Origin of the sequence: Paenibacillus oceani (assembly GCF_014705615.1) — a bacterium.
GTDB classification, from domain to species: Bacteria; Bacillota; Bacilli; order Paenibacillales; family NBRC-103111; genus Paenibacillus_AB; species Paenibacillus_AB oceani.
Genome location: NZ_JACXJA010000015.1, coordinates 57,672 through 115,342, shown reverse-complemented (window position 1 = coordinate 115,342; position 57,671 = coordinate 57,672). Strand labels below are relative to the sequence as shown.

36 protein-coding genes and 1 pseudogene (1 of these 37 only partly in view) are annotated in these 57,671 nt (G+C 52.2%); 29 read left to right on the top strand and 8 right to left on the bottom strand.

Annotation, left to right across the window (positions count from 1 at the left end):
* Positions 1-2,051, bottom strand: the 5' portion of a protein-coding gene (locus tag IDH45_RS12920) for an AraC family transcriptional regulator (protein WP_190928182.1). Its footprint begins 259 nt before the window's first position; only the first 2,051 of its 2,310 coding nucleotides appear in the window; the start codon lies at positions 2,049-2,051; its stop codon lies off the left edge, out of view.
* A 343-nt stretch (positions 2,052-2,394) separates the two neighbouring features.
* Here IDH45_RS12920 and IDH45_RS12915 point away from each other — a divergent pair, with 343 nt between their 5' ends.
* The 5 genes from IDH45_RS12915 (at position 2,395) to IDH45_RS12895 (ending at position 8,641) form a co-directional block, all read left to right on the top strand.
* Positions 2,395-3,366: an ABC transporter permease gene (locus tag IDH45_RS12915; protein ID WP_397327053.1), complete on the top strand. Its 972-nt coding sequence runs from the start codon at positions 2,395-2,397 to the stop codon at positions 3,364-3,366.
* A gap of 27 nt (positions 3,367-3,393) precedes the next feature.
* Entirely contained in the window at positions 3,394-4,266 is an 873-nt protein-coding gene (locus IDH45_RS12910) for a carbohydrate ABC transporter permease (protein WP_190928181.1), read from the top strand.
* 49 nt (positions 4,267-4,315) lie between these two features.
* A complete protein-coding gene (locus tag IDH45_RS12905) occupies positions 4,316-5,869 on the top strand; it encodes an extracellular solute-binding protein (protein WP_190928180.1) in 1,554 nt (517 codons plus the stop codon).
* A 260-nt stretch (positions 5,870-6,129) separates the two neighbouring features.
* Positions 6,130-7,257 carry a M14 family metallopeptidase gene (locus tag IDH45_RS12900; RefSeq protein ID WP_190928178.1) on the top strand — a complete coding sequence of 376 codons (1,128 nt, stop codon included), beginning with the start codon at positions 6,130-6,132 and terminating at the stop codon, positions 7,255-7,257.
* 592 nt (positions 7,258-7,849) lie between these two features.
* Positions 7,850-8,641 carry a helix-turn-helix domain-containing protein gene (locus tag IDH45_RS12895; RefSeq protein WP_190928176.1) on the top strand — a complete coding sequence of 264 codons (792 nt, stop codon included), beginning with the start codon at positions 7,850-7,852 and terminating at the stop codon, positions 8,639-8,641.
* 113 nt (positions 8,642-8,754) lie between these two features.
* Here the strand turns inward: IDH45_RS12895 and IDH45_RS12890 are convergent, their stop codons facing one another.
* The gene (locus IDH45_RS12890) at positions 8,755-9,696 is read right to left on the bottom strand and encodes an AraC family transcriptional regulator (protein ID WP_190928174.1); all 942 of its coding nucleotides are present in this window, start codon (positions 9,694-9,696) and stop codon (positions 8,755-8,757) included.
* A gap of 1,012 nt (positions 9,697-10,708) precedes the next feature.
* Here IDH45_RS12890 and IDH45_RS12885 point away from each other — a divergent pair.
* From IDH45_RS12885 to IDH45_RS12870, 4 genes are all read left to right on the top strand, one after another.
* Positions 10,709-12,073 (top strand): ABC transporter substrate-binding protein, encoded by a 1,365-nt coding sequence (locus IDH45_RS12885; RefSeq protein ID WP_190928172.1) that lies wholly within the window; start codon positions 10,709-10,711, stop codon positions 12,071-12,073.
* 26 nt (positions 12,074-12,099) lie between these two features.
* On the top strand, positions 12,100-13,473 hold the full coding sequence (locus tag IDH45_RS12880) for a hypothetical protein (RefSeq protein WP_190928171.1): 1,374 nt from the start codon (positions 12,100-12,102) through the stop codon (positions 13,471-13,473).
* Positions 13,474-13,567: 94 nt separating this feature from the next.
* The gene (locus IDH45_RS12875; protein ID WP_190928169.1) at positions 13,568-14,911 is read left to right on the top strand and encodes a glycoside hydrolase family protein; all 1,344 of its coding nucleotides are present in this window, start codon (positions 13,568-13,570) and stop codon (positions 14,909-14,911) included.
* 178 nt (positions 14,912-15,089) lie between these two features.
* Positions 15,090-17,174 (top strand): hypothetical protein, encoded by a 2,085-nt coding sequence (locus IDH45_RS12870; protein ID WP_190928351.1) that lies wholly within the window; start codon positions 15,090-15,092, stop codon positions 17,172-17,174.
* Between the two features lie 462 nt (positions 17,175-17,636).
* On the opposite strand, the gene IDH45_RS12865 is transcribed toward IDH45_RS12870, so the two are convergent.
* Positions 17,637-18,539, bottom strand: a complete 903-nt coding sequence (locus IDH45_RS12865) for an AraC family transcriptional regulator (RefSeq protein ID WP_190928167.1) — start codon at positions 18,537-18,539, stop codon at positions 17,637-17,639.
* A 116-nt stretch (positions 18,540-18,655) separates the two neighbouring features.
* On the opposite strand from IDH45_RS12865, the gene IDH45_RS12860 reads away from it, so the two are divergent.
* From IDH45_RS12860 to IDH45_RS12830, 7 genes are all read left to right on the top strand, one after another.
* Positions 18,656-18,880, top strand: coding sequence for a hypothetical protein (locus IDH45_RS12860; RefSeq protein ID WP_190928165.1), 225 nt, complete (start codon positions 18,656-18,658; stop codon positions 18,878-18,880).
* Positions 18,881-19,198: 318 nt separating this feature from the next.
* Positions 19,199-20,506 carry an extracellular solute-binding protein gene (locus IDH45_RS12855; RefSeq protein ID WP_190928163.1) on the top strand — a complete coding sequence of 436 codons (1,308 nt, stop codon included), beginning with the start codon at positions 19,199-19,201 and terminating at the stop codon, positions 20,504-20,506.
* A gap of 69 nt (positions 20,507-20,575) precedes the next feature.
* Positions 20,576-23,254, top strand: a complete 2,679-nt coding sequence (locus IDH45_RS12850; RefSeq protein ID WP_190928161.1) for a hypothetical protein — start codon at positions 20,576-20,578, stop codon at positions 23,252-23,254.
* A 1,143-nt stretch (positions 23,255-24,397) separates the two neighbouring features.
* Positions 24,398-25,165, top strand: a complete 768-nt coding sequence (locus tag IDH45_RS12845) for an alpha/beta hydrolase family protein (protein ID WP_190928159.1) — start codon at positions 24,398-24,400, stop codon at positions 25,163-25,165.
* 144 nt (positions 25,166-25,309) lie between these two features.
* Positions 25,310-26,527 carry a mandelate racemase/muconate lactonizing enzyme family protein gene (locus tag IDH45_RS12840; RefSeq protein ID WP_190928153.1) on the top strand — a complete coding sequence of 406 codons (1,218 nt, stop codon included), beginning with the start codon at positions 25,310-25,312 and terminating at the stop codon, positions 26,525-26,527.
* A gap of 149 nt (positions 26,528-26,676) precedes the next feature.
* On the top strand, positions 26,677-27,564 hold the full coding sequence (locus IDH45_RS12835; protein ID WP_190928152.1) for a TIGR01777 family oxidoreductase: 888 nt from the start codon (positions 26,677-26,679) through the stop codon (positions 27,562-27,564).
* A gap of 366 nt (positions 27,565-27,930) precedes the next feature.
* Positions 27,931-31,509, top strand: coding sequence for a DNA polymerase III subunit alpha (locus IDH45_RS12830; RefSeq protein ID WP_190928150.1), 3,579 nt, complete (start codon positions 27,931-27,933; stop codon positions 31,507-31,509).
* 316 nt (positions 31,510-31,825) lie between these two features.
* On the opposite strand, the gene IDH45_RS12825 is transcribed toward IDH45_RS12830, so the two are convergent.
* Positions 31,826-34,735: a helix-turn-helix domain-containing protein gene (locus IDH45_RS12825; RefSeq protein ID WP_190928148.1), complete on the bottom strand. Its 2,910-nt coding sequence runs from the start codon at positions 34,733-34,735 to the stop codon at positions 31,826-31,828.
* 204 nt (positions 34,736-34,939) lie between these two features.
* Here IDH45_RS12825 and IDH45_RS12820 point away from each other — a divergent pair, with 204 nt between their 5' ends.
* From IDH45_RS12820 to IDH45_RS12790, 7 genes are all read left to right on the top strand, one after another.
* The gene (locus tag IDH45_RS12820; RefSeq protein ID WP_190928146.1) at positions 34,940-35,584 is read left to right on the top strand and encodes an SGNH/GDSL hydrolase family protein; all 645 of its coding nucleotides are present in this window, start codon (positions 34,940-34,942) and stop codon (positions 35,582-35,584) included.
* 264 nt (positions 35,585-35,848) lie between these two features.
* A complete protein-coding gene (locus tag IDH45_RS12815) occupies positions 35,849-37,138 on the top strand; it encodes an exo-alpha-sialidase (RefSeq protein WP_190928144.1) in 1,290 nt (429 codons plus the stop codon).
* A 19-nt stretch (positions 37,139-37,157) separates the two neighbouring features.
* On the top strand, positions 37,158-38,480 hold the full coding sequence (locus tag IDH45_RS12810) for an ABC transporter substrate-binding protein (RefSeq protein ID WP_190928142.1): 1,323 nt from the start codon (positions 37,158-37,160) through the stop codon (positions 38,478-38,480).
* A gap of 53 nt (positions 38,481-38,533) precedes the next feature.
* Complete coding sequence (locus tag IDH45_RS12805; protein ID WP_190928141.1) at positions 38,534-40,540, top strand: hypothetical protein; 2,007 nt, start codon at positions 38,534-38,536, stop codon at positions 40,538-40,540.
* A 41-nt stretch (positions 40,541-40,581) separates the two neighbouring features.
* Complete coding sequence (locus IDH45_RS12800; RefSeq protein ID WP_190928139.1) at positions 40,582-41,877, top strand: ABC transporter substrate-binding protein; 1,296 nt, start codon at positions 40,582-40,584, stop codon at positions 41,875-41,877.
* 24 nt (positions 41,878-41,901) lie between these two features.
* The gene (locus tag IDH45_RS12795; protein WP_190928137.1) at positions 41,902-43,905 is read left to right on the top strand and encodes a right-handed parallel beta-helix repeat-containing protein; all 2,004 of its coding nucleotides are present in this window, start codon (positions 41,902-41,904) and stop codon (positions 43,903-43,905) included.
* Positions 43,906-44,033: 128 nt separating this feature from the next.
* Positions 44,034-44,930, top strand: a complete 897-nt coding sequence (locus IDH45_RS12790) for a phytanoyl-CoA dioxygenase family protein (RefSeq protein ID WP_190928136.1) — start codon at positions 44,034-44,036, stop codon at positions 44,928-44,930.
* 777 nt (positions 44,931-45,707) lie between these two features.
* Here the strand turns inward: IDH45_RS12790 and IDH45_RS12785 are convergent.
* Positions 45,708-46,607, bottom strand: a complete 900-nt coding sequence (locus IDH45_RS12785) for a helix-turn-helix domain-containing protein (protein ID WP_190928134.1) — start codon at positions 46,605-46,607, stop codon at positions 45,708-45,710.
* A 321-nt stretch (positions 46,608-46,928) separates the two neighbouring features.
* On the opposite strand from IDH45_RS12785, the gene IDH45_RS12780 reads away from it, so the two are divergent.
* The 3 genes from IDH45_RS12780 to IDH45_RS12770 all read left to right on the top strand — a co-directional run bounded on the left by IDH45_RS12780 (position 46,929) and on the right by IDH45_RS12770 (position 52,315).
* Positions 46,929-48,857: a glycosyl hydrolase family 28-related protein gene (locus IDH45_RS12780; RefSeq protein ID WP_190928132.1), complete on the top strand. Its 1,929-nt coding sequence runs from the start codon at positions 46,929-46,931 to the stop codon at positions 48,855-48,857.
* Between the two features lie 454 nt (positions 48,858-49,311).
* The gene (locus IDH45_RS12775; RefSeq protein ID WP_190928130.1) at positions 49,312-50,640 is read left to right on the top strand and encodes an ABC transporter substrate-binding protein; all 1,329 of its coding nucleotides are present in this window, start codon (positions 49,312-49,314) and stop codon (positions 50,638-50,640) included.
* Between the two features lie 64 nt (positions 50,641-50,704).
* Complete coding sequence (locus IDH45_RS12770) at positions 50,705-52,315, top strand: glycosyl hydrolase family 28-related protein (protein ID WP_317891200.1); 1,611 nt, start codon at positions 50,705-50,707, stop codon at positions 52,313-52,315.
* On the opposite strand, the pseudogene IDH45_RS12765 reads toward IDH45_RS12770, so the two are convergent.
* Positions 52,243-52,626 (bottom strand): annotated as a pseudogene (locus tag IDH45_RS12765) (AAA family ATPase); the annotation flags it as partial. The gene IDH45_RS12770 and the pseudogene IDH45_RS12765 sit on opposite strands and share 73 nt — an antisense overlap.
* Before the next feature lie 128 nt (positions 52,627-52,754).
* Here IDH45_RS12765 and IDH45_RS12760 point away from each other — a divergent pair.
* The 3 genes from IDH45_RS12760 (at position 52,755) to IDH45_RS12750 (ending at position 55,343) form a co-directional block, all read left to right on the top strand.
* Entirely contained in the window at positions 52,755-52,919 is a 165-nt protein-coding gene (locus IDH45_RS12760; protein ID WP_190928124.1) for a hypothetical protein, read from the top strand.
* A 204-nt stretch (positions 52,920-53,123) separates the two neighbouring features.
* On the top strand, positions 53,124-53,711 hold the full coding sequence (locus tag IDH45_RS12755) for an LOG family protein (RefSeq protein ID WP_190928333.1): 588 nt from the start codon (positions 53,124-53,126) through the stop codon (positions 53,709-53,711).
* A gap of 465 nt (positions 53,712-54,176) precedes the next feature.
* The gene (locus IDH45_RS12750; protein WP_190928122.1) at positions 54,177-55,343 is read left to right on the top strand and encodes a Gfo/Idh/MocA family protein; all 1,167 of its coding nucleotides are present in this window, start codon (positions 54,177-54,179) and stop codon (positions 55,341-55,343) included.
* A 177-nt stretch (positions 55,344-55,520) separates the two neighbouring features.
* On the opposite strand, the gene IDH45_RS12745 is transcribed toward IDH45_RS12750, so the two are convergent.
* Both IDH45_RS12745 and IDH45_RS12740 read right to left on the bottom strand, forming a co-directional pair.
* On the bottom strand, positions 55,521-56,648 hold the full coding sequence (locus IDH45_RS12745; RefSeq protein ID WP_190928120.1) for an aminotransferase class V-fold PLP-dependent enzyme: 1,128 nt from the start codon (positions 56,646-56,648) through the stop codon (positions 55,521-55,523).
* A 299-nt stretch (positions 56,649-56,947) separates the two neighbouring features.
* A complete protein-coding gene (locus IDH45_RS12740; RefSeq protein ID WP_190928118.1) occupies positions 56,948-57,601 on the bottom strand; it encodes a DUF4367 domain-containing protein in 654 nt (217 codons plus the stop codon).
* Positions 57,602-57,671 lie beyond the last annotated feature (70 nt).

Sequence of the window (57,671 nt, the reverse complement as noted above, 5' to 3'; positions counted from 1 at the left end):
AGATCAAGCGAGACGTCGGTCAGCAAGTCACGGTGCAGCTCCTCCACGACCCGATCGACGATCGATCTCGTCTCGGAATCGAAGGAAGAGGTTGCCGAACGAACGAACGGTTCGATGACCGAAACGGAAAACCAGCGGATCATCTCGTCCGGGTTGCGGAGTCTCATCAAATCCTCGTACAGATGGGCGCCGCCATACACGCTGTCGGGATTCATCCCGGCGCGGAATACGGCGTCATACACGCTTCCGAGCAGCTTAAGCATCGCCTGCTGGACGTGCATCTGTGTGCCGGCCTTGCTGCGGATCGCTTCGACGAACCTCTGAACGCCGTCAGCCGCTTCCTCGCTAAGCCCCATGCGCATCGATTGAATGATGTCTTTCTCCAGTTCGAGCGGAAAGTCGATAGGGCCCATATCGGGCAGCATATCCTCCACGTCCAATAGGTCGATCGGCTCGTTCGGATCGCGTCTGCGCAGCGTTTTGGACGTCTCATCCAGCAGTCCGGGCAAGGCGAGCGCCGAATCCGTCAGCTTGCCGACGGCGATCGCTACGTTCACCTTCAACAATCCGCTCAAGGCGGAGGCGATATCGGCCGCTAACGCAAGCAGCGTTTCTTTGGCCTTCGGCGCCGGTACCGAATTGTCGATCGCGAGCAGGACGCCGACGGTCGAATTCTGGAAGTTGATCGCATGCGCATGAACGGCCGCGGTCCGGCACAGCTCCTGCATGATGTTGGCGGCCGCATAATCGATCAACTGCTCGTCCCGGTCGGAAAACTTAGCAGCCGGCGTTCCTTTCCCGTACAAACCCGCTACCAGAAACGCAAACCGGGTTCCTTCCACGTTCCACTCGTACTGCCGCAGCTTCTCGATCACTTCTTGATCGGAAAACGGCATGATTCTCCCTTGCAAAAACTGCAGCAAATACCCTTCCCTGAGCGACGGCAGCGATTGCTGCAACTGTCCTTGCAGAAGCTCGCTCTCGTCCAATTGCAGCTTCCATTGGCGTTCGATATATGCTATCTCGTTCATCCGGTCGCTGCCGGTTTCTTTGGCCGAATGAAACAAACCGACCAGCCGCTGGATCGGGTTATAGATCCGTTTGGACGCAAACCACGACAACAGCAGCGCCAGTGCAAGGCCGAACGCGCTGACCGCAACGATCATGCGGGACATGTCGTTCACCGGGGCGGTGATCCGGTCGAGAGGGGTGGCCGAGACATAGATCCAGTCTTTGCCGAGCCTGGAGAGATGACCGTACGAGACGGAATAGCTCGTATCCTTCCATTTATACACAAAAGTATCCTGGGACGCTTCCATAGCAAGAATCCGCTTGGTCAGCGTCTCCCGCAGTCCGATATCGCCGTGGTCATGAGCCGACAGAATCGAGCCGTCCGGATTCATCAAGAATGCGTTTCCATCTGCGGCAGCAAGCGGGCTGACCAATTGATCCAGCGCCCCCTGATTCAAATAAATCAGGAACGCTCCGAAAGGCTGATCGCTGAACGTCGGGTACAGCTTGGTTACTACGCCTTTGTAAGACGAATGGTTCGGGTCGAGCTTGGCCAGGCTGTCCGTCCAATAGATTTTGCGGTCCGTATCGAGCAGCGCTTGAAAAGCGCGGACGCTGTCTTCGCTCTGCAGCGTACGTACGCCCCAATGGTCGCTGATTACCTTGCCGGAGTCTTTCAAATAAAACGCAACGTCGAAAATTAACGGATTGCTGTCTTTCATCAGAGCGAGAGAGAGGTATAAATCCTTCGTTTTCTGAAACTGCTCTGCGAAGTTCAACGAAGCGAGCGATTCGTCAAATTCGGGATTAAACGCAAGCTGGGCGGAGAACAGCTCCAGACGGGACAAATATTCGTCGGTTTGCCGGATGGATTGATTCAACTGCTCCTGGTGCGCTTGATTCAGCTCGCGTACGATAGGTTCGGCACCAAAATTATAGATGCCGATTCCGATGAGCAAGGCCGGAAGACAAGTGATGGCGAGGACAAGCACAAGACTTTTCCAATAAAACGAACCTTTGCGATGTTCCGTTTTTTTCATGATGCCGGTCCCTTTCCGCCGAAAATGGTTGCCGCGTTCTTCCGTGCGAAGAACGACGATGCCTTTCCTATTTTACCTAATCGGATAGCCGAGTTCAACGCTTTGCAAAACAATACTATCGCCGGAAATCCGCATAGGATCAACGCTTTTCGCTTACAAGATGTTATTATTGCCGGAAATGGTCTGCAGGTTATAGGATGGAGCCATGGAAGAGACGGAGGAGAGCTGCTCCGGTTAAGGCCGTCCGTCCAAGGCGGTTTCGTGCGGAATAAAGAACACCGTCCGGCCCATCCGAAGCGGCAATAACCATTCTAACACAAGAAAGAAACGGGGGATACTTGCATTGAAAGCCAACACGAGCGCTCCACCAACCACCACTCCGGCCATACCGTCCGACAAAACATCGAAGCTGCGCCGCCTGGCTTCCGATTTGTCCAGAGACAAATATTTGTATCTGCTGGCGCTGCCCGGACTGCTGTATTTCATTATTTTCAAATACGTGCCGATCGGCGGGCTGATCATCGCGTTCCAAGACTACTCGCCTTACTTCGGTATTTTGAAGAGCGAGTGGGTGGGACTGGAGCATTTCGAACGTTTTTTCTCCAATGACGATTTCGGGATGCTGCTGCGCAATACGATGATGATCAGCTTGATGAACATTGTGTTTTTCTTCCCGCTGCCGATCCTGCTGTCTCTGATGCTGAACGAGCTGCGAAGCATGGCGTATAAGCGGATCGTCCAGACCGTCGTCTACATTCCGCATTTTTTGTCCTGGGTGCTTATATCCGGGCTGACGTACTTAATGCTGTCGCAATCCGAAGGGCTGATCAACAAAGTTATCCACGAATTCGGAGGAGAACGAATCGGCTTTTTGACCGATCCCGACATGTTCTGGGGACTGCTGACCGTACAGGTGATGTGGAAAGAAGCGGGCTGGGGGACGATCATTTTCCTCGCGGCGATCGCAGGCGTCGATCCGCAGCTGTACGAGGCGGCCGTCGTCGACGGAGCCGGGCGGTTCCGCAAAATGTGGCATATTACACTGCCGGCCATTCGCAACGTAATCGTCATCTTGTTTATTTTGAGACTCGGCTCCGTTATGGATGTCGGCTTTGAGCAAGTGTACCTGATGATGAACGGAGCTGTATCCAATGTGGCGGACGTATTCGATACGTATGTGTATCGCAACGGCGTGCAGCAAGGTCAATTCAGCTACAGCACGGCCATCGGTCTGTTCAAATCGATCGTAGGCATCGTTCTCGTCGTCGCCGCCAACAAGCTGGCCAAACGATTCGGCGAAGAGGGCGTTTATTAAACCGTATCCGCAGGAGGGAGAAATCATATGCGCAGAAGCTGGGGAGACCGGTTATTCGAAACAGGCAACGCTGCGGTACTTGCGATTGTCAGCCTGGCCTCGATCTTTCCGATTTATTATACATTCGTCTTATCTTTCACCGATCCGGCGGAATATTATCAGAAACCGCTCATTTTATTTCCGGAAAACTGGACGCTCGACGCATACCGTTATTTAATGTCGACGGACACGTTTTTGAACGCAATCGGCAACAGCGCATTTCTGGCGACAGTTGGAACCGCATTCAGTCTGATCGTCACCTCGGGTCTCGCTTATGCGATATCGCGCAAAAGACTCCGGTTCCGCCGCGTCATCATGTTCGGCGTGCTGTTCACGATGCTGTTTCAGCCGGGACTGATCCCTTCGTATCTGATCGTCCGTCAGGTCGGGCTGATCGACAGCATCTGGTCACTGATTGTCCCGGCTTTGACCGGCGGGTGGTTCGTGCTGCTGATGAAAGGGTTTTTCGACAGCATCCCGGACAGCCTGGAGGAGGCGGCGCGCATCGACGGCGCTAATGAGATCGGGATCTGGTTCCGCATCATTTTACCGTTGTCGCTTCCCGCGATGGTCGCGTTCGGCCTGTTCTTTGCGGTCGGTTACTGGAACACGTTTTTCTCGGCGATTATGTTCATCAACGATCAACGCAAATGGCCGCTTCAAGTCATCCTGCAAAATATGCTCGTCGATCCGAGCACGTCCAATGCAAGCGTAGCCGATTTCCGGACGAGCCAGAAAATGCCGACGGAGACGCTGAAGATGGCCGCTGTCGTGATTGCTACCGTACCAATTATGCTGGTGTATCCGTTCTTGCAGAAGCACTTTGCCAAAGGAGCAATGGTGGGGTCTGTAAAAGAATGATCACATATCCGTTTTTGTTGTACACTATCATTAATAGGAGGTCACCGAGATGAACAAAAGAAACAGAGGCTGGCAAGCGGCAGGCGCCGTTTTGCTGGGCACATCACTCGTCGTATCGGCTTGCGGCGGCACCGGCTCGTCCGGAAGTACGGACGGCGGAGCCAAGGGAACGAGTCCGGAAGGCGGCAAAACGGAAATTACCGAAATTACAATGAACACGCTCAGCTATGGAACGGAGTTTCCGGACGACAATAACGCCATCGTCAAAGAGTTCGAGAAACGGACGAACACGAAGCTGAAAATCGACTGGGTGCCGGCGACGACGGCCGAGGACAAGTTCAACGTGCTGTATGCGTCGGGCAATTTACCGGACCTGACATTTGTTGAAGATCTGGATAACCAGCAGATCCGCAATATGATCAAGCAAGGCGTCTTCTGGGACCTGACCCCGTTTATTAAAGATTACAAAAACTTGTCCAATCCCGCGATCAAGGATATGTGGGAAATGTCCAAAATCGGCGGGAAAAACTACTCCGTTCCGCGGTTTTATCCGAAACACGGCGGCGGCGTCTTCCCGATGCTGCGCAAGGATTGGCTGGATAAGCTGAACCTGAAAGTGCCGGAAACGATGGATCAGCTGTTCGATACGCTCAAGGCGTTCAAGGACGGCGATCCGGACGGCAACGGCAAAGCGGACACGATCCCGTATTCGGCAAGCGCGGCATACATGGGATTTGTCTATAACGTCTATAACGACACCCAAGGGGCCTGGAAGCTGCGGGACGGCAAGCTGTACCCGATCATTACCGAGGACGCTTCGCGAGACGCTTTGCAGTGGCTGAAAAAAGCGTACGATGCCGGATTGTTCCCTCCTGATTTCGCCATTATGAAGTTCTCGCAAATTAACGATACGCTTCACGCCGGCAAGGCCGGGGGCGCCGGTTATGCGATGAATGCCGCGCTGTCCCGTACGGTGGAGATCAAGAAAGTGGTGCCGGAAGCGAACCTGATCCCGCTTGTATCGCTGGCAGGACCGTCCGGAAGCAAATTTACGCCGTCCGGAGCGCCGTTCTACGGACATTTCCTCATCCCGAAAAAAGTATCGGAAGCCAAGGTGAAAAAGATATTGTCGTTCCTCGACTACGGCTATAGCCCGGAAGGGAACGAACTGGCCAACTACGGAGTGAAGGACGTACACTTCAACGAAAAAGACGGGCTTAAAGTGCCGACCGATCAATTCAAAAAAGACAAGGTCGAAGAAGGGTTCCAATACATCTTCCTGAAGCTGAGCGACGAGCAGGTGCTGGGCGACCCTTCACTGACGACGAAAGAAATTTACGCGCGCAACCAAAGCATTTTGGACGAACGCAAAAAAATTATCGTCCCGAACCCGGCCTTCGGACTCGTCTCCGAATCGAACACGAAGCTGATGCCGGATCTGAAGAAAAAAGTCGATGATATGCGCATCAAAGTCATACTCGGTCAAGAGTCGATGCAGGCTTACGACGATTTCATCAAGAAATTGAAGGAAGACCCGAACCTGAAAAAGATCGAGAAAGAAATGAACGATGCGTACGCCGAAAAAGGTACCGCAGCGAAATAACGTTCGCAGAGCATCCCGTTATAGGATCTCAGCCGTCCGACACGTCCGGACGGTTTTTTCTATTTACTCTCAAGTGCGACTGGCAGTCATCCAGCAAGTGAAGTCCAAATAAATAGGGCATGTCGGGGTATCAAAATGTATCAGATCGGTCGATAAGAGAGGGGACAGCGGATTTAACGTTGACGATCCAGGGGATGCAGAGCTAGACTTTTCTTAAGTGTGGGCCGAACGTAAGATGTAATGAAAAGGGGGAGCCCTTAATGAATTCGCCATGGATACCGTCCATCCGGATCGATAACCGGCATGCAGGAGGAAATATTCAGGTTTTATCTGTTGAAGAAAAGCGCGTCGTACTGAAGCAGGAAATGAGAGACACGTCCGGCTGGTGGTTTTACTGGAATTTTGCCGCCGTGGCCGCAAGTCCGGAAACGGTAACGTTTACATTTGCGGACGGGGAAGTGGTTGGACCCTGGGGGCCTGCCGTCAGCGAGGACGGGGTTCATTGGCGATGGCTTGGAGCGGCTTCGCTTTTGTCCAGGAGCGAATTTAGTTACACGTTCTGGCATGCCGGCGAGAAGGTCTACTTCTGTTTCTGTATTCCTTACCAGTTGCACCATTTCGAACGATATTACGCGCGCATTGGCGGGCATCGGAACGTGAAACGCGCGTTGTTGACCGAATCCGAGCTTTTGAAGCCTGTTCCATTGCTAACTTTGGGCAATCGTATGGCGGATCGCCATATGTTCTTCACAGCCAGACATCATGCCTGCGAATCGACTCCGTTGTATGTGCTTGAAGGCTTGATCGAAGCTCTTCTAACAGCCGAATCGTCCCCCGTTCTGGAACGTTATCTGGTTCATTTTACTCCATTCATCGATATCGATGGGGTGGAGAATGGAGATCAAGGTAAGTCTCGCTTGCCGCACGATCATAACCGCGACTATACGGATACTCCGATTTACCGCTCGACTGCAGCGCTGATGAACTATGCCAAAGGAGTTCAGCCGGAGATCGCGATCGATTTCCACGGTCCGTTCAAATGGGGGGACCGGAATGACGTTCCTTTTTTCGTCAATCGCCATAGTCCGTTGAAAGAGGAGGTAAACAACCTGAGCGGGAAACTGGAGAAAATTAGCGGGGCCCGCAGCGAAGCGGATGCGATTCGACATAAATCCATCGATAATCTGAGTATGGGAGAAGACTGGAATCAGCCTAATCCTGCAACCTGTTCCAGCTTTTTCGAGAGATCCGGCGCCCAGCTTGCATGCAGCTTTGAATTCCCTTATTTCGGTAGCACCGATACGGCTCCAGTTACTGCGGATAACAGCAGACGGTTTGGTCACGATTTCGCCCGGGCTTTGGAACAGCATGTAGAGAACATCGATTAACGTACTACTGATTTTGCCCAAGGTGTTAAATAATCAGTCCGTACCCTCAAATAAATAGAAATGACGAAGAAGCCTCGAATCGACCCGATTCAGGCTTTTTCGCGTAAATTCGCCTTTGAACGAATAACGTTCCGAATAAAACCAAGTGTTCCTATCATATTCTCAAATAAAAATAACAAGGTGTGGTGCTGACTGAGAAAGGACAAAAAGAACGAAATCGTCGTGTACGTAATCAGAGGCTCTACACTGAAAAAATTCGTCATGTTGGATATACTCGTAGGCTCCGGGATATTTTATGTAGTTAAATTTATATTCGCAAGCGTCCTGGTCGCATCAGCAAGCAGTTTTCTCGGGACAGAAGGGATTAAACGGGTTCCGAAGTTTTTTAGGAGATTGTAATAGAAAGGACGGTTGGACCTGCAGCTCACCGTTTCAATCTGCTTGACGGTCGGCGAAGGCGGCGCGAACGGATGGGTAAGCTCGGGAAGCTTTGCGGATTCAGCGGCTGACGCGATTCTTTTAGAATTGAACTTTAGACGAACGGCCCGATATGCTACCATAAAGAGAAAAGAATCCGTTGGAGGGAAAAGCGTTGGCGGAACAGCTGCATATCCGAAGCTTTATCGGCACGCACGGGAAAGAGTGGGGCGATCCGGACTTTTTTCGGCATGCCAGTCTGGAGATTACGAACATCCTGGATGGCGACGGCACGTTTCAATACGGTAACGAGACGATACCGGTAAGCGCCGGGCAGACGGTGCTGATTCCGTCGAATGTGTCTCATTCGTTTCAAGCCGTCACACCGATCCGGTTCGGCGTGATCTTGGCCGACGGATTGCCGGAGGAGACGAGGCAGCTGTTCCGCCAGCTGATCCGGGGTGAAGCTCCGTCCGTCATTACATTCTCGCAGTTCAATCAGGAGCAGTACGAGATCTTGTTCAGACAATGGCTGCGTGTCATGGCATCGCCCCTGAAGGAGCCGGAGCGGAATCGGCTGGCCTGGCTGACCGTGCTGCTGCTGTTCATAACCGAGCATTCCCAGGCTGACCGGCAGGCCGTATCGATCGCACATATTGCGGACCATATCCGGGAGCATCTGCACAGCGGCTTGTCCATCGCAGACATGGCCGGGATGGCCGGACTTTCCGAGGAAGGATTCCGCAAGCGGTTCTACAAAGTGTACGGCATGTCGCCCAAGCAGTTCCAGCAGCAATGCCGACTGACGGAGGCCAAGTGGCAGCTCAGCTCGACGGAGAAAGATATGCAGGCGATCGCAGAGTCGATCGGCTTCACGCAACTGCATTCGTTCTCCGCCTGGTTCAAAAAGCTGGAAGGGCACTCGCCCTCGGATTGGCGCAGAAATCAACGGTTGTTCCATCAGTAGCTATCGATAACAAGGAGCCAAACCCTCGGAAGAAGGGGCTGGCTCCTTTGTCGTTGCGCCGGTAATCCGGCATCTCTCGAGATACTGGCGGCGAACCATCGTCCAAGGCAATATCAGTTGTTGAACGAAGCAGCAGCATGACCGCTTCGTTCCATGTAGCGGTATTCCGAGGGGGTCATACCGGTTTTTTGTTGAAACAGGTGGCAGAAATATTGAGTCGAGGAATAGCCGACATCTCCGGCGATCCGTTCGATCGACAGGCTGCTCGTTCGCAGCAAATCCTTGGCTACTTCCACCCGTGTATGCATCAGTTTATGTTTAAACGACGCATTGAAATGTTTTTTGAGCAGCCGGTGCGTCTGCTTCGTGCTCAAGTTCAGCGTATCGGCCAGCATCTCCAGCGTCAAATCTTTGTGACAATTGGAGAAAAACGAATCAATTAAATACGACCATTGATCGTACTTGTCTTTGCGCGGTATCGCATACGCCCGGTCCGCCGGGTGTTCCGTCTGAATGCCTCTTACCAGCTCGACGATCATCTGGGCGAACACGCTGAGCACTTTCGTGTAGGAGCCTACCGCGGGATTCTCCATTTCGGTCCGCGCCTCCGCCAATAGGCGAAACATGGTTCGATTCCGGATCGGATCGGTCAACTGACAGTGTGTGAGACGTGACAATGCGGCCTTGATCAGTTCGGCTTCCTCCTTCGGAAAGCCGGGGTCCGCGGACGGGACGTCCTGAAACGTAAAGCGAAACGTAGAACGCTCTCCGGGCAGCACCGGGTCCGGCTCGAACGAATGGAAGATATGTTGGCCGATGATATGGATGGAACCGGTTTCAAGTTGCTGCTCGCGGTCTTCCAAGACGAGTGTACCGATGCCGGAATCGATGAATTGCAGCTCGATCGCCGCATGATTGTGCTTTTTGTTGCGGACTATCGTCATCGGATAAATGTTGTTGTCGAGCAAAATATCGAACAGCAGCGGGCCGAAACGGACTTTAATGTTCAGCTGACCCCAGGCTACAGGAACGGAGCGATTTTGCAAATTCGTCAACAGGTTCCCTCCTTGTGCGATTCCGTATGCGGTACAAGTTAATCCACATTGTATCACGACAAGAGAGCAAGACGTCAACAGACTGTATACAGAATGGATAGGGTGCAAGGCAAGCATAAAACCTTGGGTATAATAGCCTGGTCACCTTGCCTGGTTTTTCAGGTCGCGGCTAATGCCGTGGCTTTATTATCGTAACAGCTACCTTATACGCTGGGGCATTCGTCGTGGAAAGGGCTTCGTTTAGAAGCTTTTTTAACAGAAGGGCTTCTGATCTGCCAGAAAGTTTAAGATCCTTACTGATCTTCACGGTGCTAAAGGGAATGGAGGAGTTTCCTTCCTTGGCGTTTGAGAACGTATAATCAGGTACAGCCTAACGAATCGTATGGTGCTTATCGCTGAAAAACGACGTTATTCCAGACGTAACGAATCCGGGGATCGTTATTAAACCCAAAGTGGATAAAAAACGATCCGATTTGCGGAAATAACGATACGAGAGTTCGTTACAAATTCAAACACTCGCATTCGACTCTGATAACGGTTGCTGGGTTCGTTAGCGATACCACACCGCAAAAAGACAACACGACCTGAGGGCGAGCGGCTGGAGCGAAGGAAGGGGGACCATTCCCTGTCACGCATTAGCGTATCGGTTTGTACGTGAAAGGACCGTCCGGACGCTTTTCCGGACGGTTTTTCTTAATTACGTAATCGGACATAAATCTGTGTTTTTTCTTCTTATGGTTACGTTTCTTTTCTATCCTTTTCTTTTTTTTACTCTTTACAACCTAAAAACAATAAGGATATAATATTTATAGTACACGTCGTAACACAATGTGACACATACGTGTATGTATAAAATATTATGGAGGATATAGTCAAGGGGGTGTGCAATAAACGTGCTTAAAAGGCATGAGTAGAAACAACGGCAATGTGACTGGAAGCGTTTTCAAAAAGTGCTTTATCGTCGACTCTCGTGTTACCTGATTGACTACACAACAGTAAAGGGATGGTTGAATTGAGTAAACTTAAAAAGCCTTTGAAGTACGGTGCGGCTATGCTTGCATTAATGGTTTTCGCAGCGGGCTGCGGAGGCAACGGATCGGCGGCGGATCCGGGGAACGGCAAAGACGAAGCCGGAAAAGCCCCCGAGGTCCAGAAGCCGGAACCGGCAGAACTCGTATTTTATTCCCAGAACGGTCAGTCGGAGGCCTTTTTTAACGAAATATACGGGGACAAAATCAGAAAAAAGTTTCCGCATTATACGATTAAGTACATTCAACGTACGGGTCCGGGAACGTTGCTCGCAGACATGGTCTCCAGTAAAACCCATTTCGATTTCTACTTCAATACCGTCTATGGATTTTTGAACGAAGTGCTGCCCGTCGAAATTCAGTACGATATGACCGAATTGGCCAAAAAGCACAAGGTCGATCTGAACAATATTGATCCGGCGGCGATTGAAGGGTTCCGAAACGATGTAGGCGGCAAGCTGTTTGCGCTGCCCACTCATCAGGACGTAATGGTCACCCTGTACCACAAAGATCTTTTCGATAAATTCGGCATCCCTCATTTGAAAGACGGAATGACGTGGGACGATTTGTATGCCGTATCGAAACGGATTACGAGAAGCGAGGGGGGAGTCAACTATATCGGGTACGCGCCGATGGTCGATTATTTGGTGCGGTTGAACCCCTACTCGATTCCGAACCTAGATAAAAACACGTTGAAGCCGACGATCAATACGGATGAACGATGGAAATCATTTTTCGAAAAACTGATCATAGCGCCGGGTGAGGCGGCCGGAGCGGCACGAGGAGAGATGCCGAAGGATGCCGTCAAAGTTCTCGAGAAGTTTATTGCCGGGGAACAAGCGATGGTCGTCTATATTCCGCAGGTCGTCAAAAGCTGGGCGGACCGATTTAAAACGGTCAACTTCGATTTCGTGTCAGCCCCAACGCTGCCGGACCAAAAAGGGGTAGGCTCGATGCCGTATCCGGTCTATCTCGGAATTACGCAGATGGCCAAAAATAAAGATGCGGCGATGGAAGTGCTGAAATTTTTAATCTCGGACGAAGCGCAAACCGATTTGGCGAAAAAAGGGCTTATGCCGGTCGTAAAAAGCGAGAGCGTCAGGAAAGCGTACGGTGCCGACACCGGGTTTAACAATCTCCATTGGGGCGCGGCATTTTATAATAAGGCAGCGCCGGTTCCGTACAAAGGCCCGATGGACGGAATGGTGGGAGACATCTACCGGAAGTACGCCTACGAGGTCATGTTCGGCACAACCGATATGAATACAGCGCTTCGCCAGGCAGAAGAAGAAACGATCAAGCAAGTGGAGGATTTCCGCGCCAAAGTCAATCCGAACGTATTCAAATAGAAATAGCAGGAAAGCGGTGAATTTGGATGAGAAGCAATAAAGCTGTCGCACAGATCGGCTCCAGAGTCGAGATGTTTATCGACAATTGGTTGATTGACGAGAAGCAGGGAATCGAACTGCGGATGACACCGCCCGAGAGGCGCGAGGTCGTGCTTAAGTTTGACAAGCCTTGGGAAGGAAAAGCCGCTTGTTACTTCACCGTCATCCAGGATGAGGGGAAAATCCGGCTTTACTATCGGGGAAACGCGCCCGCGGACGATCACGATGACCAGCAGGCGACATGTTACGCGGAAAGCGAGGACGGCATCCATTTCGAGAGACCGGTTCTCGGACTATATGAGTATGAAGGCTCGAGCAGCAACAACATCGTATGGCGCGGTCTTGAATCTCATAACTTTGCGCCGATGAAAGACGATTCGCCGTCAGCAGCCAAGGAATCCTTGTTTAAGGCACTAGGCGGCGTCGCACCAAGGGGAACGCCATGGGAGAAAGGAATGCTCCATGCCTTGCATTCGCCGGACGGCATCCACTGGTCGAAAATGGATGCTAACCCGGTCATCACCGACCAGCCGTTCGACTCTCACAATATCGTTTTATGGGACCCGAACCAAAGCGCTTACCGCTGTTACGCGCGTTATTGGGCGGATCGTAAAGTGAGAGCCGTTCATAGCTCGATCTCTCCGGATTTTCGGGAATGGCAGTCGTTTACGCCCCATACATACGACGCGGACGTTCCAATCGAACAGTTTTATACGAATGCAACCGTCGTATGTCCGGGAGCCGAGCATATGTACTTGTCGTTCCCGAAACGATTCATTGAGTCCCGGAAAAAAGTTCCCGAGCATCCGTTCTCAGGGCTTTCGGATACGATGTTCATGTCCAGCAGGGATGGGGTCCATTGGGACCGGTCGTTTCTGGAAGCCTGGCTGCGCCCGGGCCAAGACCGGAAAAATTGGACGGAACGAAGCAACATGATTGCGCACGGCATCGTGCAGATTGAACCCGAACTATTCTCGCTGTACGTCACGGAGCATTACCGCTGGGACGACATTCAATTGCGGCGGTTGACGGTGAGGAAGCACGGTTTCGCTTCCATACATGGAGGCTACCGGGGAGGCGAGGTAAAAACTTGTCCTCTAATCTTCTCCGGAAATCGGCTGCTGTTGAATTATGCGACGTCGGCCGCCGGCTCGATTCAAGTCGAATTGTTGGATGAAGCAGGGCAACCGCTGGAAGGTTACGAGGCTACGGATATGGAGCCGCTGTACGGAGACGAGCTGGAGGGCGTCGTACGCTGGCGAAACGGCGAAGACGTATCGGCATTAGCCGGAAAACCGGTCAGAGTCCGATTTTTATTGCAGGATGCCGACATTTATTCCATGCAATTTAAAACCTTGTGAAGGTTGCGAATACGCCTTTTAACCGGATAGAGTTATGAACGCGAGAAACGGCAAGCAGACGGGAAGCGGATGATTAGTGGAGGGAGGCTATACGGTGAAATCAGTAGTCGAAATTGGCACGAGAGTAGAAATGTTCGTGGACGAATGGCTGATTGAGGAGAAGCGGGGTCTATCCTTGAAGCTTCATCCGCCTCGCAGGGAAGAAATCGTGCTTTCATTCGATCAGCCCTGGGAAGGGAAGGGAAGCGGCTATGTAACCGTCATTCAAGATCAGGACAAAATACGCATGTATTATCGCGGGATTGGGTCAAGCTCTATGAATGATGATCGTAATCAAGTTACCTGTTACGCCGAGAGTACGGACGGCATTCATTTTGTGAAACCGCAGCTGGGACTATTCGAATATGAAGGCAGCACGGCCAACAATATCGTGTGGAGAGGGCGGTTATCTCATAACTTTTCCCCGTTCCTGGACCGTTCTCCCCATACTTCTCCTGAGTTGCGATACAAGGCAGTGGCCGGAATCGATGAATTGGTTGCGTTCGGCTCCGCTGACGGCATACATTGGCAGAAATTGCGAGAAGAACCGATTTTAACGGATGGAGACTTTGATTCGCTAAACGTAGTTTTCTGGGACACTAACGCTCAAGCCTACCGTTGTTTTTCCCGGATATACCAGGATAAGGCATACCGGACTATTCTGACGTCCACCTCTACCGATTTCTACAACTGGGGGAAGCAGCAGTTATTGCGATATAACGATTTGAAACCGATGCAGCAGTACTACACCAATTCGGCCATGCTTTGTCCGGGAGCGGAGCACATTTACATGGCGTTTCCCATGCGTTTTGTGCCGGAACGGAAAAAATTGACGGATCATCCCGAGCCGGGCGTCAGTGATACGGTCATGATGACAAGCCGGGACGGCTTGCACTGGGATCGAACGTTTATGGAAGCCTGGTGTCGCGCGGGACTGGATCCGCACAATTGGTCGGATCGGACCGGAATATTAAGCACCGGATGTGTGCTGCTGAATCCCGACGAGTTTTCCTTCTACATTCAGGAGCATTACCGGCTGGATGACAGCCGCTTACGGCGAGTAACCGTCCGCAAGCACGGCTTTGGCTCCATACATGCGGGATTTGAACATGGGGAATGGGTGTCAAGACCGTTCATTTTGGAAGGTAATGAACTGGTGGCCAATTATTCAACATCAGCGGTCGGTTATTTACGTTTCGAGCTGCAGGACGAGCACGGTCGCCCTCTTGACGGTTTCAGGTTGGAGGACATGGAACCGATGTATGGGGATGAGATCGATGGAGTGGTTACATGGGGGCCGGAAGCGGATTTTGAGTTATGGAAAGGACGCCCGGTCCGGATTCGTATGCAGATTAAGGATGCAGACTTATTCTCCTTGAAATGGAACGATAAGAAGTAATACTTCGGTTTAGGCCGGAGTTGAAAGATGGAATGACCCCTCATAGTAGACGGTGAAAAAAGTCCATATTAATAAGGTTGGGTTTTGACATTTGTCTACTGGAGGGGATTTTGGACGTCTTTCTTCCCACGGCATATACATCGTGGCTGCAGCTTTATCCTTTTGGATGATACAGGGTATGGAGATGGCGAACATCTTTACCGATGGTGGGAGGGAAATAGATTATCGCACGGGATGTAAGCGTTTACCAATCCAACTAAAAAGATGGGGAGAGTGTGAAATGAAAAATCGAATCCATTCCGAAGAAAATGCGTACATGGAAGGGCGGGAAGAATTGGACCATTCGGGAAGAACACCAGTAGAGCCGAAGGCGCTCAGCCGCCGCAAGCTGCTTGCCTCGTTGGGCATGGCCGGAGTAGCAATGGCCGTCACGGGCTCGCTGGGGGCGGCGAACGAGCGGGGACGGCCGACATGGCAGGGAAATCCGGGACTGCCGGGCGATGTTCAAGTGTTAAATGAATGGAACGAAACGGCAATCCGAAAAGTTAATTCGATATCTGAATTAATTCAGCAATCCGGCATGTTCGATGGGCAGATTTTTCAAGTGATTTCCTATCACGATGGAATGTACAAGGGTGGCGACCTCTTTATTTGGTCTACGGCTCTTGACAAAAGTTTACACGATGGTGGCTATTATATTGACCCGACAATTCCGATTCCATCTTTTGCAACGTTTCATACTTACTACACGGCTCAAAACACTGGAGCGGGCGTATTCGTTCGTTTGAATAACCAGCATGAAGTAAATGCCGATCAATATGGTCTGGTTAAAGCGACGGACGATGCAAGTTTTGTGTGGGCTTGCGCCGCCATACAGGCGGCAATTAATAAAGCGTCCGTAAGCTCTACAACAGATTATTACTGCAAAGAAGTCAAGATCAACAAAGGTAAATATTTTTCAACCAACCCTATCATTTTAAGCACAAATGGCAGCTTTTCAGCACGAATGCCAGCACTGATCGGCGGAGACGGCAACAATATTTACGATGTTGAAATATGCAAGACGACCACGAACACGGTCGGCGCGGGATATTTCGGCGGAGATGTGGATGCGGTGATCTTCGTATCGCCAACGACGGCCAGAGGCGATTATGTTTTTGGCGAGCATACGTCGGGCTTCACCTTGACGCGAACGATTGCAGATGTCGGCTACGGCTATTACGCCAAAAATTCGGCTATGGCGTATCGCGGGAATATTCAAGCAATCGGTCATGGTTACGGCATCTATACGGATGACTGCTGGATGTCCAAGCTCGGTTTTTTGCGGACCTATCAGGGCTTGAAGGGGATTGCCGTTCGCGGAGGAACATCGAACTACGGCGGTCAGCTTTACGTGGATGGAGCCAAAGAGCGCGGTTTTGACTTTTATAGCCTAACGTACTCCAATTTGTTCTGTGCGTGCGATGGGGTTGGCGGCAATCTTGCAGACGGCGGCGTTGCCTATGACTTTAGCTTTTCTAAATCCGTAGGCGGCGTTTTCTCAATGGAACGACACAAAGGTCAAGAGTTTTACTTTCATTACTCGGACGGCATCACGATTTCAGGAAGAAGTTACCATGCGACGCCTGTTTCGAACTCCTCTTACAAAGTATTTGCGAACGGCGGGTCAACCGTTACGTTTGAGAATTTCAACTGGAAAGAAACGTATGGAAACAGCACAATGACGGCAGCGGAGATCGCAAAATATACATTCACCAACAAAGCGAACTATGTCACGGTATTTGACTTTGACAACTGCATCATGAATGAGAATTTTGCCGCAAGCGGCTATGTGGCTCAGTTGGATATCAAATTTGCAGGAAATGTTCTCGATGCAGGGTACAGCAACCATTGCGGTTTAGTTACTCATATCCTTAGCTTGAATCATTCCACATTTAAACGGCTTTGCTATGTTGGGAAAACTGCATCTATTGAGTTGCTTTCGGCTAATAGTATGAGCGCAACGTATAATCGTTATTATGCAAATCCATTTGTCCTAACAGAAGGAACACCGAGTACGATTGCAAACCCAAGGCCGAACAGGGTACTGAAAAATTCCATATCAACCGATTCCAATTCTCCAACAAATCTATATACCCTGTATGACAACGATGTTGCTGCGTCTGCCTATTTGCAGGGATATGTAGATTCATCCGGATGGTTATGGGTCAAGCCGAGCACAACGGGCAACAACTTAGACTATAAATTTATCATTTCGACTTGAAGCAGCGCAGTACGTTTATGGTGATCGCATTGATGCTGCCCTCCTATTAGTATCCTTTGATTATTCTATACAACGGTATTGGGCAACGGCTGGCGGGTATCCTTCCATCCTAATATCAACTCGTCGATATGATATCAATATGACTAACTCAATTGCGGGACGGACTGACGCTTGATAAAAGAGTACATTTACATTTAAGGGTTAGACGTAATGCGAAAAAAATAGCGTCGTGCGGAAACTGAGACTCTATGAACATATGTATCGAATTTTTTTTCCGCCGCAAGCCGATTGGTATTCTCTTTCATATTCACATGTCCTCAAGTTCTTGTCATCTAATTAATTTAGATAAAAACTTGAGGACTTTTTCGATTTTACAGGAAATTTCCACTATCATTTCTGTTTATCGAGTCTTTAAGGTCGCACGGCAAACATTGCATACGGCAGGGGGCCCGGGAGACGCGCTCACTCATACTTCGGCCGGTACTGCATGGGCGATACGCCGGTCCATCGGCGGAACTGGCAGGAAAAGTGGCTGAGCGAATGAAAGCCGAGCTCCAGGGCAATGGCCTCGATCGGAAGGTTGGTCGTCACCAGCAGCCGTTTTGCCCGGTTCAGGACCAGCTCGCTGACGTAGCGGCGCGGCGAGACGCCGTATACTTTAGTGAACAGCTTCGAACATCGGCTGCGGCTTAAGTGCAAGTCTCGGGCGATCCGGGCGACGGATTCGTCGGAATCGGCCGTTACCATCCGCCGAAGACGTTCTTCGATGGCATGCGCCGTTTCGATTTCCATAAAAGAAGCGACGGAAGGCCGGGCTTTCCCGGCGGGCGCTTGTGGAGCGGCGCATTGCGCAGTTAACGAAGTGACTATCAATAAAATCGCGGCTTGCAGTTCAAGCTTGCGCAACGGATCGATATCCAGAGCCACGAGTTTGTCGGGCGGGGCGGACGAAGGGCTGTCCGCCAGGCTCAGCGTCATCAGTCGCTCAACGCGCGTAACGATTTCCGCCAGTCCGCTCGCAGCTGCATCGGCACCACTTAGCAGAAAGCAGTCGGCGGCGTTGAGCCGCCTGCGCAAGTCAGGATCGTCCACATCAAAGTGGATGTTCAAAAACGAATACGGCTCAGCGGCGAGGTTCTCCAGCCGATGGCGCACGCCGGCTTTCAGCAGCATCCAATCTCCTGCGCGCATCTTCCGTTCGCTTACTCCCACAAACTGCACGACTTCACCGCTGAAGCAGTATAATATTTCAAACAAATGATGATGATGCAGCGGATACGACCAGCCCGGCGGCTTGACGAAAAATCCGCAGCCCTTAATTTGCAGCGTGCTGGTCATATTCGGAAAGATCACCTCGATATCCATCCGCTTCCTCCGTTCGAGTCGACTGCAGACAGTCCCTTCAGTTGTGCAGCAGGCCCTGCATTTTTCCCTTTTTTCATTTTATCATATTTAGAACATCCTTAATGGTAATGGCACAAATGCTAAAAAAAACGAACGCTTTGCGCATGGTCCCGGGCGCAAATCCGGCTTATGATGAAGGCAACCGCCACCTGGAACAAGCTGTCTCCGTATCCGGAAAAGCAAGCCGGCAACGGGCGGGCGTTGGCGTGCCGGACAATTGCACGCTGCTCCGTCGGAGCAATCAAGGCCATCTGCGCCGGGAAGAATCACAGCGGAGCAGATGGGCTCTATCGATCGACTGACGTTTCGTACGCGCTTGCCCGATCGATGTTGTTCGCAGGACGGGCCATTAGATGGGGGGCCGCAAACATGATCTTCCAGCCATCGGCGGGAGGGGAGGTGACAGGGGAAACGAAGCCCGCCCTTCAGATTTGCTAGCAGAGGTAGGGATAGATGGTTGGCGGGCGCGTTAGGTTGACAGAGTAAAGGTTATCCAAGCGGGACTGTCTTAGGGTTGTAATCTTCTTTTGAAATCCAGTTCAATCTGAAATTAAAAGAAATGATGAGAACGCTTACATTTTGAAAGTGCTTTTAAACCAAATAACGAAAAGGGTGTCATTATGCTGAAACCATCGATATCGATCGGAGCGGCGGGATTGCTGCTCGTACTTGCAGCCTGCTCCGGAGCGGGCACGCCGGGTACCGGCAAAGGGACGGAGGAGGGGGCTCCTGCCCAGCCCGAGAAAAAAGAACCGATCACGCTTCACTTTTACAACGTCGGCGGCAATTTCGACGCCGAAGGCTACTTCGAAGAAAAGTTCGGCAAAGCGATCAAGGCGAAATTCCCACACGTTACTCCGGTGCTGATTCCTACCACCAGCGGCTCGCTCGACAAGATGATCGCGTCGAACCAGCCGATCGACGTCATTTTCGGCTCGGTCGGCCTCGTCTACAACAGCATCTTTTTGAACGAAATGCAATACGATATCGAACCGCTCGTCAAAAAATACAAGAGTGACTTAAGCCGCTTCGAGCCTCAGGCGCTCGAGATGATCCGGCAAATGAGCGGCGGCAAGCTGTACGCGCTGCCGTTCGACTCCGCAGCGTCTGTCATTTACTACAACAAAACCTTGTTCGATAAGTTCGGTGTCGACTACCCGAAGGACGGCATCACCTGGGACGAGCTGTACAACTTGTCGGTCAAGCTGACGCGCAACGAAGACGGCGTCCAATATTACGGCTTCACGATTTCACCGAATCATTACTTTTGGCGCAACCAAATGTCGCTCAACTTCGTCGATCCGCAAACGCTGCAAGTGTCGCTGACGAACGACAACGTCAAAAGCCTCATGGACAACATCGCCCGCTTTTATCAAATTCCCGGATTCAATCCGGATAAGGCAAAGATGGACAGTTTGACCAAAATGTTTTTCCGGGATCAAGTGTCGGCAATGTGGACGCCGGTGGCCGGTCTGCACGTCGAGAAAGACCTGGCCCCGCTCAATTGGGATATCGTCTCGTACCCGACGATGAACGGCTCCGGGCCGCAGCCTTATCCGGTCTTCACGTTCCTGAACGTCGGCAGCAAGCATAAGGACGACGCGTACCAGGTGATGGACTTTTTGTCCACCGAGGAGTTTCTGACGGAGAAAGCGAAGGCGGCGACGTTCATCCCGGCACTTAGCAGCGATAACATTCCGAAAGTATTCGGCCAGGACGCCCCGCTGTACAAAGGGCGCAATGTCGCCGCGATCCCGCTTAAAAATATGGCAAAGCCGTCTCCCCAGAGCAAATATTACTCTACGGCGGGGCAGCATTTAACGATTGCCTTGCGGGGCATTTTGTACGAGGGCAAAGACGTCAATACGGCGCTGCGGGATGCCGAGGAAGCGATGAAGAAAACGATTGAGGCGGACAAAAAGAAGTAGCTGCGGAGGCCGAAGGCCACTTATTATGAAACCGCATACAAAATCCAATTGAAGCGGGAGGCGGCACACTTGATGGGACCGCGAGAAACGGATGAAATACAAGAAGATAAGGATTTGGATGCCGGCGGCAAGCCGACCTTGCTCACAAGAAGGGCGATGCTGTCGTCTCTGGGCCTGGCTGGGACAGTTTTGGCCGCGGGCAGCGTGATCGGAGGAACGATTGGTACGTCGTTCGCGGCCGGGGGACCGGTGAGCGGGGAAGTATACGGCCGCAAAGGGCTGCCCGATTTTTTGACAGGGGATCACGATTTAGAGAGCATTGCTGATATGCTATCTATTGCAAATCCGCAAAACGGCAGCCGAGTATTTGTCAAATCGTACCATGCCGGATTAATCAAAGGTGGCGGACACTTTGTTTATGACTCAACAAAAGCATCTGTGTTTGATGGCGGTGTCGTTTTAAATGGATGGGTGCGTCAATTGGAAAATAATGTGTTAAATCCGTTCATGTTTGGAGCGCATGGCGATTTAGTATTCACGATTCCAGAGGTGCTTGATTATGCATCCGGGCATGATGATACTCAAGCTTTTAAAGACATGCTAAATATGAACAAGTATGTTATCCATACCAATATCAGCAAAGCAATTTCATCACAAGTATATAGCAAGTATACATTTGAAATACCGCACGGCTCTTATTACATCACAGACACCCTACCGATTAGAACGAATACAAAAATTGAGGGGAATAATTCAACATTATTTTTTGACCCGTCAACAGCTATCGATATGTTTAGTACGCCACGCGACGAAATGGCAGCGGCTTATCAGTTGAGTACAGGTTGGAATACACAAACCATTTCTATGGTTGAAATTTCAAATTTGGTACTGCTTGGAAACGTAACGCGAACATCGACTGTTCACGCACAAAAATGTATCGATGGTGCGAATGCGTACAAGTGGCGACTGGAGAATTTGCTTATTGAACGATTTCATAACGGTATTTCGCTTTACGGGCTTGATACATCAGCTTGGACAAATGGAAAACGCATCGGAAATTTCTACGAGAACGTTGTGGACGGTGTAGCCATTCATGAATGTGTACAGGGATTCTACAACACATCAAATGCGTTACAAGCTGCTAACTTAACAATAGGTGGCGGCACAGTAGTAGATAAACGATATGCCAATAAATTCGACTATTTATTGATAAACACAGGTGCTGGCTGCAGCTTTAATGGTTTTAATATTGCCCCGGCATCGGATCAAGGGTCATCCTTAGCTTTGATTTATGATGCTTGTCACGGTTCGTATTATGGCGGAGGTTACTCGGAATGGTTTAATACTTTATTTGAATTGGAAATGCAAAAACGTTTTGATGGATTCAAATTTGATGCAAGTCACTTGTTTAAAAGACCTCAAGATACTTGTGTACGATTTATTGCGGATACTTACAGCACTTACGACCCCGCTACTGGCATTCGCACACCAAGCAGACATTTTGAAAATGGTAGACAACATAACGAGTACTTAAATCATACAGGGTTTGAATTTGGTGCGGGGGCAAGTCTAATCACGAACTTCTTTAAATTCTGCCCGCAGTATGATTTTAAGTTTGGCATGTATGGAGCTTACACGGCAAGCCATGATTTAATCTATGATGTGAAACGTTTCGAATCTGTGCATACTGGATTTACTACCAAGTATGGGATTCGCCTAATCAATCCGACACAATCCCAGATCGATATCATTCTTCCGATCAATACTCAATCTGTACAATCCAAAATCTGTATGTTGTATCGAACGATAGCAGGTTCTTTTGATTATGCTAAATTGAAATCGAACGTATGGGTTAACTCTTCTAATGAGCGGATATCGTTGGGCGAGTTGATGTATGATTACGGTAACGGCTGGAAAATGGCGGCTTGCGAAGTTACATCGGAACATGCAAGAGAAGGTAACGTCACAATTTCAATCCCCGCAAATTCACAAGTTGAAATTGAGCACATTGGTGCTTACGCAGGCGGTGTGCCCATGATGCCACAGTATGCGGACTACGAGCCACGAATTAACGCGCTTAACACAGAGTGGATGAATACATCGTCCCTTTCCAATGTGACGGGCGGTACGTTTGCACTTCATGATGTATTTCGAGCCTTATATGATGCTAACGGTACTTTTGCGTCAGATGGATACATAACAGCAGCAGGTAGAACACACACCAGTCGCTATACGATTGCTAGTCAGGCAACGCTAAGTGCTACAGACACGAATGTGATAGATACATCAACATCATCTGTGATTTCTCGTGTCGGTGTCGGTAGTTATGTTTCACTAACTCAAGGGTCTACTCAAACATTTGCGGTTGTTGGTCGTGTATTTGAGAATGGGGGTTACTCTAAAAAGCTAATCGTTTCACATGCTTCCGCCAGTATTGCCGCGGGTTCTGTTACCGTTCCAGTTGGTTTTATGCAAGCGCCTGCGTTTAGAGATGTAAACGGTTATGCTAGAAGATCAATATCTTATACCAAGACTATTTCTGCAAATTCTATCGCCACGACAGACACAACAATGGATAATGCTTATCTGGGTGCGCCTGTGCAAGTAGCTGCTTCTCCGCCACTTGGGGTAAGTTCAAGAGTTTGGGCGGAAGTGATATCTACCGGTAATGTTAGGGTTTATCATCAAAACCTAACCGCCTCTGATATTACGGTGACAAACGCCATATTGTCTTTAAAAATGGTTTAATCGATATCTGGGCTCCGCTTACAATACGCATCCTTATCCGGACTATATGTACTTGTCCAGTGTAAGCAAGCATAAGGAGCTTGCCTCGCTAGCGATGGATTTCTTTACATCGATTCGTTCCAGTTGGAGCTTTCCAGGAAAGGCTGGACCACGCCTTTGAAAAACAGCCAGATCAAGGCGGCGTTCGGGCAAGACTCCGATTCGTTCCGCCAAGTAGGGGAAGCGAGCGGTCAAAAACGTTAGCTCGCCTTCGAGCGTGCTGTCAAGGCTTGCCCCGACACGTATTTCCTCGGTCATGCTCCCGGTTTCTGGGCACATCTATCCGGCGAAGACCAGTACGACAAAGTCGCCTATCCGACAGGAAAAGTCCAGCCGGGCGGCAAGGTTGGCGAAATGCTGCGCAAATACCGGAACCTGTATTGCGATATATCCGCAGGCTCGGGAGCGAGAGCGTTCAGCCGTGATCCGGAATTCGCGAGAGAGTTTATACTCGAATTCCAGGACCGCATCTTGTACGGCCGCGACTATTTCGATAACGTTCACCAGGAAGTGCTAGGTCGCTTCATTTGCCGGACGACGTTCTTGCCAAAATATACTCGGGCAACGCCTTGAAGCTTGTTCCGTTATCCTGACACCATACGGGTAAAACATGGGGAATGGGTATCGAGACCGTTCGTTTTGGTCGGGAATGAACTGGTTGCCAATTATTCAACATCGGCGGCCGGTGAAATGCGATTCGAGCTTGAAATGGAACCTATCCGGGCTTGAAGAGAATTGCATGATTAACTCAATTAAAACGGATAACCCCCAACATAAGGGGGTTATTTTTGGCTGTTTCGGATCCGCCCGCACTACTTCTGCCTGGCTCTTTCTGAACATTCGAATGCATACTGTTCCTGTATATAGACAACATCCGGGAAAAGATGTCCGTTCAGCTTGTTGTTGCGTATGGCAATCCTCCGCTACACTTGCTTTAAACGTATCGGGAGGTGACGGATCATCGTTCACCGCAGCATCAGAAGCTGATCTGCGCAATATTTCAGCTTAGTTCCGTAAGCATTCCGAAGGGGTTATCACGTATTCCGCTGAAAAGTAATGTCTGCCATTAGTTGAGCAAAGATCAGGTTGAAAAGGATGAGTCAAATGAACAAGGAACAGTTATCCGAGCATCAGGTACAAATCGGCGACGAAACGCTGAACTATATGCTAAGGCGTCCGGAAAGCCGCCATATTCATGCAGATCCGCAGCTTCTGATTACGATCGGAGCGGATTGGAAGACGCATTTGTGGACAGTGCCTTACCGGGCCACGGCCGACGGTTATCTGGCGAACGGCCACTATGCGCTAACCTTCGATATCCCCTGTCACGGGGAGCGCACCGGGCCTTACGGAGAAGGGATCGACGGGTTTCGCGATGCTTGGCTGGCCGGGGACGATCCGTTCGAACGGTTCGTACGGGAAGCGATGGCGGTGATCGACGACTGTATCCGACTGGGTTTCGCGCGGCCCAGCAACATTGCGGTATGCGGCGCTTCCAGAGGGGCGTACATGGCATTGAGGCTGCTCGCTGCCGACCCGAGAATCGTTCGGGCGGCGGCATTCGCGCCGGTCACGGACTGGCGGATCTTGAGAGAGTTCGGCCCGATCCGAGATTCCGAAGATGTCGAAGCGCTCAAGCTTCACCGGGACATCGAACGGTTGGCGGGTAAACCGATATTTATGTCGATCGGCAACCGCGACGAGCGAGTGGGCACATGGAGCTGCTGTAAGCTGTATACAGATCTGGTTGAATATAATGTGAAGTACGGATACCCCGAATCGCTGGTTGAGTTTTATTGTACCGACGATCCGGATCATACGATGGGCAGTCATTGGTACGACCTGGGAACGAAGTTTTTGTTGCAGAGATAAGCATGAACGTGTGCGTTTAGCGGAGCTGATCATGTGCTGCTCGTAACCAAGCAGCAAGGTCATACAAATCCGGGGCCGTTCGGCCAAGTTTCTGACGGAATGATGACCACGCGCATTGAAGGCGGGAGAGAGGAAACTATCGTTATGAAAATTACTGATGTTCGCACGGTTCTCCTGACGGGACCTTGCACGAACGATCCGTTTTTAAGCGAGTCGCGCCGGCTGCGCAGCGCCGCATTTATTGAGATTGTAACCGATACGGAGCTGGTTGGCGTCGGCGAGACGTACATCGGCTACTTTTTTCCGGAGAGCGTGCCGGCGATCGTCGATTTTTTCAAACCGATCCTGATCGGTCAATCCGTCGATCATATCGACGAGCTGTGGCGGCGGATGTATCATTGCGGCAACTTCTGGTGCAGAGTCGGCATGGGTCTTTCTGTGCTGAACGGGATCGAGGCGGCTCTTTGGGATTTGAAGGGAAAAATGTACGGGCTGCCGGTCTACGAACTGCTTGGTGGCAAAAAGTACAACCGTCTTCCCTGTTATGCGACAGGGGGCCCAAGCAACTACCCGAAAGAGAAGCTGGCGGCAAAGCTGGATCATTATTTGTCGCTTGGCTTCAACGGAGTGAAGCTGGGCGCGGGCAGTCTCGATACGACCGGGGGCGGCTGGCAGATGCCGCAATCGAAAAAAGAAATCGCCGAATTTGAGGCGGACAAAATGGAGTTCGTCCGCAAACATGTCGGAAGTGGCGTTCAGCTGATGCTTGACGGCCATATGGGCAACAGCCCGACCCGTACATGGGATCTCGATACGGCCGTTACAGTGCTGCAGGCGCTCGAGCCGTACGATCTGCTGTTTTTCGAAGAGCCGCTGCATTATACGGACGCGGCCGGTTATGCCGAGCTGCGCCGGGCTACGGCGATTCCGATCGCCGGCGGCGAATGTTTGACCGGAAGCTGTGAATGGAAAATGTTTACCGATCTGAACTGCTTCGATGTCGGCCAGCCGGATGCGGCCTTTACCGGCGGTCTCGGCGAATTCATGAAAGTGGCGGCGATGCTGGAAGCAAACGGACGCAAAATCGCTACCCACGCTTGGGGGGCGGGCGGTTGTCTGATGCAAAACATCCACTGCGGCTTCGCCAGCGGCAATACGCTGATCCTGGAAATTCCGCCCGATTATGCCGGGCTGCACAGCGAGATCGTCCGCGATTCATTCCGGATGGAAGGCGGCTACGTATTGCCCCCGCAGCAGCCGGGTCTAGGCGTCGTGTTAACCGGTGCGATCAAGCATAAGTACCCGTTCGTTCCGGGTAGCGGGGAATTTAATTCAGTTCCCGGCAAAATGTTGACAACCTGAAGCCGGCGATCCCGACTTAGTATGCCGCCTCCGCCACCGTGGGACATGCCTTTCGAAGCGGGACCTACAAAAAATAGAACTACTGGACGGTTCGAAAGACAGCTATGATTAGGAAAACGCGGGAGCTTAGAAGGACGGGGGCGGAGACTTTGAACAAAAAGATTGTGCTGGCTGGCGGAACCGGGTTTATCGGGACATATTTCGCAGGGCGTTTTGCGGCTCAAGGTTACGAGGTAAAGATCATTTCGCGGAGACCCGGGCATATTGCGTGGAGCGATCTGGCTGGGATCAAGGAGGCGCTGGAAGGTGCGGAACTGCTCCTCAATCTGGCGGGCAAATCGGTGGACTGCCGGTATCATTCCAGGAATAAGGAAGCGATCCGAACTTCCCGGACCGAAACCACACGGCTGCTAGGGGAGCTGCTTCTGACATGCGGCAATCCGCCTCCGCTGTGGCTGAATTCCAGTACGGCAACGATATACAGACACGCGGAAGACCGGCCGATGACGGAAGAACACGGGGAGATCGGTACCGGTTTTTCCGTTGATGTCGCGCTGGCCTGGGAGGGCGCGTTTTTCTCGTTTTCGCTTCCGAAGACGAGACAGGCGGCGCTGCGGATCGCCATCGTGCTGGGAAAGGACGGCGGAGTCATGCGGCCGTTCCGGAACCTGGTCGCGTTCGGTCTGGGAGGCGCGCTGGGGCCGGGGAAGCAGATGTTCAGCTGGGTGCACATCGAGGATGTGTACCGAATCGTGATGTATATCAAGGACCATCAGGAGCTGGAGGGCGTATTCAACTGTGCTGCGCCGCACCCGATTCCCAACCGCGAATTCATGCATCAGCTGCGCCGGGCCATGAACAAACGGATAGGTCTGCCTTCCCCGAGTTGGTTATTGGAAGCGGGAGCTGTTATCATCCGGACCGAAACGGAGCTTATTCTGAAGAGCCGTTGGGTCATTCCGGAGCGGCTGCAAAGACACGGATTTGTTTTTCGCTATAACCGCATTGAGGATGCCCTTCAGGATATTTGCACGTAAGCAAGGGTATAGCATGGCCGATGGATGGGCTGAACAGCTGCAAGCATTTACCAACTGAAATAACTGGTCAAAAGGGATAGCTAACCGGCTGTCCTTTTTTGCTTTGTTATCACCCAGTCATCGCATCCCCTGGATAGCCAATCGAGAGAGCAGAAGATTTAGGAAGGGATTTGTTGTCTTTTACTTCCTGTTAAATATTTACTATCGAACATATGTGCGATAAAATGGAAATAGTTTCTTTTATCGTTTGAAGACATAAATTTGGAAAATAGTGTGATGAGCTATGGGTTAATCGTTATCACCGAATATACCAAAAAAGCTGAACGACATAAGTACGATAGAAAATAAGATAGGGATGAGGTATGTATGGAACGGGAACGTTTTGTGCATCTGCACGTGCATAGTGAATACAGTTTGCTGGATGGGGCGGCTCGTATCGAAGATTTAGTCAGCCATGCGGCCGAGCTTGGCATGACGTCGCTTGCGCTGACCGATCACGGCGTCATGTATGGAGCGGTACCCTTCTACAAGGCGTGCACGGAGCGGGGAATCAAACCGATCATCGGCTGTGAAGTATATTTTACGGCAGGCTCGATACGCGACAAAGGAAACCGGCAGAATCAGCCGATTTACCATTTAATCCTGCTTGTTAAAAATGAATCGGGCTATCAAAATTTAATGAAACTGGTCTCGATCGGCCATCTGGAGGGCTTTCACTACAAACCGTGTATTGATGCAGAGCGATTGGCGGAATATGCCGAAGGCTTGATTTGCTTAAGCTCCTGCCTCGAGGGGGAGATTTCTCAGCATTTACTTCATGCAAGGCGCGAGGAAGCGAAGCTGGCCGCCGAAAGATATCGGCATATATTCGGTGACGATTTCTTTCTGGAATTGCAGGATCACGGGCTGACCGAGCAAAAGAAAGTGATGCGCGACATGATTGAATTAAGCAGAGAAACCGGAATCCCAATAATCGTTACGAACAATGTTCACTATATTGAGGCGTCGGATCAGGAAGTCCAGGATGTGCTGATTTCCATTGGCACAGGAACGAAGCCGGATGATACTGACAGGCTGCGTTTTTCGACCGATCAAATGTACTTGAAGAGCGGTGAAGAAATGCGCAGGCTGTTCGCTCACGTCCCTGAGGCTTTGGCCAATACGGCCGTTGTGGCGGACCGCTGCAATCTGAAGCTGGAATTCGGCGGCTCGATTTCGCCAGAGTTCCGGCCGATTCCAGAAGGGGTAACCGCCGAAGGGTATTTGGCCGAATTGTGCCGGCAGGGGCTTGCCGCCCGATACGGTTGGAGCCGGGATGAACGTCACGAGAATGCTGGTGGCGTTACAGTCGATGCTTCATATCAGAGGATGATAGAGCAAAGATTACAGTACGAGCTTACGGTCATTGAAAAAATGGGGTACTCCGACTATTTTCTGATCGTCTGGGATTTTATCCGCTTCGCCCATGAGCGCGGTATCACCACCGGGCCGGGTCGGGGCTCGTCTGCCGGAAGTCTCGTCGCTTATACGCTGAACATTACCGATGTCGATCCGATCCGGTACGGCCTGTTGTTCGAGCGCTTCCTGAACCCGGAGCGGGTATCCATGCCGGATATTGACATCGATTTCGACGATTTGCGGAGGGAAGAGGTGATTGCTTACGTCGCGGAGAAATATGGCAAAGATCATGTCGCGCAGATCATCACGTTCGGTACGATGGCAGCGAAGGCCGCATTGCGCGATGTCGGAAGAATAATGAACCTGCCCTATAACGATGTTGACAGGGCTGCCAGAATGATCACCAGTCATCATGGGAGCACGCTGCAGGAGGCGCTTACGGTCAATCCTGAGCTGAGAGCGCTGGCAGCCAAGGAACCCAAAACCGCTGAACTGCTCGACAAGGCGATGCGGGTCGAAGGGTTGCCCCGTCACGCATCCACGCATGCGTCGGGCGTCGTTATTTCCCGCGAGCCGCTGACCCGGTACGTGCCGCTCCAAGCAGGGGCGGAGGGGACCGCTTTGACGCAATATTCGATGGAGCATCTGGAAGCGATCGGATTACTGAAGATGGATTTTCTCGGTGTGCGCATGCTCTCAGTAATCGAGCGTACATTGCGTTGGATTCGGGATTGGGACGGCATCGACTTTGATTTGCGGAAGCTGCCGGAGGATGATCCAGCTACATATGCGATGCTGTGCCGCGGCGAAACGGCGGCGGTTTTCCAGCTGGAGTCCGCCGGCTACCGACGGGTGCTGAAGGAAATGAAGCCATCGGAGTTTGAGGACATTATTTCTGTCAGCGCATTGTACCGTCCGGGACCGATGGAATTTATTCCTAAGTTTATAAAGACCAAACACGGAGAAATGGAGACGGAGTATCCCCATCCGTCGCTGGAGGTGATTTTGCGTGATACATACGGGATTATCCTCTATCAGGAGCAGATCATGCATATTGCCGCCAAGATGGCGGGATTCAGTCTGGGCGAGGCCGACTTGCTTTTGCGCGCTGTTAGAAAAAAGAAGCACGAGGTGCTGAACGAAGAACGCACTCATTTTATCCGCGGCTGCTTGCGCGAGGGCTATAGCGAGGCCGATGCCAACAAGGTGTATGACATGATCGTGCGCTACGCCGACTACGGCTTTCCGCGTTCTCACGCAACAGCCTATGCTGTTTTGACTTATCGTACGGCTTGGCTGAAGGCGCACTATCCCGTGCCGTTCATGACGGCAACACTTGTGTCTGTCATGGGCAACCGTCGCAAGGTGGCCGAATATGTCGATGAATGTCGGCGGATGAAGATTGCGGTGCTGTCTCCCGACGTGAACGAGAGCAAAGAGGCGTTTGCTCCTGTCCGTCCGCGTCGAAGCAGCGAAGAGCAAAACGTCGTTGGCTTGAACGCGGATTCTCTTAACGAAGATACCGTCGCAGGAGCGATACGCTTTGGGCTTGCCGCGATCAAAAACGTCGGAACGCAGGCGATTGAAACTATAATCCGTGAACGAAATGGCGCACCGTATAAAGATTTGCTTGATTTTATCCGAAGGGTGGATTTGCGGGTATGCAACAAGAGGGTAATCGAATCCTTGATTTTGGGAGGGGCTTTCGATTCTCTACCTGGCCACCGGGCGCAGTTGTTGGCTGTACTGGAACGGATGATTGAGGCTGTGCTGAAATGGAAAAAGGAGCGAGAGGAACTGCAGCTGGACTTGTTCGGCTTTACAGAGGAGGTAAATTGGACGATCGAATACCCCGACGTTGCTCCGTATACCCAGCTTCAGAAGCTTGCTTTGGAACGTGAACTGCTCGGTATGTTTACTTCCGGCCATCCACTTGACACTTATGAACCGCTGCTGCACGAGCATGAAGCCATGCCGCTTCATCAGTTGGCGGAAGAGCCGGACTTAAGCGTGGTGACCGTGGCGGGGATGATCGTATCCTGCAAAACCTTCCTCACCCAAAAAGGTCAGGCCATGGCTTTCGTAGAACTGGAGGATCGCATTGAAAAAGTTGAGGTTGTCATTTTCCCGGAGATCTGGAAACAATATGGAAGCCATGTACAAAAGGAACGCCTTATGATCATTCGCGGCAAGCTGCAACAACAAGACACTGGTATCAAGCTGCTGGCCGATCGTCTTGCGCCATTGGACGAGCCCAGTGCACGAGAAACCGCACAGCGCTGGCGCACTGAACCAATATCGCGCCAAGCCGAAGGCTCAAGGCCATGCGTTTTCTTGAGAATCGACGCTGCTCACGAAAACACACAAAGCTTGAACAAGCTGAAACAGTTGCTTCAACAGCAAACGGGCCCACTAGGTGTCATTCTTTTCTACGAGCGGAGCAAGCATTCCTTAAGTTTAAGCGAGCAGTACAGGATCAAGCCGTCTCCACAACTGGTTCAAGCGATCGAGGAGCTGCTCGGACCGCAATCCGTTAAAGTTAAATAAGTGAGACTATTTGTCCAATAGGCTTGCAAAAAATTACTTTTTTCATCTAAATGTTTAAAGTCAAAGTCCACCCTTCTGCCTTGAGCAGTCGTACGGCTCGAGTAAAGGGCGGAACCTTAGAAGATCGAGATAGCAGGATGATCAGGATCAGGGATCTATTTGTCGGGCGCATCCTCAGTCATACGGGGCGTTCCGGTTAACCGATAACAAGTAGAGCTGAAGACCGGCATAAAGCCCTGTTCCGTTTACAGACGGACAGGGCTTTTTTGGCATTTTCGCCGCATCAAAAATGGGAGAACAAATGAGATTGGAGTGCTCATCTCAAAGTTTTCGGAGGAACGCCCCAATATTTTCGGAACGCTCTTGAGAAATATTTGACGTCCTTGAAGCCGGTCAATTCAGCAGCCTCGTATACCCTCTTCCCGGATTCAATCCATTTTTTCGCGTCATTCATGCGCTGCTGTAAGATATAATCGGAAAAAGTGGAGCCGATTTCTTGCTTGAACAGCCGGCTCAAATGAAAGGGATGGACGCCGATCCGACCCGCTAGCCGTTGTAACGACAGATCGCCGTCAATTTCCCGCTTTATGATATCCAGAGCCTCACGAACCGCCGGATGAAGGGGCGTCTCTGGCTGCTTGTTAGGGTTATATTGTAACAATTGGCGTGCGAATTGCAGCAATAGGTTGACCCCCTGGGCGGAAGAGGGCATATCTTTGATAGTGTAAAGCGCTTCCAAGTTAACGCCGAATACTTCATGGGCAGTCCATCCGCGTTTTTCTGCAAGACGGATCATGAGCATGCTGCCTTTAAGCAATGGCAACCGCCAGTCACCGTCCGCTGCCGCTTCATTGAACCCGGCCTTCCACCATGCCTTGATAGCCCGCTCCGCGCCGGATAGGTCGCCAAGCTCCAACGCTGCGACAACCACCTCGTCATAATGGATCTGTTTGACCGATTCGGACAATGAAGAATCTCTCGATGGTTCCGGCGTACGGGTATCCTCTTGAGGATGCCACGTGAAATCGATTCGAATTTCTTGATCTGATGCAGTTGATTCTTCGGCGTACAGCAGCACCGTGGAAGCAAGTCTGTCATAGTACCAGTTACCAGGCGCTCCCGTCATGCTGCGTCGCGGCCTCTCGGCCCATCGTCGTCCTTCGCTTGTAATCGCTACTGGTTTTGTTTTTGCGTGAACGATGAACTCGTAGTGTCGTCTGAAGGGCATTCCCTCGTAGGTGCCGCAGCGACGTGCAATCCGTACAGTCGTTCTGGTTTCGTCGGTTTCGCAGAATATGGACGTGACGGCGATTTGGCCATCCAAGTAGCACATGGTTTCGCCATCGTCCTCATACAAAGTAAATTCGCCGCTTTTGCGGCTGCAAGGATAGAGATGCAAAATAATCCGTTCCGCCTTGAGTTGTCCGATATAATCCATGTGCGGCAATTGGGGGATAATCGAGCCGCCGCGAACGAACAAGGGGCCGCCAACGTCTTCAAGATTTTCGCAGGTGAGCCATGTGCCGCCTTCGTGGTGTTCCCCTGTCCAGTAGTTGATCCAGCTTCCTTCGGGCAAGTAGACTTTATTCGTGTAGACGGCGACGAGCAGCGAATCCCCAAGCATATATTGCTGCGACAATTCGTCGCAAACCGGATCATGCTGAAACATCAGTGGCATAGGACGGACAATCGGCAGTCCTGTACATGCTGCCACATGGGCTGCAGAGTACAAATAAGGCATGAGGCTGTAGCGAAGTCGGGCGTACTTCGTAAACAGCTTCTGCATGGAATCCACCAGAAAAGCAGGGTGATGCAAATGAACAGATACCCGGCCAAGTCGCGACCAAGCCTGTAAAAAACCGGCGTGAATCCCTTCGGGCGTAAACATCTCCGGCATGTTGGTCGAGGTATGAATGAAGCCGGAAAGACAGCAATTTAGCATATAGGTCGTCTCTAAAGCGCCATTTGCCGAATCTCGTGAAGCTATTGCGGTAAATTGCTGGATTCCCGTATACCCAAGAGGTCCGAAAAGCATGGGCCTTTTTCCGGTTTGCGTGCGGAATCCGTCGTATATCTGTTTACCAAGCAGCAACGGAAGCAAATTGCGCAGTTCGTCGCTGCTCATGCCGTTGGACCACGTGCGCCCTGCCTCGACGTCCGACAGTATTCCTCTAGAGAGAACAAATGCCGATATGCCGTCATCGACGAATTTGCGTAAATGCGCGTACCAGGAATCGTCTGCATTCGCACCCGACGAATGTTCTCCACCAGCTGTCAAATCAGAGTCGCAGCCAAGCAGGTACAGGCTCAACTTAAATCCATGCTTACGCAACGTGTGAATAAAAGAAAATCGGCGTTGGCGAGGATCGGCGGATGCAAGGGTAGGGTAGCGCTCCGGATGCCACCGTTTCTCGTCAGACCGGTCTCCTTCCCGTTCCGTCCAATCCGGTGCGATGTCGATCAGATCGCAAGGGATGCCGAGTTGACGAAATTTCAACGCAGCCTCAGTTACGTTATGTTCATTCGACGGCTTACTGGTCAAAAAGGTAAGGCCATACGCCCAGACGGGAAGCAACGCAGGCTTGCCTGAAACGTCCGTATAGTGGTCCAGCAGTTCCGGATAGTTCCCGCCATGAAATAAGTAAAAATCGAGCAATTGCTGGGAGCCGGTCACTACCATCTCGTTCTCATTCGAGCTTCCCACATCGAAGGTTGTATCCCATGTTGTATTCAGGAGAAGCGCCCAGCCTTCGCTGCTCATCAGAAAGGGAACCGGAGCGAATGAATGCTTGACGCGCATCTGAACTGACACCGCCGAGCCCCGTCGCTGCAGGCTTGGTTGTCCGGCATCGCCGAAACCGTAAAACTTTTCGGATTCACGCAATCCGAAGCGAATTTGGAATCCGTCCGGGGTGATCTGCAGCCCGCCGGAAGTACGGATTCGCTCCCGATTCTCTCCATCCCCCCAAGCAAATCTTCCGTTTACTTTGCTTACCTCCAGGAACGTTTGTCCACTTCGAAAAATGTATTGCCCTACTGTGTCCTTCGTCGACCATGAGGCGGGAGACTCGGGATTCGATAATATGCCGTACCGGATTAAGGGGGGTTCCGCAAACTCTCCGGCGTTGTTGAAGCGGATACGAAGTGTTTGCGGGCCAACAGGCGTAATCCGAATCCAGCCCCCATCATCCAAAGGAAATTGTATATGATTCCGATCGTCCGACATGGCTACCTCCGACATAGGTTTGGCAATATTATACCGCACTATGGCTAGATACCCGCCAAAATAACCGAAAAATCTGTAAGGAGAGTCCACTATTTCGAATTCATGCTATGAAATGAAACGATTGTACTATCGTTTGCAGGTGTACTTGGCAGTTGTGAACGATAAGATTGGAATGTATTCAAAATCACACAGGGGTGACAGTCTATGAATCTGCGCATTAAGCAAGGAGATGTTGTCTTGTTTCAAGGCGACAGTATTACGGATACAGGAAGAAACAGAGAGTTGCCGAACGATTTGGGTAATGGCTACGCGTTCATGGCAGCTGCGTTATTTTCCTCTGCATATCCGCATATGCAGGTCAAGTTTTGGAATCGGGGAATTGGGGGCAACCGGACGAGGGATTTGCTTGATCGTTGGGAAGCAGATTGTCTGGAACTGCGTCCGAGTTGGGTCTCTATCCTTATAGGTATCAACGAAACATGGAGGAGGTACAGCCGAAACGATTCTACTTCCACCAAGCAGTTCGAGAAAGAATATCGTCAATTGCTCATCCTTACGAAGGAGCGGTCGGATGCCTCTATTCTCATGCTCGAACCGTTCGTGCTGCCCGTTCCGGAGGATAGGAAAATGTGGCGAGAAGATTTGGATCCCAAAATCACTGTCGTCAGGGAGTTGGCGAGAGAGTTTGGGGCGCTGCTCATACCGTTGGACGGAATGTTCGCCCAGGCGTCGATGCTGGCGCCGGCGGCATTTTGGGCGCATGATGGCATCCATCCGTCGCCGTGTGGTCACGCTCTGATAGCAAAGGCATGGCTGGGGGCTATGGGAGCGGATCGGGCTCTGAGGTAATAAAGAAGCAACCGAACCAAATAAGCCTTGCGCCAATGTCTTTCAGTTTGGTGCAAGGCTTGTTTGGTTTCGACGTTTATTTCACAAGTATCCCCGAGATCAAAATGTTATGAAAGTTCACTACCGCTAATTCCTGCTATCAAATGAAACGATTATGTTATGGTCTTCGGCTACACATAACGACGTCGACTGATAAGCTTAAAGTGCAGGCCAATGCAAAGCCGCCTGAACAGTAACAGAACAGGAACGGGAGTGGATATCGAAGTGAAGACGCATGAACAAGTCCAACACCAGTGCTGGTCGGAGGAATGGAGACGGACGAATCCGGATATAATCGTCTATCTGCCGAAACAGCCGCAAGGAGAGGATGCCGACAACGAACACTTTCTTGTGTTCGAAGCCGCTTATGACGGGGATTTGCTGGCCATGTGGACCCGCGGCGAGGCGGAAGGCGGCCGAAACGTGCATGTCGCACTTTCGCGCAGCAAGGACGGCGGAGCCACATGGGGTGAGCCGATCATCCTAGCGGGGCCGCGGGAAGGCGAAGGCAACATTGCGAGCTGGGGATTTCCCGTCGTAAGCCGGAGCGGGAGAATATACTGCTTCTTTAACCGCTTTACCGGGGTGGTCGATGCCCATCGTCAGTTTACCGGTCTGATGGAATGCAGCTATTCCGATGACAACGGTTACACCTGGAAGAAAGGGGGGAGCGTCGAGGTGCGGCGCAGCCGTTACGATCATCCTGACCCGAAAGTTCCGTCCAATTGGATCGTCTGGCAAAATCCGGTTCGCGATACCCGCGGACGTCAAATCATCGGCTTTACGAGACACGAAAGCAAAGTGTACTGGAACCGGACAAAGCAATTGAAATGTGAATGGATTCGTTTTGACAATATCGACGACGGTCCAGATCCGCAGCAGTTGAAGCTTACATGGCTGCCGGAAGACGAAGGGGAATTGTCCGTGCCGTCCGCCGGCAATCCGGAAAGAAGCTACGCGGAGGAGCCGAGCGTCGTCCTGCTTCCCGATGGACGTTTGTTCTGCGTCATGCGCACGACGACTGGTCGCATCTGGTACAGCGTATCCAGTGACGACGGAGCGACCTGGAGGAAGCCGGAGGTGATGCGGTACTCTGATAATGGCGAGGACGTGCTCCAGCCAGTAGCGCCGTGTCCGGTCTATGCGCTACAGGACGGACGGTTCCTGTTGGTCTACCATAACAATGACGGGAGTCGTGTGAACGAAGAAGGGAAAAGCTTACCCCGAACGCCCGCGTTCATCGCGCTAGGCGAGTACCGTGCGGAAGCGCACCAGCCGATCTGGTTTAGTGAGCCCAAGCAATTCGCCGATTCAGATGGCGTCGCCATCGGACCGAGCCGCAGAGGGCTTGAGCAAATACCGGCACCGTACCGGACCGAGGTGGCCACCTACACGAGCTTGACCGAGCAGAACGGCAATCGCATTTTGTGGTATCCGGACCGCAAGCATTTTCTGCTTGGCCGCTATATTACAGATCAATGGCTGGAGGAGCTTGTCGTCCCGGCAACCGAATAATCGAATCGAGGGGGTCGCAATGAAAACAAAAATAGCGTTTCTGGCGACTGTCGGCGGTATGCTGCTCGCAGCGGCATGCGGACCAAAAGCGATTGAGGAATCGAATGGAGAGAGCCAGCCCGAAACGGGGTTGACCGTCGGCCATTTGGCGAAGCAGGCGGCTGAACCGCAAGTCGAGCTCGTATTCACCGCCTCGGCCAGAGTCAGCATAGAGCAGTTTATGGAGCAGCACGGAGGCAAAGAAATTCAGAAAAAGTTCCCGAATACCAAAATCACCTTTTTGCCGGGGGGCGATTTGCAAACATTGGTCACGACAAAGCAGCATTTCGACATCTTGCTCAGTTCGGTCGGACTGACGCCGTCCAGCTTGTTGACCTATGACTTGCAGAGTGACATCAGCGACTTGATCGCCAAAACCAAGTATGATCTTTCCCGGCTTGAACCGTCTACGATCGAAATACAGAGACAGCTCGCAAATGGAGGCATATACGGTCTGCCTGTAAACACGGTTTCAAGCGCGCTGTTTTACAACAAAGATTTGTTCGATCGTTTCGGCGTCGGTTACCCGACGGACCGTATGACCTGGAATGAGCTTTTCGAACTGACCAAAAGAATGACGCGTTCGGAGGGGGGAGTCCGCTATAGCGGGCTCACGATCGCCTTCCAGCACCTGATGTTTTTGAACCAGTTATCCGCTCCGCATCTCGATCCGGTTACGAATAAGGCGAGATTTACAGACGCGGACTTTACAAGAGCTTTTGAAAATATGGCGAGATTTTACCGCATTCCCGGAAACGGCTTGACCAAGAACACATTTTCGCTGCCTGAGCAAAAAAGCTTGTTCAATAAAGAACAAACGGCCGCGATGCATCTGACGTTGAGCAGTCTTGGGGTTGATAATATCGGGATGAATTGGGACATGGTGCGGACGCCGGTATTCCCAGACAAGCCGGACACCGGTCCGCAGTCGTACCCCTCTTATTTTTACCTCACGAGCATGAGCAAGCAGCGGGATGCCGCTTTTCAGGTGCTCGCCTACATCACTTCGGACGAGTTTCAGGAGTGGCAGGCCAAGAACGGGGTTCCGACTATTTTGAACGACCAGACCAGGGTGATGACCGACTTCGGCATTAATCAACCCTTGTACAAAGGCAAAAATATAAAGGCCATACTGCCCGAAAAGTTCGCCGGGCCGACGTTGAAGCCGCGCTACCAAAGCATGGCGGACAAAGAGGTGCTGAATGCACTCGGCGAGTACAGCGCAGGCAAGGACGTCAATAGCGCTTTGCGGGAGGCAGCCGAGCGGGCGGACCGGACTATAGCGGCAGAGGCTGGCAAATAATCGCCCTGTCTCCGATACAGCTCAGGAAATAACGGAACCGATGGAGGTATACTGTGACAATGCTACTCTGCTGCAAAGAGACGAATGATCTGTATCGCGCACTTGTCGGCTCGGGAATATCGTGTGCCCGTTTCGACCGATTGGAAGATGCGCTGGATGCGGCACAGCCCGGTGAGGGATTGCTTTTACTGGCAGACGGTAATCCACGCTCTGCATTCCGAATGGACGGGAAGACATCGGAAGAAACGCGTCGCAAACAATTGAAGGTGTACCTCGAATATCCGCATACCGGGTTCGGGACGGACTACGGCGAACCGACGGCGATCCAATGGGAGAGGCTCGTCGCGGTTAGCGACTACTTCTCGCCGGAGGTGGAACAGCTCGCGATCCTGAACATGCACGGCAGCATGTTCGCTCCGATCGTCGTTCCGGAATCGATGACGGTTCATCTTGCTCTCGCCCGCGTCGCCGGATATGACAAAGCCGTTTTCGGCTTGCCGGAAAACCCGGTGCCGATATTGTTGGAATCACCGGACCGGAGCGTCTTAATCGCCGCAAGCGGCCTGAGCCGGTTCGTGTCCGGCAGGTATGCGCCAACGGCGGCTTGGCGCGCAGTATGGAAGCGCATTCTGGAGTGGCTCGGTTACGGAGAGGCGGCGGCCGTACTGCAATGGGAGCCGGCGGTCGGAGTGCAATACGACAAGGAGGCTTCTCTTCCCGATCAGGCCGAAGCACTGGCCTTCGATCGCGTCATGACCTGGTTCAGCCGGTATGCTGTCTACAGCATCGATGCGCATATCGGGGTCATCGAAGGGTTCGAGTCGACGATCCGTCCGAACGGCCGTCAACTGATGCGACCGCGTCTGCGTGCGGACTGCATCGCGGAGAGCGCGATGGCGTTTGCTCACGATTTCGCGGTTACCGGCAATCCGGAAAGCCGGTTCATGGCGGAAAAAATGATGAATACGATCTGGTCCGGTCCGGACTTTTACAACAATGAGCCGAATGAAGCGAACTATGGTTTGGTCAACTGGTATGACCGAAGAAAAGTGTATTACGGCGACGACAACGCACGGGTAATTTTGGCTTGCCTGTCCACACGCAATCTGCTCGCAGACGACCGTTGGGATGAAGCCATAACGCACTGCTTGCTGGCCAATTTCCGTACTTCCGGTACGCAGGGCTTCAGACGGCCATTTCTGCAGGCACCGCGCTCATTCGCGGGAACAGACGGGTGGAAAAAGTATTACGAAGAGGACTATACGCTTTATTCGCCGCATTATCAGTCTTACTTGTGGGCGTGCAATTTATGGGTTTACGCGATGACCGGATACGAGCTGTTTTTAAAGCGGACGAAGCAAGCGATCCGGCAAATGATGGAGGCATACCCGTCGCAATGGAACTGGACGAACGGCATGACCCAGGAGATCGCCCGCATGTTGTTGCCCCTGTCGTTTCTCGTCCAGGTCGAAGATACGGAACAGCACCGCTTGTGGCTGAAACAAATGGCCGACGAGCTGCTGATGCAGATGCAGCCTTGCGGTTCGATCCGGGAACACCTCGGGGCGCTGGAACAAGGAAGGTACGCTCCGCCAGTTTCCAATGAACAGTTTGGAAGCCGCGAAGCCCCCCTGCTGCAGGAAAACGGCGATCCGGTATGCGATTTGCTGTACACGGCCAATTGGGGGCTTATCGGTCTGCACGAAGCGGCAGCAACGACCGGAGACGGCCATCTGCGTGAAGCCGCAGACAGGCTCACGTCATTTATGCTCCGTATACAGATCCGCTCCCAACAACACCCCTATCTCGATGGAGCGTGGATGCGCGGCTTCGATGACGAGAAGTGGGAATATTGGGGCAGTTCGGCCGATTGCGGTTGGGGACCGTGGTGTGTCGAAACCGGATGGACGAACAGTTGGATCGCGAGCGTACTGTCCATGCGAATCCGTAGCGAACGTTTGTTCGATACATCCGCTGCCGCATCATTCCGACAGCTCATGCCCGGTCTTCTTGAGGAAATGGGCTTGAAGTCATCTTTATCGGATCGTGAACATTTATGACATACGAGATGGAGTGAAGACCCCTGAAGACGAAAAACAGGTTGACCGCCTTGCTGCTTATTCCGTTCGTTTTGTCGGCATGCTCCGGTGTGCAGTCGGGAGAACAGGGACCGCCAGAGACCAAGCAGCCGGAAGTGAAAAAGCCGTATACGATGTTTGTATTCGCCCAGTCCGTCACGGAGGAGGAGTTCAACGAAAGGTTCAAGACAGCGCTCGAGCGGAAGTTTCCCCATATTACATTCCGATATTCCGCCGGAGGCAAAGGCGCCTCCATTACGGACCTGGTCGCGCAAGGAGACATCCCGGATATTATTCGTACGGATGTTCCAACTTTGCAGACAGGCTACTTGGACTTGGGGCTCGGGCAGGATTTGACCTCGTTCGTTCAAACGCATAAATACGATCTGAACCGGTTCGTGCCCTCATTCATCCAGGAGCTGACCGAAGCCGCGCCGGCTGGAGAGCTGTACGGTCTTCCCGTTCCACCCTATTACCCGATGGTGTTGTATTACAACAAAGATCTGTTCGATAAGTTCGGGGTGACGTATCCGAAGGACGGAATGCCTTGGGAGGATTTGGTCGCCAAAGCCAGGCAACTGTCCAGGACGGATGGCGGCGTCCCGTATCGCGGCTTCAGCATGAACTATTTGTCGGTGCTGCGCGATAATCCGTTCTCGCTTCCGATCCTGGACCCGAAGGCGGATCAGCTGTCTGCTTCGGACAAATGGAAAACCATATTCGATCACTATTTACGGTTGTACGCGCTGCCGAACAATAAGATTGAAACCGTGCGCGCCAACGAAACGAATGCGTTCGCCAAAGGAAACGTCGCCATGCAGATCGATTCGTACAGTATAGCCGCAGTTAATAAAGCTCCGAAGGATGCGAATTGGGATATGGCCGCCTATCCGCTCATGGAAGGCGCACCGAAGGTGACGGGGCAGCGGGGGCCAGCCTACTGGTCGCTGACGAAGCAAAGCAAGCATCAGGACGAAGCGTTCCAGGTCATCATGCAGATGCTGTCCGATGAAATCCAGATGTCGGACTCGATGAAGGGCGCGCCGACCACGCTGGTCAATCCGTCGATTCAAGCCGCGCTGGGCAAAGAACATCCGGTATACCGCACGAAAAATATGAAGGCGATCAGCTATTTCCCTCCTGCCAGCTACGCCAAGAAACGCGATCGCGGTTTGAAGGACGTGCCGCTCGCAACGCAGCAAAGCTTGCTCGGAGACGCTTTTCTGCAAACGGCCAGAGGGCAAGTGGATGTGAACACGGCGCTTCGCGAGCTGGGAGACAAGCTCAAGCTGGAATTAGACAAGGAGAAGAACAAATAATTCGAGCCATGGAGGTTGCGGACTATGAAGGAGCATACGACCGATACGCAGTTAAGCCGAAGAAAGCTGCTAGGAGCGGCAGGCGCGGCTGTCCTAACCGGAATGGTATTGGGCACCGCAGGGTACGCCCGGCAAGGAAGCGTAACAGAGAGTGTGTACGGCGAACCGCAAGAGGAGCCGGGCTGCTGCATCAAAACCGTGATGTTCTACCTGGACAATCCGTCCGAGCTGCAGGACGATTGCGTCGTGACGACTTCGGGATTTTATGCCGACGGGGATGGGGGAAGCGCCATGTACGCCGTCCTGCCCGTTCTCGGGAGCGAGACGTGGATCAGCACGCCATACGGTTTTGAATTGAACGGTAACGGGGAGATCCGTGCGGGAGTCAGGAAGCTGCGCTATCTTTCCGACGGCGCTGCGAATGTGAAGGCGTTTGGCGCCAAGGGCGATCCGGCAGGCAACGACACGATCCCGATTCAAGCGGCCATCGATGCATCTGACGTTGGTGCGACCGTCCTTTTTCCAAGCGGCACCTATGTCGTCACCTCGCTCACCGTCGTCCAATCAACCCGTTTCAACAGTATGGGCGGCGCCACGATCCGATTTCAGGACGGTCTGGCGCAGCGTACGCTGATGTTTCGCATGGCCGCAAACGGCATAGACGTCTCGTTCGAAAATCTCGTCTTCGACGGCAACAAGGATAACCATACGCAGCCGAATGGTGTAAATCGGTATTACTACCGCATTCTGTATTGGGCTTTTTCGGATAATCCGTATGTGAGCGGCAAATCGTCGCTTACCGTTCACGGCTGCAAATTTCTGAATACGCCGTCCCATGCGATCTACTTGCGGGCATACGATGACGCTGATAAAGCGGACATGAACCACGCGCTCTTGTACAGCATCGAAGACAATCATTTTGAGAAAGGTTATGAAAGCGCTCCCGGCGATGTCGATACGAGTATGATTTCGCTCAATAACAATTGCCATGGCATCATAGCGGACAATACATTTGTCAAAAACGAAGCGGTTTTGCGGCACGGTCTCGGGGCAATCGTCATCTCGACGGGCGACACGGCGGTCGAAGTGTTCTCGAGTGTCGTCATCCGCAACAACTTGTTCCATAATTATGGCCGCCAAAATGCGGATGCGGGCATCGGTCCGATCGGGGTAGTGGAATTTTACGCCTCTTGCGACAAGCTCATCATCGACGGGAACCGGTTTTTCGATTCTTACTATACGCCGATCAAAGGAAAAACGAATTCCCGAAGCTGCGTCATTACAAATAATATTATCGAAGGGGCTTTGATCAACGCCAATTCCGAAGTGAAGCAGTTCGGCATCAATATCGGCAGGGGAAGCTATTTCGGGATTTATGACAAGTACATCATCTCTCATAATATTATCAAAAATACATTTGGTAACGGGATCACGATTGTCGGATCAAGCTCTACAGTTGCTCCGGCACCAGTCGGGTGGATCAAGGATGTCGTCATCGTCGGAAACATTGTCGAGGCAATCGCCGAGCCGGGCACGGAGTCCTACGGCGTTCACGTAAGGCATTATGAGAATGCTACCATTTCCAATAATACGCTCAAAAACAACGTGCGCTCTATTTATTGCAGCAATTGCAAGATTGGAACGATCATTTCGAATAACGAACTGCACAATGCCACGAAGGGGTTTGTTATCTTCCAAGGATATACGGCAGGGGAAGGCGGTTATACCGATTACGACGCCGACCTCGTGGTGACAGGCAATCTGATGCGGACGACATTGACTATAGGGAATACGGGGTTCTGGTGTCAATATTATGAGAAAGTCAATACGATCAGTTCGACCGGCAACGTTGCCCGGGTCGCAGGAGCGATTCCTGCGGATTACTTTATCCGAACAGGTTCCAGTGTTACCGGGTCCGTTTCCGCTCATCACAATGTGCTGCAAGGAAACGTAACCTCGTTTTTTCTCATTGGCTCGGGAACGTTGAATCAGACGCAAAATCTGCATAACGGCACAATCGTCCCATAACCATGCTTCCCGGCATGCCGGTACGGTTTTAAATAAATTGCGTACGGATTTGGCTAACTACTTCCTGAGGCGCCTCCTTTATTCTTGGAGTATGCAAGAACACTTCAGAACTGGGAAGGGGAACGACGATGAACGTACAGATCGGCAATCGGGAGATGGAGATGGGCGGTAAATATTTGACGGAGCTGCGCAGCTCGAACGAGATTTGGGACGATACAGAGGCTTTGCGCCGGCGGTTGAAGGAAGACGGTTATTTGCTCATACGCGGCTTGCATGACCGGGAAGAGGTGCTGGCGGCAAGAATGGAGTTTCTCCGGTCGCTGGAGGCGCAGGGCAAGCTTGATCCCGCCTCCCCGATCGAAGAAGGAGGAATCGCTTCCGGCAATAAAGGCGCCATGTGGGGCAAAAGCGCCGACGAGCTGCAAGCGGAGTTTCCGAACTTTCTGAATGTGGTCAACTCTCCGAAGGTGTTTGCGCTTTTTGAACGCATTCTCGGCGGACCTGTGCTCACTTACGATTACAAATGGCCGCGGGCGATCGCCAAGGGCGGCAACACCGGCGCTCATTACGACATCGTCTATATGGGACGCGGGACGAAAAATGTCTATACGATGTGGACGCCGTTCGGCGACATTCCGCTGGATCTGGGAACACTGGCGATGCTGTTGGATTCCCAACGATACGAGAGAATCAAGAGAACGTACGGCCAGATGGACGTTGACCGCGATAACGTAGCCACCGGCTGGTTCTCCGACGATCCGGTCGAAATTGTCGACCAGTATGGCGGACAATGGGCCACGACAGCCTTTGAAGCAGGCGATGCGATCATTTTCGGGATGTACATGATGCACGCTTCGCTGAACAATACGACGGACCGGTTCCGGATCAGCGCGGATACGCGTTACCAGCTGGCCTCCGAGCCGGTTGACGAGCGCTGGATCGGCAAAAAGCCGAAGGGACACTATGCATGGGGCAAAACGCCATCCAAGCCGTTAGCGGAAGCGCGCAAGGAGTGGGGCGTCTAAGTACAGCAGGCGGCATACCGAAGAAAGAGGTGCCCCCAAAAAATGTAATTTTGCGATGTGTTGAGCCCCGGATAGGGACCGGTTTTGCATGGGAATAAGGACCTCCGCCTCCACTTTACCGTGGAATGTGAGGTCCTTTCCTATGGAAACGGGACGCGATGTCCTCAGGTTATGCGAACGTTTTTTACCTTTGCGAGCGTCCCATGTTTATGCAAGTGCCCGCAGTCAGGTGTCGCCGGCGAATAGAAGGGCCGCACGGCTCTTGCGTTGCCAGCAGCCAGGATGGGATGGGTTTGTCGGACAACCGCCGCCGTGGGCAAGGGATAAGGGTGGTTTGCGGCTTTTATTTTGTCCAAATCCCGACTGAATGGGGAAATAAGAGCGGTTTACAGCTCTTAAAACCCGCGGAAAGCGTGCACACCCCATCAGTTGGTGGAAATAAGAGATACAAACCGCCTCTAATTACCTCTACCGTCCCAATTGCCCGAAAATAAAGGGTGCCAGAGACTCTTATTCGGTTAGTAAGCCTGTACGGCAACTTGACGCAACCCCATACGTTTGTGTGCAGGAGGCTACGAGTAACCTCGCTCCGGCCTCTCGTTGAATCAGGTTGCCTGGAGGAGACTAGGAGGCTTTCTGGATACAATACGACTTCAATGCAGCCTGTAAGCTTATTTACGAAATGGTCATGGTTGAGCTGCGCTCAAACGTAGAACCGTCTGGACGACTTTACCCAACGAAACGATGATGTTCCACCGCCCCGCACCTGCCTGCCCGCTATATCCGCTTAAACATCCGCCCCTGCAAAATTTTTGCGTACTCCGAGGGCGACGATCCGGTCATCTGCTTAAACTGCTTCGAGAAATAATGCATGCTGGTATAGCCGAGCAGTTCGGCGATTTCCGTGAAGTTGAAGTTATCCTCGCGAATATATGCTTTGGCTTTTTCGATTTTGAGCCGGTTGGCGTATTCGATCAGACTCGATCCGGTCTGTTTCTTGAACAGGATGCTGAGCCGCGTCTTGCCGATGGCGAATTCGTCGCAAATATGTTCCAGCGAAATGTCTTGGCCGAGATGGTTTTCCAGGTAACGGATAATCTCGTCGACCAGACCCGTCTCCTGATTTTCCAATATCGAAGGGGGCAGCTCCGAGCGGGATTCCGGCTCCGTGCCGCCGCGGATCAGCTGGATGAGCAGCATCTCCAGGTACATTACAAACATCTGCTCGCCGGCGAACGGGGCGCTCGGTTTGCGCACAAGCCGCTTCGTAGGCCGGTTCGAGGGATCAGGGCCGAAGGTCCGGTCGCCCTCGTTCATGAGTAGCCCGAGCATCGCTTTCTCCCGGTCCGCCAGCCGGAATAGCGGGTTGTGCTTGAAGAAATTCATCTTGGGCGAGCGGCACTCGAAGGAAACGATAAATACGTTCGGGGCGATCTTGCCGTTGCTGCGCGTAGCATGGAATCGGTTCGGTTCAAAAAAGATCAAATCGCCCTGCTTGAGATCGTAATGCCCGAAGTCGGTATCGATCCACACCTCGCCTTTATCGACGTAGAACAGCTCCCAAAAATCGTGCTTTTCGCCGTCGAACGAGTAGTTTTTGGCAAGCTCGAAATAGTAACAAGTGACCAGTTTATGGATCACAATCTCCTGTCTGATCCGGTATCGCGGAAACTCCATCGTCGCCACTCCTTTCCTACTGGTAATTCAGATCAAGGCGGGAGCGCCACCAGTCTGCTTGGCGAATGAATCGGTACCCTCGTAACTGTTATATACATTTCCACAATCGGCTTGTAAATCCTCTCGAACAAAACCACCAAAAATGCGAACAAATCAACAAAGTTGAGTACAAAAAATGCGAAGGTATGAATAAAGCTTTCACGCTCCATTCCCGTTATGATAACGATTGTAAGCGATTCCGCGATAATGGGGCGAAGATGCCGACTTTCCTTCTGCAACGCATCGCCGCTCCTGCATCGCGTACATGAAGAGGAGTTTACAATGTCTGAGGAAAACAAGGAACGGGGAGAAGAAACACGTTCGGGGCCGGGGAAACGCGTCAGCCGAAGAACGCTGCTCGCTTCGCTCGGCATGGCGGGGGCCGCTGCCGTACTTGGCGTTTCCGTAGCTGCGGTTAACGGCAGCGGAGCGGAGATGTGGGAGGCGAAGGGCACCAGGGTGACCACCATGGACGAACTGAGGGCGATGACGGGGGAAGCTGATCCGGCGCTTGTGTATTACGTCACCGATCCCGGCCGGGAAGGTCACTTTTATTGCGATGTGGACGATCCGGTCTCCAGGGATAACGACGGAACGATTCTGGTCACCGTATCCGGAGTCCGCTACAAACGGATCAGGGAAACCGAGTACACGAACGTAAAATGGTTCGGAGCCAAGGGGGACGGGAGCCACGACGATTTCACGGCGATTCAGGCCGCGATTGACGCCGTGTCGCTTCAGGGCGGAGGCACTGTTTTTTTCCCGAAAGGCACGTATAGCGTGTCCCCGTATTTGAGCAAATGGATCAAGCTCAAGGACAACGTAAATTTGCTCGGCGAAGGAACAAGCTCGGTGATCAAGGTGAAGGACGACGCCGGCGACTATTTCGCGATTTTTTACGGCAGCACGTCCGAACCGCTGCGCAACGTCCGCATCAGCAACCTGAAGTTCGATCAGAACCCGCAGAACAACTTGTCTTGCCACATCGATCTGGACCGGAAGGATACGCGATACTTTTTTCAGTTTTGCATCATTTCGTACCGCTACGAGAACATCGCGATCGACAACGTGGAGTTTGATCCGACCTGCGGGGTCAACTCCATCTCGCTGAACAGCGACACGGGCAAGCTCGCCTCGATTACGAACTGTTACTTCAATTTCGTGATAGCCAAAGGCAATGGCACGTACGACAATTCCGCAATTTACTTAAATGGCAGAAATCATCTGGTGGCGAACTGCCTGTTCCATGCCGGTCCGGGACAGAAGGCGCGGGGAGCGATCGAGACGCATTTGGGGCAGAGCACGATAGCGAACAACGTGATGGACGGTTATTACACGGGCGTCAATCTGCAAGCGGGCAACGTCAGCGGCAGCGACGACCGCTGCGACATGACGATTACCGGCATCCAGCTCGGAAGCTTTCAGAAAGCCGGCGTCGTCTCGAACGCATTAATTACCGGCAATGTGATCGTGAACGCCGGTCATTATCCGACAAAGGTCGAATCGTACCGGGCCGGCATCGCGTTAAGATCGACCGTAATCGGAGCGCGGATCAGCGGCAATCTGATTTCGGATACGTACGACGAGCCGAAGGGGTTTTGTTCGATCCGTATTAGCGACGGCGAAGGGACTTACACGGACGTCGAGGTGACGGGCAATCAGATCCGGACGAACCAGGGGGGATTGTGGCTGCTGCTCAGCCCGTCGGTCCGAACCGATGTGCGGTCGCTCGTGTTCACATCACCGGTCTATCCTCCGGCGGCAGGTACGTATAGGCCGGGAGATATCGTCTGGATTACCGGGCTGAACTCGAAGGACGGCATAACGCCGGTCGGCTGCAAAGCCGTATCCGAGGGCACCTCCGGGACGCTGAGCGGCATACGAGCTGCCGGCGAAGCGGGGCAACCGGTTATTACCGTAAGCGATGCCTCGCCGCTTGAGACGGGGCAATGGATACGGATCACCTCAGGCAATCAGGTGCGGAAAATCGTCCGAATCGCCGGCAGCGAGGTGAGGCTCGAAACGCCGCTTGCGACGGCAATCCAGGGTACGAGTCCCGTGACTTATGCGGCCCCGTTATGGAAACCGTTCGGCCGGCTGGGAAGCCTTGCCCCTGTAGACGATACGAATGGCGCAACGCTGTCCGAGATTGAAGGGGAGGTGAACCGGTTGAAGGAGGTGCTGCGGACATACGGAATTGTGGGGCGTTAGACAATACCGGGAAAGCCGGAACGATCCGGCTGGAATCGCGTTGCGTTCCCCCGGAGACCGGCTCCGCGACGGCCGCGGCCGCGAAATTTTGCAGGAAACGATCCTTTACTCCGTATCGGGGGAAGGGTACAGGTACATGCGGAGATCGAAGCTTTGGAGGATGTCACCATCACCCGTTATTATGGGCTGCAGACGGTTAATTACGCGTGGAACGGTGACATCGCCTACATGGCCGGAGACCGCGTCGTATCGTCAAGTCCGGTGAAGGCAAACAGCGATTCCGGCAAGCTGCCGGATTACCCGGACATCGACCGGCAGCATTTACTTACGAATACGGAAAGTCGTACTTTTTGCAAATCATGGAGAAGGCGTATGTACTGCCCACAGGGAAGACGATTTCCTGGCGGGGGAGCTACCGGTTTTATTCCACACAAGAAGATTAGGGGGATATCCAATGTTAAAAAAAATGAGCGCAGCCTCCATCGTGTCGGCAGCACTGCTTGCCACTGTAGCAACAGGCTGCGGAACGCAAACGGCAGGCAACCAAGGCGGAGAAGAGCCCCAAGCGCCTGCGCCTAAAACAAGAGAACCGGCGGAAATCGTCTTTTACTCGTCGAACGGCGATCCTGCGGAAAGCTTCGATTACCGGTTTGGCAATTCGATCCGCAAGAAGTTTCCGAACTATACGATCAAGTATATTCAGAGCACGAAGGGCAGCACGATGCCGGAGCTGCTGACTGCGGGCACCAAATTCGATATTTTCTTCATATCGACCGGCAACTATGAATCGATGATGTTCGATAACGGACTCGAAATCGATATGGACGAATTGGTCAAAAAGCATAAAGTGGACCTGACCAAAATCGAGCCTACGGTTATCCAGGGTATTCGCGATTCGTCGGGCGGCAAACTGACCGGCATCCCCGTTCATACGAACAACATGGTGTTGTATTACAACAAAACGCTGTTCGATAAATTCGGCGTTTCGTATCCGAAAGACGGCATGACGTGGGACGAGATTCTCGAGCTGTCCAAAAAACTGACCCGCAGCGAAGGCGGTACGCAATACTACGGGTTTACCACCTCGGCGAACCATCTGTTGAGAATGAATCAGTTTTCCGTCCCGAATGTGGATTTAAAAACGCAAACGCCGACCATTAATAAGGACGAGAAGTGGAAGTTGTTTTTCCAAAAAGTATTTCTCGATCCGTATATGGATGCCGGATACAAGGAGCAATTGGATAAGACGAACAAATTACCTGACATCAACTACTTCCTGAAGGACCAGAACGTAGCCATGTACGCCTATTTGTCCAGTCTCGTCTACGTGCTGCCCGACGATCTTCAGAAGCTGAATTGGGACATGGTCTCGCTTCCGACGTTTAAGGAGCAGCCGGGAGTCGGCTCCCAGTCGTATCCGTTTTACTTCGGCATTACGAAGCTGAGCAAAAATCCGGACGCCTCGATGGAAGTGCTAAAGTATATGGTTTCCGACGAATTCCAAATGGAGCTGTCCAAAAAAGGGATTATGCCGGTCGTGAAAAACGAAGCTGTTCAGAAAGCGCTTGGACAGGATTCGCCGTTTAAGAACAAAAATCTCAAAGCCGTCTTCCATAATAAATTCGCTCCGATTCCCGCAAAAGCGCCTTACGACGCTTCGATCGTCGCCAATTATGCGAAATATGCGGACCAGGTCATGAAACAAAAGATGGATATCAATACCGCGTTCCGCAAGTCCGAAGAAGAATCGCTCAAGATCATCGCCGAGTACAAAAACAAATAACATTACCCTGACGACCGGGTCCGCATAAGCACAACGTCTCGGCAGTCTGAACAATTTAACCAAAATGCTGAACAAGATAACAATCCGCAGCACAAAAAAAACGGTCGGCCGGACAAAGCTTTTTTGTCCGGCTCCGGCTAAGATTGTTATGAAAGCGGTTTCTGTGAGCAAACCCTTGTATGTACAATCATTTAGGGAGGAAAAACGAATGAAAGAACAGATGAACCCGATCGAAAGCGGCGAAGAAGATTCTCATCAAGCTGCAAGCAGCATGGTTAGCAGAAGGAAGTTGCTTGTATCTCTAGGGCTGGCGGGAGCCGCGGCTGTCAGCTCATCACTTGGAAGCGCTTACGGAAATGGTGCGAGTCTGGTGACAGAGGCGGTATACGGCAACAGTAATAAGATAAAACCGAAAGAGCTGATGCAGATGGATTACTGCGTCGTCTCGACAATTGTCGCCTTAAGGGCGGAGACGAATCCGAGCGCGGATTTGTTATATTATGTCACCGACGAAGGTCAGGAAGGCTTCTTCAGGTACGATCCGGCCGACACCGCGACGGCCGACAATCTGGGAACGGTGCTCGTGTCTTCGTCCGGAGCAAGATTCAAACGGATTATCGAGACGGAATATGTAAGCGTCAAATGGTTCGGAGCGAAGGGCGACGGCAGCAGCGACGATTTTCAGTCGATCCAGAACGCGATCAACGCCATATTCGCGATGGGCGGCGGGACCGTTTTTTTCCCGAAAGGCACGTATATCGTATCTCCGTATTTGAATAAATGGATTACGCTGAGAAACGATGTGAACCTGCTGGGTGAAGGCGTCGGCTCGGTCATTAAAGTGAAGGACAATGCGGGCGATTACTTTACGATCTTCTACGGCAGCAGCAGCGCACCGCTTAAAAATGTACGGATCAGCAAGCTGCGGTTCGACCAAAATCCGCAAAACAATCTCACCTGTTACATCGACCTTAATAGAAAAGACACGGTTTATTTTTACCAGTTCTGCATCATCTCGTACCGCTACGAAAATGTAAGCGTTGACAATGTGCATTTCGATCCTACATGCGGCGTCAACTCGGTTTCGCTCAACAGCAATACGGGTTACCTCGCTTCGATTACGGATTGTTATTTCAACTTCGTCATGGCAAGAGGGACCGGCGATTACGACAACTCCGCGATTTATGTGAACGGCCGGAATCATACGGTGATGAACTGTATGTTTTATGCGGCTCCCGGGCAGAAGGCGCGAGGGGCGATCGAGACGCATCTGGGGCAAAGCGTCGTTTCGAACAATGTGATGGACGGATATTATACGGGAGTCAATCTCCAAGCGGGTAACGGCACGGACGACCGGTGCGATATGACGGTTTCCGGCAATACGATCAGCAACGCCAATCAAGGAATCCAGATTGGGCCCTACGGCACCCATCCGGTCAAAAACGTAACGGTTATCGGCAATACGATTACGCTGACCAACAAGGTGCATCGGCGATACTTGACCGTGGGTATCGCAAGCGCGGGATGGACAAGCGAGAAGACCGTCTTCGAAAATATTACAGTGAGCAACAATACGATCGTCTTTCAGGAAGAGTTCGAGTTATGCTCGAGCCGGTGCGGGCTTCTGTTGCGCTCCAGTCTTGCGGACAGCTCCGCTTCCAGCTCGACGAAATAAACATCGGCCCCCTTGGATTCGAAAATCCGGCAGACGTTGTCCACATAGTCCCAATCCGCTTGACGGTCAAACGACCAGAGGAACGTAAAGATCAATCCGTCCAATTCGCTGGCTGCCACCTCTTCGAAAATGGCCTGCCGGAACAGCTTGACCAGTCGTTTTCCCGGCTCAGTACCATAGCTGAAAAACGGGACGACCAGCTCGATGCTCATATGGTTGTGAAACAGCTTTAACCCTGTTATTTTGGCGAGTTCTTGCCCGACCGTCATCTTGCCGACCGCCTGCGGACCGAATAGCAGCACGAACTTCATCGTTTCCACTTCCTTTCTTTTTTACGATTATAGGGGAAAAGGAAGCGGGGAGCCAGATCTGATCGAATCCGTCAGGAAATGCACTTTACTAGGCGGAGCGCAAGGTATACCGGGACGGCAAGCATACGATGCCGATTCGCACGGCGCTGCCGATCCGCGACGGAGACCGGACCTATTACAAAATCGTCATTCCGCTGCCGGCAGACGGGCGGAAGCTGACGGCTTTGAGATTCATTCCCGAACCAGGCAAGGACGATACAGTTATGATTCGGGAGGTTCGGGTGCGGCTTTAGCGCGACGGATTCGCTGGCTGGCACTCTGGGCCTGATTTGGAAGCGGGACCTGTCCATGGCGGCAGGTCTTTTTTCGGTTTATGGAGCAGCAGCAGAGTAGACGAGTGACCAAGCAGCTCGCGGTGCGAAAGAGGGCGGCAGATGCAATTTGTCGCAAATCGTTTTATACTGGATAGAGATTAAGGGAGGTTAATGATGAACGACATAAAACGTATTTGCATCTTTTCCGGTTCAAATCCCGGCAGCCATTCCGATTATGAACTCGCGGCCAACGAGTTGGGGGACGCGCTCGTCGCGCACGGGATCGATCTGGTGTACGGCGGGGCTAGCGTAGGGCTAATGGGGCGAGTAGCGGATAAAGTACTCTCGGCGGGAGGACAGGCGATCGGCGTCATGCCGACCGGATTGTTTCGCAGAGAACTGGCTCATACGAGCTTGACGGAATTCCACGAAGTAGGCACGATGCACGAGCGCAAAGCGCTGATGGCCCAATTATCGGATGCTTTCATTTCTTTGCCTGGAGGACTCGGCACGTATGAGGAGCTGTTCGAGGCGGCGTGCTGGTCTCAAATCGGCATTCACGCCAAGCCGATCGGGTTGCTGAACGTCCGCGGCTTTTTCGATCCGCTCGTCGAGATGCTGAAGCACACCGTCCGGGAAGGCTTTATGAAGGAAGAAAATCTGGAGCTTCTTGTCGTGGAACCGGACCCGGTCCGGCTGATCGAACGTCTGCTCCAGTACGCGCCAGTCGATCAAGGACAAAAATGGGTGGAGCTGACTCCCAAAGGGTGAGCAGCACTGCGTATAGGACAGTTCCCAGGAGCTGTCCTATAAGTCACCGTTAATCTCGTTAGCACCGCTCAGACGGAGTTCAAACCAAAGGCGCTTCCACCTCCACCTATTCCATGGTTAGTTGACTTCGGAACAACACTGATATGATGAAGCCCGGGGGAGCTATCTAAACATCACAACACTAAAATTTCTTTGGAAACATTTTAAAAATGTGCAACAACGCAAGTGGTATCGGTTATAATTTTAGCGGGATGGAAGACGGCGGACAGACTTCGCAACAAATCGATCCCCCGCCGATCACCGTGATTTGGCAAAATAAAGAGGCGCCGGGAAGACTCGCGGTCCACAGCCGATCGATTGCTCGAAAAATCGAAGATTCCTCCTAGACAGATGCTGATGTCCACAGAGCTGATCGAACGTAATTCTTGCGCGGCTGCGCAGCAATAAGCGAAGGGAGAGGATTTCATGCAGTCCGTCCTTAGATTTGGCATGGTTGGCGGAGGGGAAGGTTCATTAATCGGAGATATTCATGCCCGGGGGGCGATGTTCGATCGCCGCAACGTTCTAACGGCGGGATGCTTCTCGCGGGACCCCGCCAAATCGGCGATTACAGGGGAGAAGTACGGCATCGACCCGGACCGGCTGTATGCGACGTACCGGGAGATGGCCGAGAAGGAGGCAGCGCGCGAAGACCGGATTCATTTTGTCGTCATCGTAACGCCGAACAATTCGCACTACGAGATTGCCAAGGTGTTTCTCCTCCACGGGATTCACGTCGTCTGCGACAAGCCGGTAACGATCGAGGAGAGCGAAGCGCGGGAGCTGGAGACGCTCGCGAACGAACGAGGCCTATTGTTCGGGGTAACGTACACGTATTCCGGTTATCCGATGGTGAAGCAGGCCAGAGAGATCGTCAAACAAGGGGAGATCGGCGATATTATATCCGTGATGGCGGAATATCCTCAGGAATGGGTGCTTCATGCGGCTGCGCCGTCCTGGAGAATGGATGCCCGGCAGGGTAAATCGTGCTGTGTGGCAGACATTGGCGTACACGTCGCTCATACCGTTTCCTACATAACCGGGCTTGAGATTGAGACGTTATGTGCCGATCTGCAGTCGCACGGGACGTTGATGGAGCTCGACAACAATGCCAACATTATGGTGAAATACACCAGCGGCGCGACCGGCATGTACTGGTGCTCCCAAGTGGCGCCAGGCAGCAAAAACGGTCTGAAAATCCGGCTGTTCGGGACGAAAGGTTCATTGGAGTGGCAGCACGAACGTTCCGAGGAGCTGCAGCTTTCCATCCTGGGAAAGCCCTTTCAATTACTGTCCCGCGGCAGAGATCCGATGTATCCGGCAGCGGCGGCGTTCAACCGGCTTCCCGGAGGACATCCCGAAGGCTTATATGAAGCGTTTGCGAACATTTACGCCGCATTCAGCGGAGAACTGTTGAAGCTGCTTAGAGACGGGAAGCTTACCGGCGCCGAACCGGAGGATTATCCGCGCATCAGCGAAGGGGCCGACGGCGTACGGTTTATCGACAAGTGCCTGGAGAGCTCGGAAAAAGGAGCGGTATGGGTCAAATACGATGCCGCCTCAGCTCCGGAACGGACCGTACAACCGGTATAAGCGGGTATTATACATCCAATCGAAAAGCCCTGCTGCGGAATGCTTAGGCAATCAGCGGCAGGGCGTTAATATTAGTTGGAGCGCTGCAGAAAAAGCGTTCCCCGTGTTCGGTATGAACGGGGGGCTACTCCGGCATAAGATGTTCAGCCGGAGCGGCAAAGTGATGCGAAGACGGTACTAAGGTCTTTCGTCCCGGCCTTCGTCCAGCAACTTGCTCATCCGTATAATGATTTGCTCTGCTTCAACCTCGTTCAGATGAAGAGGGTTCAGCGTCAGTCCCTGCTGATCGGGAGTCAGGGCTACGAGAATGGACGGGGTACCGTCCAGCAGCAGCTTGCTCAACTGCTCCGCCGTGCAGGCGGAATGAGCCGGCTTGACATGAGCCAGAGGGTAATCCTGTCCGGTCGGACCGGGATATACCCGTTCGGCGAGCCAGCCTGCCCGGTTTAATCCCTCACATAGACGGCGGACAAGCCGCTCATGCTGCTCCTTCACCGCCGCATGGTCCAGATTGACGTACCGCTCTATAGCGGCCACTAAACCTGCGATCTCTTCCTTGCCTACCTTCATCGGCCTGGCGATTGAATTTCTGGCTCCCACATAGAGGCGGCATGCCGCAATATAACGTTCCTTCCCGACGATCAATCCCGTGCTTTGCGGACCGCGAAGCGTCTTGCCTCCGGAGAAAATAACGAGATCCGCGCCCATTCCCGTGTATCGCCACAGATTGCTAACCGGGGGCAGCTGCGCCGCAGCGTCAACGACGACCGGGATGCCTTTCGCGCTGGAGATTCGTATCACTTCCTCCAAGGGCAGCGCCGCTTTGGCGAATTGCACCGTATCGAAATAAATGACACATGCTGTTCGATCACTCAATGCTGATTCCAGCTGTTCGGCAGTCGTGCCTTCCGTATCTCCGATTTCAACCAAGGTAGCCCCGGTTTGCCGGATCGCAAGGTCAAACCCGTTGTGCTGGCAGCGGTGAATAACGACCTCATTCCTTGCGCCCTTATGAAGAGGCCATGCCTTCGCCTTCGCTTCATCCGCACCCGTCATACAGGCGGCTGTCGTCACCGTCAGTGCTGCGGCGGCCCCGCTTGTAATGACAGCGGCTTCATTTCTCGTCAGCCGGGCGATCCGCTCACCGGCTTTCAGATGCAGCTGTTCCAGCGAAACAAAAGATTGGGCTGCATCCGCCATCGCCTCGATTACCTCGGCAGGCATCAGCGATCCGCCGATCATGGTGTAGGAGTCTGCGGCATTTATGACGGTTGCCACGCCTAGTTTACTATAGAAGTTTGACATCCATATGTCCGCCTTTCCGGATAGAGATACAATGATGATAACGCGCCTGAAGCTGTTAGCTCGATTATCTCAAAGATTGGAAATGGGGGGAAGCGGATCTTTTGTAGTCAATGCGTCGGCGGCGGCTAAAAGGAGCATTGCAGGGGAAAGCGGTATGAACAGCGCGTGTTGCGAAGCCGTGGAATCGATAAAGCGGGATATCGAGGCACGACGAAGGAATCCCGGTCATAAGCATAGGGGATCGCCCTTAATCAGCCGGCAAGCTGTTAAGGGCGATTGTCTCATGAGCGGATCGCTGCTTATGAAGTAGGAATCGACTCTGCGATCTTCAGAATTTCGTCTTTTGAAAGTCCTTTAGCCGTTATGCCGTACAGCACGCCGCCAGCCTCCCAGTCGATCGAATGTTCGCCGATCATAACCGCATCGGTATGATTCACTTGGACCCGATTCACCTGATGCGTCGTGCTCTGGGAGAAGGCCGTCTCTTCATCGGCATGGCGCTGCTGCATATAGATGAATTTTCCCGTCTCCGGATTCGTGTAGTAAATATCGATGTACTTGGAGCCGCTGACCGTTCCTTGTTCATCCTTGTAAAATTCGGCGCGGTCAAATGTATACCCGCTGGGCTGATAAGCAGGAAGAAGCACGTGGAAGGAAGTATACTGATTCAGTTGTCCGGGATCTTTTACGACAAGCGCATCCGGTTTTACGGGCTGATCTTTTGCTTGAGCCATGATTTGATGTTTCATTTCTTCCGGGATTGCCCCGGCTAATTGTTCCGGTGCAGGCTCCACCTGCGAGACAGAGATATGCCCAAGTGATATAGTGTTCATAATTTTGCCCATCATTTCGGAGGCCGAGGAAGGCTGAACCGCCGCAAGACTAATGATCCCCACCATGGCTACCGATGCGGCCGTTACCGAGAAACGCACCCATTTTTTCCTTTTATTCATGTTGGAACTCTCCTTGAATTGGTTGTGGTTATTCCTGATTTGACGATACATCGTAGCTTTATCGCTGATC

Excerpts from the sequence above, each read along its gene's own strand:
- IDH45_RS12910 (WP_190928181.1), top strand. The coding sequence starts at position 3,394 with ATGCGCAGAAGCTGGGGAGACCGGTTATTCGAAACAGGCAACGCTGCG.
- IDH45_RS12905 (WP_190928180.1), top strand. The coding sequence starts at position 4,316 with ATGAACAAAAGAAACAGAGGCTGGCAAGCGGCAGGCGCCGTTTTGCTG.
- IDH45_RS12900 (WP_190928178.1), top strand. The coding sequence starts at position 6,130 with ATGAATTCGCCATGGATACCGTCCATCCGGATCGATAACCGGCATGCA.
- IDH45_RS12880 (WP_190928171.1), top strand. The coding sequence starts at position 12,100 with ATGAGAAGCAATAAAGCTGTCGCACAGATCGGCTCCAGAGTCGAGATG.
- IDH45_RS12870 (WP_190928351.1), top strand. The coding sequence starts at position 15,090 with ATGGAGATGGCGAACATCTTTACCGATGGTGGGAGGGAAATAGATTAT.
- IDH45_RS12865 (WP_190928167.1), bottom strand. The coding sequence starts at position 18,539 with ATGGATATCGAGGTGATCTTTCCGAATATGACCAGCACGCTGCAAATT.
- IDH45_RS12860 (WP_190928165.1), top strand. The coding sequence starts at position 18,656 with ATGCTAAAAAAAACGAACGCTTTGCGCATGGTCCCGGGCGCAAATCCG.
- IDH45_RS12855 (WP_190928163.1), top strand. The coding sequence starts at position 19,199 with ATGCTGAAACCATCGATATCGATCGGAGCGGCGGGATTGCTGCTCGTA.
- IDH45_RS12845 (WP_190928159.1), top strand. The coding sequence starts at position 24,398 with ATGAACAAGGAACAGTTATCCGAGCATCAGGTACAAATCGGCGACGAA.
- IDH45_RS12840 (WP_190928153.1), top strand. The coding sequence starts at position 25,310 with ATGAAAATTACTGATGTTCGCACGGTTCTCCTGACGGGACCTTGCACG.
- IDH45_RS12830 (WP_190928150.1), top strand. The coding sequence starts at position 27,931 with ATGGAACGGGAACGTTTTGTGCATCTGCACGTGCATAGTGAATACAGT.
- IDH45_RS12825 (WP_190928148.1), bottom strand. The coding sequence starts at position 34,735 with ATGTCGGACGATCGGAATCATATACAATTTCCTTTGGATGATGGGGGC.
- IDH45_RS12820 (WP_190928146.1), top strand. The coding sequence starts at position 34,940 with ATGAATCTGCGCATTAAGCAAGGAGATGTTGTCTTGTTTCAAGGCGAC.
- IDH45_RS12810 (WP_190928142.1), top strand. The coding sequence starts at position 37,158 with ATGAAAACAAAAATAGCGTTTCTGGCGACTGTCGGCGGTATGCTGCTC.
- IDH45_RS12795 (WP_190928137.1), top strand. The coding sequence starts at position 41,902 with ATGAAGGAGCATACGACCGATACGCAGTTAAGCCGAAGAAAGCTGCTA.
- IDH45_RS12790 (WP_190928136.1), top strand. The coding sequence starts at position 44,034 with ATGAACGTACAGATCGGCAATCGGGAGATGGAGATGGGCGGTAAATAT.
- IDH45_RS12785 (WP_190928134.1), bottom strand. The coding sequence starts at position 46,607 with ATGGAGTTTCCGCGATACCGGATCAGACAGGAGATTGTGATCCATAAA.
- IDH45_RS12780 (WP_190928132.1), top strand. The coding sequence starts at position 46,929 with ATGTCTGAGGAAAACAAGGAACGGGGAGAAGAAACACGTTCGGGGCCG.
- IDH45_RS12775 (WP_190928130.1), top strand. The coding sequence starts at position 49,312 with ATGTTAAAAAAAATGAGCGCAGCCTCCATCGTGTCGGCAGCACTGCTT.
- IDH45_RS12770 (WP_317891200.1), top strand. The coding sequence starts at position 50,705 with ATGCTGAACAAGATAACAATCCGCAGCACAAAAAAAACGGTCGGCCGG.
- IDH45_RS12760 (WP_190928124.1), top strand. The coding sequence starts at position 52,755 with ATGCCGATTCGCACGGCGCTGCCGATCCGCGACGGAGACCGGACCTAT.
- IDH45_RS12750 (WP_190928122.1), top strand. The coding sequence starts at position 54,177 with ATGCAGTCCGTCCTTAGATTTGGCATGGTTGGCGGAGGGGAAGGTTCA.
- IDH45_RS12745 (WP_190928120.1), bottom strand. The coding sequence starts at position 56,648 with ATGTCAAACTTCTATAGTAAACTAGGCGTGGCAACCGTCATAAATGCC.
- IDH45_RS12740 (WP_190928118.1), bottom strand. The coding sequence starts at position 57,601 with ATGAATAAAAGGAAAAAATGGGTGCGTTTCTCGGTAACGGCCGCATCG.